This window comes from Ruegeria sp. D1(2025) (genome assembly GCF_056536425.1).
On record NZ_JBQFPO010000004.1, the window covers coordinates 57,114 to 114,784 of the forward strand.

Sequence of the window (57,671 nt, forward strand, 5' to 3'; positions counted from 1 at the left end):
CTTTTTTCCGCCCAGCCTGTCGCTGGCAACAGCACATCCGCAAGACGTGCCGTATCCGTCCGGACCGTCAGGTCACTGACAACGGTGAAGGGACATTTCTCAATGGCTTGTCGCACGCTATCCGCATCAGGCATTGAAACCGCAGGATTGCTGTGAATGACCCAAAGCGCCCTGATCTGACCCTCTTTCACGGCACGAAACAGGTCCACTGCCTTAAGCCCCTGTTTTTCACAGATCTTCGGCGCGTTCCAGAAATGTTGAACGGCCGTGCGGTGGCTTTCATTCTCGATATCCAGGTGACAGGCCAGCATGTTGGCCAATCCACCCACCTCTCGGCCACCCATGGCATTGGGCTGACCGGTAACGGAAAACGGGCCCATCCCTTCGCGCCCGATCCGACCCGTCGCCAGATGACAATTGAGGATCGCGTTCACTTTGTCCGTCCCGCTAGAGGATTGGTTCACGCCCTGACTGAAGATGGTGACCACACGCTCGGTCCCGGTCCAAAGATCACAAAATGTCTCGATCTCTTCGGTGGTCAGGCCCGTAACTGTCGGGTCGTCCCGCTGCGCCGTTCTAAGCGCCTCATCAAAGCCGACAGTCTGCTCCAGAAATTCAGGCACGACGTGTCCGCCTTCGTGAATGCTGACCAGCAATCTGTTGAACAAAGCAACATCACTGCCCGGATGCAAAGCCAGATGAAGGTCGGCCTGATCGCAGCTTGCTGTACGGCGCGGGTCGACAACAACGATCTTTGTCCCACGTGACTGTCGCGCCGCCAGAACGCGCTGGTATAAAACCGGATGACACCAGGCGAGGTTGGATCCGACCAGAACCACCAGGTCGGCCTGATCAATATCCTCGTAGGTACCCGGCACAGTGTCTGACCCAAAGGCGCGTTTGTGGCCAGCCACGGTTGAGGCCATGCAGAGCCTGGAATTCGTATCGATATTGGCCGAACCGATGAACCCTTTCATCAGCTTGTTGGCGACATAATAGTCCTCGGTCAGCATCTGCCCTGACACGTAGAACGCGACACTGTCCGGTCCGTAGGCCTCGATAGTGGACAAAAAGCGATCGGCGACCAGTTGCAGTGCTTCGTCCCACGGCACATCCTTTCCAAATGCTTGCGGGGCCAGAATGCGATGATCCAGTCCGACCGTTTCACCCAAAGCCAGTCCCTTTGAGCATAAACGCCCATGGTTCGCCGGATGATCCGGATCGCCGCGTACCCTCAAACCGCCGGCGCCATCAGGGCGCAACAGGACACCGCAACCAACACCGCAATAAGCGCAGGTGGACCGGATTTCAGGCAGCCCGGTTCCGTCCATCAGGCCGCACTCCGCCGGGTTGCCGCTTTGTCGTCCAGCAGGATACGACTGCCTTCCAGCCGCACCGGATAGGTGGTGATGCGACCATCATCCGCGCCCTGAGCCTCGCCCGTGTTCAGATCGAAGACCCAATTGTGCAAGGGACAAGTCACCGACTGACCATGCACGATGCCTTCGGACAGCGGGCCGCCCTTATGGGGACAATTATTGGTAGCTGCGAAGACTTCGGCCTCGGCAGTTCGGAAAATCGCAATGCAGCCGATATGAGTTTTTATCAGGCGCGCCCCGCGCAGTGGCACCTCATCGATATGCCCGACGTCGATCCAGCTCATTCTGCGGCCTCCAATGTGAAATCTGCAATCGGCGCGTAGGTTTGCGCCTTGTCCCGCACATGTTCGGCCCACGGGTCCTTGCGGTAGATGCTTTGAGACAGCTCGAACCTTTCGACCAGAGCCGCGCGGTTTTCCAGATCGTCGACCACATGCCCCCTGATCCAACCCATGCCGACTTTGCCCATCCATTTATACAAACGATCCAAGTACTTGCCGCCTTCCCGATAGGCCTGAGTGACGGCCATCACAACCTCGATTGCTTCGTCTTCGGTTGGAACCTGGCACAGCAATTCGGTCTCTTTCACATCCATTCCGGCAGCTCCGCCGATGCTGATCTGAAACCCAGAGTCCACGCAAACCACGCCGATATCCTTGCAGGTGGCCTCGGCACAGTTGCGCGGGCAGCCCGACACGGCCAGCTTCAGCTTGTGAGGCGTCCACGACCCCCACAGGATTTTCTCAAGCTTGATCCCAAGCCCGGTGCTGTCCTGCGTTCCAAACCGACAATGATCTGTTCCGACACAGGTCTTCACCGTGCGCAAACCCTTGGAATAAGCATGGCCCGAGACCAGACCCGCCTTGTTCAGATCCGACCAGATCGCGGGCAGGTCCTCACCCTTCACGCCCAGAAGGTCGATCCGCTGGCCACCAGTGACCTTGACGGTTGGCACGTCGTATTTATCCGCCGCATCCGCGATGGCGCGCAGTTCTTCTGGTGTGGTAATCCCACCCCACATACGGGGCACCACGCTGAACGTGCCATCCTTTTGGATGTTTGCGTGCTTGCGTTCGTTGACAAACCGGCTTTGCGGGTCGTCCTGATACTCAAGCGGCCAATCGGCCAGCAAGTAATAGTTGATCGCGGGGCGGCAGACATGGCAGCCGTTGGGCGTGTTCCATCCAAGCTCCTGCCAGACGGCAGCCTGGCTTTTCAACTCCTGCCCTTTGATCAGGCGGCGCACATCCTCATGGGTCAGATCCGTGCAGCCGCAGACGGGTTGCGCCGTTGGCATTTGGAAGTCGTCGCCCAACGTGACTTGCAAGACTTGCTCAACCAGCCCCGTGCATGTGCCGCAGGAAGCACTGGCCTTGGTGCTAGCGCGCACCGCGCCCAGATCGCTGGCCCCTGCATTGATCGCCTCGACGATGTTGCCCTTGCATACGCCGTTGCAGCCGCAAATCTCCGCCTCAAGCGGCAATGCTGCAACGGCTGAGAGAGGGTCCGCAGTGTCACCCCCCTGATAGGCAGGGCCGAAGATCAGCGTCTCGCGCATCTCTTCGATGCTGGTGCCGTCCTTGATTAGCCCGAAGAACCAGCTGCCATCGGCAGTGTCGCCATACATCACGGCGCCAACCAGACGATCTTCTTCGATCACAAGCCGTTTATAGACCCCGCGCGAGGGATCGCGGAACACAATATCCTCGCGCTCGGGGCCTTCGGCAAAATCGCCTGCGCTGAACAGGTCGCAACCGGTGACCTTCAACTTGGTCGAGAGGGTTTTCTGTGCGAATGCAGCGTCTTCCGCCAGCAACGACTGCGCTGCCACCTTCGCCTGATCATAAAGCGGCGCGACAAGGCCAAAGATTTCTCCGTCATGTTCGACACATTCGCCCACGGCAAAAACGTCCGGGTCCGAGGTCAGCATCTGGTCATCCACATGAATGCCACGCCCGGTGGCCAGACCGGCCTCCTGCGCCAGTGCCGTATTGGGGCGGATTCCAACTGCCATGACCAGCAGATCACAAGGCAACTCGGTCCCGTCATCCAGCAAAAGCGCGCGAACCTTACCGCCTTGCCCAATGATTTCCTTGGAGTTCGCCTGCAGACAGATCTTTATGCCTTTATCCTCAAGCGATTTCTTCAGCAGATACCCGGCGGCCTCATCCAACTGGCGTTCCATCAGGTGGCCCATGATGTGCACCACGGTGACGTCCACTCCGTGGGCGGCCATGCCTGCAGCCGCCTCAAGACCCAGCAAACCGCCACCGATCACAACGACCTTGTTGCCTGGGCCCATACCCATCATCTGCCGGGTGTCTTCCAGATCGCGATAAGCGATCACGCCATCCAGATCATGCCCAGGCAGAGGGATCATGAACGGGTTCGACCCCGTCGCGATCAACAGCTTGTCGTATGGAACATGGCCGTTCGCCCCTTCGACCACCTTCATCTCGCGGTCGATCCTGACCACCTTTTCGCCAAAGCGACAGGTGATCCTTCGCTCGGCGTACCAAGCGTCGTCATGAGTGACGATCTCTTCACAGGTCTTCTCACCCGACAGAACCGGGCTGAGCATGATGCGGTTGTAGTTTCCGCGCGGTTCCGCGTTGAACAGGGTGATATCGAACGCATCTGGTGCAGCATCGGTCAGGTGCTCCAGCACCCGGCCCGAAGCCATGCCTGCGCCTATGACAACTAGTCTTTGTTTCATGGTTTCACTCCGCTGCAATCGCCTTGGGGGCAGGCGATTTCGGCTTGGCGCCGTGTTCGTATTCTTCAAGGAAGTCCAGAACTTCCTGCCGGTAGGCGTAGTAATCAGGGTGTTCCAACAATGCCTTACGGGTCCTTGGGCGCGGCAGGTCGACCTCGGTGATTTTCCCGATGGTCGCTTGCGGACCATTGGTCATCATCACCACGCGATCGGCCAGAAGGATCGCCTCGTCCACGTCATGGGTCACACAGATCGCGGTGACCTTGGTACGGGACCAGACCTCCATCAGGACTTCCTGCAATTCCCAGCGCGTCAGGCTGTCGAGCATCCCAAAGGGCTCATCCAGCAGTAGCAGTTTGGGCGACAGCGCAAAGGCGCGGGCGATGCCGACGCGTTGTTTCATGCCGTTCGACAGATCGGAGGCAGACTTGTCCATCGCGTCGGCTAGACCGACACGTTCCAGATAGTATTCGACCACATCCTGCCGCTCGGCCATGCTGGCCTTGGGGTAGACCTTGTCGACGCCAATGGCGACATTTTCCTTGGCGCTAAGCCAGGGGAACAGGTTGGGCGACTGGAACACCACGGCGCGCTCGGGATCGGCCCCTTCGACGTGGCGGCCATCCAACTTGATCGCACCCTTCGAGATTTCGTTTAGCCCAGCAGCCATAGTCAGAACCGTGGACTTGCCACAGCCGGAATGGCCGATCAGTGAGATGAACTCGCCCTTGTCGATCTTCAGATCGAAATCCTCAACCACGGTCAGCGGACCTTTGGGCGTCGGGTAGACCTTGTGCAGTTGCGAGAAATCGAGAAAGCGGTTCTCGATCATTCCTTTCTGTGCCTCGGCAACAGCAGTGGGGACTCCGTGGATTGGCGTGACATCGGGCAGGATGCGCGAACCTTCGACTTTGGCCTCGATACCCACATCCATGAGATACTTGGTGACGTCTGCACGCAGACGTTTGAAGGTCTCGTTGTTGTTCATTGCGCCCCGATCCCGTGGACGCGGGATCGACACGCGGAACTCCTGCCCCAAAGTCCCGTCCGGGTTCAGAGCGATGATCCGGTCGGCCAGGATGATCGCCTCATCCACATCATTGGTGATAAGGACACAGGTCTTTTTGTCGGCTTCCCAGATATGTTCGATCTCATCGGCCAGATTGGCGCGGGTCAGCGCATCCAGCGCCGACAAAGGCTCATCCAGCAGAAGAACTTCGGGGTTCATCGACAGCGCGCGCGCCACGTTAACCCGCTGGCGCATTCCGCCGGACAACTCCGCCGGGCGGCGCGAGGCGGCGTGGCTGAGTCCAACCATCTTGACGTAATCCGCCACTTTCTCGGCTCTCTCGGCCTTGCTGAGGCCAGGAAAGACCGTATCCACCGCCAAACCCACATTGCCGCTGACCGTCAACCACGGCATCAGCGAGTAGTTCTGGAAGATCACGCCACGTTCCGGGCCCGGCCCCTTGATCGAAGTGCCTTTGAACGTGACCTCTCCCTTGGTCGGCATATCCAGGCCGGCCATCAAATTGATCAGGGTCGTCTTGCCGGTACCCGAGAAGCCGAGGATCACCAGAAACTCGCCCTCTTGCACATCCAGATCGATCCCTTTCAGAACAACGGTCCGCGCGGTGCCTTCACCAAAGGATTTCGAGGCGTTCTTGAAGCTCAGAATGCTCATCTCGATCACCGGTTATTCGTAAAGGTAAAGAGGGATTGCAGCGCGTACATCACCCGGTCCAGCAAGAAGCCGATGATGCCGATGGTGAAAACCGCAACCATGATCTTGGCCAGAGAGCTGGACGAGCCATTCTGGAATTCATCCCAGACAAACTTGCCCAGACCGGGGTTCTGCGCCAGCATTTCAGCCGCGATCAAGACCATCCAGCCAACACCAAGCGACAGGCGCAGACCGGTAAAGATCAACGGCAGGGCCGAAGGCAGCACCAGCTTGGTGATCTTGGTATAGGTGTTCATTTTCAGTACCTTGGAGACGTTAACCAGGTCCTTGTCGATAGAGGCTACACCCAGCGAAGTGTTGATCAGCGTTGGCCACAGCGAACACAGGGTCACGGTGATGGCCGAGATCAGGAAGGACTTGGCAAACCACCCGTCATTGGTGACATAAACTGCCGAGACGATCATGGTGACGATCGGCAGCCATGCCAGTGGAGACACGGGTTTGAATATCTGGATCAGCGGGTTCAGCGCAGCGTTTGCTGTTGGCGACAGACCCGCCGCAATGCCAAGCGGGACGGCCACCACCGTTGCGATCAGAAACCCGAAGAACACGGTTTTGATCGAGGTCCAGATCTGCTGGTAGTAGGATGGCGCGCCCGTGTAAGCGACCTGCTTGACCTCTTCCGCGCGGCCCGCGTCGATCAGCTTTTGGTTTCGCTTCTCGACCATCGCCTCGAACTTGGCGCGTTTGGTGGCTTTGGCTTGCGCGTCCTCGTTCAGATTGACCATTTCCGCCCAAACCTGAGCCGGTCCGGGGACCGCACCCAAAGAGGTCTGCACCTTGGGGGCCAAAGTCGCCCACAGCAGCAGAAATGCGCAAATCGACAGAAGGGGGACCACCAGCAACCGCCAGATCTCGGTCATCTGGGCGCGCGGGTTGTCCCCCGCTGCTGCTTTCAGCACCGGGGTGGCCCAACTGAGGCCAAGGACCTGAAACCATTTGTCGGCGGCATTAATACGGGTAAAACGGCGGGCGCGGCGTTCCTCTCGGGCGGCGTCTGCATTCAATTCTGGATCGACCGTTGTCATCTGATGTGTCCTTGCGATGGCGGGGCACTTGTGAGCGTCGCGCCTGACCCAAGCCGGGCGCAGTGTTGCGGGGTTAGCCTTGCACGTCCGAACCGACGATCTTCTGATCGCCCTTCAGACCAATGGACAGACTTTCGAGGTAGGCGTTGGGGGTGCGGCCGTCATAGGCGATGCCGTCAATGATATCCTCGACCGGGGTCGGCGCCTTGTAACCGTCGCTGTTCCAAGGGAAGTCAGCCTCATTGGCCAAGCCCTCGTCGACCAGCAGGCGCGCGGCTTCCAGATAGATCTTGGGTTTGTAGACGGACTTGGCGACCTCGTCATACCAACTGTCCGGTTTTGCGTCGGCGATCTGACCCCATCGGCGCATCTGGGTCAGGTACCAGACAGCGTCCGAGTAGAACGGGTAAGTCGCGTTGTAGCGGAAAAACACGTTGAAATCAGGAACTTCGCGCTTGTCACCCTTCTCGTATTCAAATGTGCCGGTCATCGAGTTCGCGATAACGTCGTAATCCGCGCCGACATATTCTGGACGGCTGAGGATTTCGACGGCCTCGGGGCGGTTGGCGTTATCGTTTTCATCCAACCACATGGCGGCGCGGATCAAGGCCTTGGTCACGGCCAGCGTGGTGTTCGGATACTCCTCCGCAAATTCGGCGGTGATGCCAAAAACTTTTTCGGGGTTGTTCTTCCAGAGCTCATAGTCGGTGATGACCGGAACGCCGATGCCCTTGAACACGGCCTGCTGGTTCCACGGCTCCCCCACGCAGTAACCATAGATCGTACCAGCCTCGAGCGTCGCAGGCATCTGCGGCGGAGGGGTTACGGACAGGAACACATCCGCGCCAATCTGGCCAGTTACGTTCTCGGGGCTGTAGTAGCCGGGGTGCAGACCGCCAGCGGCGAGCCAGTAGCGTAATTCGTAATTGTGCGTCGAAACTGGGAAAACCATGCCCATGTTGAAGGGCTTGCCTTCGGATTTGTACTTCTCTACCACCGGGGCCAGAGCCTCGGCACTGATCGGATGCTGCGGGCGACCATCCTCCATCACCGGGATATTCGGTTTCATTTCTTCCCAGATTTCGTTGGACACGGTGATGCCGTTGCCGTTCAGATCCATCGAAAATGGCGTGATGATATGCGCCTCGGTCCCGTATCCGATGGTCGCAGCCAGTGGCTGCCCCGCCAGCATATGCGCGCCGTCCAGCTGCCCGTCGATCACACCGTCCAACAGCACTTTCCAGTTGGCCTGCGCCTCAAGCGTGACGAACAAACCTTCGTCCAGGAAATATCCCTGCTCATAGGCCACTGCCAACGGTGCCATGTCCGTCAACTTGATAAAACCAAAGGTCAGTTCATCTTTTTCCAGTTCAAGTTCGGCCAGAGCGGGAGAAACAAGCGCGGTAGTTGCCGCAAAGCTCAAGATCAGTTTCTTCATCACATTTCCCTTCGGTTCGGCCCAATCAGGGCGCGTGGCTGCCCGTTTGCCTTCGGGCACAAAAAAAGCCGCCGACACACACCGCCGGGAGGAGTTGGCGGTTGGTCGAGCGGCTTTGCTCTTGATAGATGCCCATGGACATGGGCGCATTCTGTCGGATGGCTCCGTTGCCTGCCGATGGCTTCAGTAAGCCGACAAAACGTGGTCGCGTCATCTGTATTTTGAAGGATGGCTGAAATTTTTCCGCATTGCAGCATTGCGCGATGCTGCAATGCGGAAAAAATGTGCACACCTACTCGGAAGGCTCGAAAATACGTCGATCGAAGAAGACATTCCGAGATAGAATCAGGCTGCCCTTGGCTGATGCAACTGCCATTGGTTCCGGCAAGGCACCTTCCAGTTTCTCGGACGCACCCGGGGTCTCAATTCCTGATCGATGCATCGCTTGACGGTACAAGTCGCTCCGAAAGACCTTGGCTGCTGCATGTTCGGCAGCACCCACTTCAAGGCCGTTTCGCTTCGCCATTTGATGTGCAATCCACTTGGCCTGACTGCGCCACGGAAAAGTTGCCGCGCCTTCAAAAAACTCTACGAACCCCTCAACATGGCGGTGTTCTCCACTTGGAGAGATCGCAAATTCCCCCATCAAGGCGCGATCGACCAGTTCCGGGGACACATTCAGATAGGCTTTGCGCGCCAACATCTCGGACGCCGTAGAGCGGCTGTCGGGATTGGACAACCACCGCCCGGCACGCCAAACCGCGCGCATAAGGCTGCCCAGAAGATGTGGTTCGGTCTGGGCCCAATCGTTTCTGACGGCCAGCACCTTTTCCGGCGCGCAATTACAGATTGCCCGACCTGGCAACAGCAAAGCCCCAAACTGGTCCTCGACAGCAAACGACCCCCAGGGTTCCCCAACGCAGAACGCATCAATCTCTCGTGCAGCAAGCGCCTGCGCCATCAAAGGTGGAGGAACAGTACGGATCTCGACGTTTTTTGAAGCCAGATCGGTTCCGGCCACCCAATATCGCAGCAACTCGACATGCATTGAAAATGGAAACGGCACCCCGAAGATCAGAGTGTCTTCGGCGGCCTTTGCGAGTGCTGCGCCGGCAGCTTTTGCATCGATGAAGTCGAAACCATATCCCTGATCCACCAACTTCCGGGCCAGTTGTGCGCCAACTCCGACGACATTGCCATTCAGCGACAGTACGGAAACAGCGGATATCGGGGTCGTGATCCCACCCAGCCCCAGCGCTATTGCGACAGGGATCGGAGATAACAAATGTGCAGCATCGACGTGCCCAAAAGCCAACATGTCGCGCAACGAAGACCAGGACGGTGCGGGACGAAGATCCAGCGAGATCCCTTCGGCGTGGTCAAAGCCCATCTCGCGGGCGACAACCAAGGGGGCAGCATCCACCAAAGGCATATAAGCAACCGGGAGCGTCACGGTTCTCATGACAACAACCCCGACGCCGTCACCAGTGCGTCGGCCACTTCGGCCACCCGACGGTTTTGATTCATGGCCGTCTTTCGTAACAGGGCGTAAGCTTCATCTTCCGGCACGCCTCTGGACTTCATTATCAAGCCTTTGGCCTTGTCAATCACCTTGCGATCTTCCAAGGCGCGGCGCGTTTCCGCCAGTTCCACGCGAATTTGGCGCAGTACCTGGAACCGGGCGATTGCAGTATCCATCACTGGCTTGATGCGGTCGGCCTGCAATCCATCCACGACATAAGCCGACACTCCGGCCTCGACCGCTGCCCTTGCTAATCCCCCTGCCGCGCCGGACACGAACATCGCAACCGGGCGCTCCAACGGGCCGGACGCGACCGTCAGTTCCTCCAGCATATCGCGGGACGGATTGTCGATATCAATCAACACAATATCCGGGTCGTGGGTGGCAATCTTGCGCGCCAGGCCCGAAACATTGCCGATCACAAAGACATCTACATCCCCATACGCTTTCAAGGCGTCAACTATAGCGAAAGCGCGGTCGTGGTTCTGCTCGACCACAACGACGGTCAGGTTTTGGCTCATGACTAGTCAACTGAGCTCTGCCCACCTCAACCACAATTGGAAAGTCCTCCACCCCTTCCTTCGGCGGCAGAATTGCTCAATTATTCAGCGATCATTGGCGCTATGCAAAGATACAGGGCAGATTGACTGACATGTCGGCATGTCGAATTGTTCTGCGGATCAATTTGTTGGACAGGTCCCGCAAGCGCTATGGACTGCCAAATGTGTCAATCTCTCAGTACCCGCTTATTGAATGCAGCCCCTGTTCAGACAAACCTGTTTACATAGTTCTCCAGGATTTCCTGATGTCCCGATTGCGGCCTCGGATAAATGTTCTCACGCAGAACGCGCGCAGCAATCTCTTCCAGACCGCTATCCAGCATCGTCGCCGCTGAAGGCGTGTTCCAGCCCGAGTAACGCTTCGACAGCTCAGCTTCCAAACCGCCATCTTCAATCATGGCGGCAGCGGCCTTCAAACCCCGGGCGCAGATATCCATTCCCCCGACATGGGCAGCCACCAGATCTTTTGCATCAATGGACTGGCGTCGGATTTTTGCGTCGAAATTTGTGCCTCCGGTGGTAAAGCCGCCGGCCTTCAATATGTAATAATAAGCCAAGGCTACTTCCGGCGTGTTATTTGGGAACTGGTCAGTGTCCCAACCCGACTGGTAGTCGTTGCGGTTCATATCGATCGAGCCCAGCATTCCCTCGGCTGCGGCCACTGCAATTTCATGCTCAAAGCTGTGCCCTGCAAGGATCGCATGCCCCTGCTCGAGATTTAGTTTCACCTCGTTCTCCAGACCGTATTTCCTGAGGAACCCGATACAGGTTGCCGCGTCATAGTCGTATTGGTGTTTGGACGGCTCCTGTGGTTTGGGTTCTACCAGAATGGTGCCCTTGAACCCGATCTTGTGTTTATACTCCACGACCATATTCAGAAACCGACCCATGTGGTCCAGTTCGGTTTTCATATCCGTGTTCAGCAGGGTCTCGTACCCTTCGCGCCCGCCCCAAAGTACATAGTTTTCACCACCGAGTTTGTGGGTCGCGTCCAGGCAGGATTTCACCGTTGCCGCCGCAAAGGCAAAAACGTCGGGGTCAGGATTGGTGCTGGCGCCGGCCATCCAGCGGCGATGGCTGAACATATTGGCCGTGCCCCAAAGCAGTTTCGTCCCGGACACCTGCATCTTTTCGCCAATGTAATCCGTGATTTCTTCCAGAGTTCTCAGGTTGTCGGCAAAATTTCCCTGTTCGGGCCGGATGTCGGCGTCGTGCCAGCAGAAGTAGGGCTGGCCAAGAACTTCGAACATTTCGAAAGCAATATCTGCCTTCAAACGAGCCCGCCCCATATCATCCTGAGGATGCCACGGGCGTTCAAAGGTAGGACCACCGAAGGGGTCTCCGCCCTCCCACGCGAATGAGTGCCACCAGGCGACTGCAAACCGCAGATGATCTTCCATGCGTTTGCCCATGACCATCTCGTCCGGATCATAGTGCCGGAAGGACAGCGGGTTTGTGCTGTCCACGCCTTCAAACCGGATCCGCTCGATCCCTTCAAAAAATCCGCTTGGCATTTCTGCCCCCTACTCTGCTTTTTGTTCTGGCTTCTTGCCGAGAATGATCATCGACAGAAGGTCATCATCGGTGACTTCTGCGATATCGACCGTTCCAACCAATTTCCCATTCTTCATGACCGAAGCGCGATCACACAGCTCCATAACGGCATGAACATCGTGATCGATCAGGAAGATACCGATACCTTGCGCCTTTAGCTGGTGGATCAGATCCGCAACCATCTGCGTTTCATGCGGCCCAAGAGCCGCTGTTGGCTCGTCCATAATCAGAATACGTGCGTTGAAGTAGACGGCCCGGGCAATTGCCACGGATTGTCTTTGCCCCCCCGACAACGCGGAAACCGGGTCATTGAACTTCTGAAAATTGGGGTTCAGCTGCGCCATGATCTTGCGGCACTCGGCCTCCATGGCTGCATCGTTGACCAACCCGAAAGGCGTCGTCATCTCGCGCCCCAGGAAAAGGTTCGACGTTGCATCCAGATTGTCGGCCAAGGCGAGCGTTTGGTAGATCGTTTCGATGTTGTTCGCGCGGGCATCACGGGGGTTTCCGATCTCGACACGTTTGCCGTCGATCAAAATTTCGCCCTGATCCATTTGATAGGCACCGGACAGAACCTTGATCAACGTGGATTTCCCGGCCCCGTTATGTCCGAGCAAACCAACCACCTCACCGGGGTAGAGATCGACTGACACATGGTCGACGGCCTTGATCCCGCCGAAGGAGATCGAGATATCGCGCATCTCGACCAATGGGGGCGCGCCAGATCCGCGGCCAGCATTGGTTGGTGTTTTCTGCGTGTCCTGAGCTTGCATCACTTTGCCCCCAGTCGCTTGCGGTAGACGATGTCGATATAGACGGCCAGTACAAGAACGCTGCCGACCACGATGTTCTGAAACGGTGCATCGACGCCAACCATGGCCATGCCAGATTGCAGCGCTTGCATGATCAATGCGCCAAGGATCGCGCCGTATATGGTGCCGATGCCACCGGACAACGCGGTCCCACCGATGACGGCAGCGGCAATGACCCTCAGTTCATCCAACGTGCCAATGTCGTTGGAATGGTTTGCAAGGCGGGCCGAGGCGACCACGGCCGAAACAGCGCACAAAAAGCCCATCAGTGCAAAAATCTTCACGGTCAGCAGGCGTGTATTGATGCCCGAAAGTTCTGCCGCATCCGGGTTGCCACCAGTGGCAAAAATATAGCGCCCGAACCGGGTTTTTCGCGCCACGACCGTAAGTGTCACCGCCACGATGATCAGGATGAGGACAGAAATCGGTATGCCGTATCCGACGACCAGCCCTTCGGGCATCGTCTCTCCGCGCGCTTCGAACATGCGCTGCAATCGGCGCGTCGGAATGGCGTAGCTGTTGACGATGTAGACGTAGCCAAGGATGGCAATTGCGATTATCCCGGCCAGGGTGGCCTCGGCCCAAACAGGCTTAACGGGGAAGCCATGCGCGGCTTTTGCGCGACGGCCGCTCCACAAGGCCCAGATGGCGATCCCGGTGGCAAACAAGCCAAACAGCCAGCTTGTCGTTGCCCCCAAGGTTCCGTTGGTTCCGCCAAACATCAGGAACGTACTGTCCAGAGGACCAATGGTCTGGCCGCTGGTCAAATACCATGCCACGTTCCTCCAGACCAGAAACCCGCCTAGCGTGACGATGAAGGCCGGTATCGTCAGGTACCCGACCATCCAGCCGTGAAAAGCACCGATCAATGTGCCGACAAACAACCCCACGACTATGGTAATCGCCCAGGTTGCCGGGTTGTTCAAACCCATCCCGAGGACCTGTGGCAAAAGTTCGGTTTGCGTCATTGCCATCACGGCCGAAGTCGTTGCCAGCAAGGCGCCGACCGACAGATCAATGTGACGCGTAACGATGATGAACACCATCCCGCAGGCCATGATTGCCACCGAAACCGTCTGAATTGACAGGTTGAACAGGTTGCGAGGTGTCAGGAACCGCCCATCGGTGACGATGTTGAACCCGATGCACAGGATGACAAACGCGCCGATCATTCCCAAAAGCCGCATATCCAGTTCCAATTGCTGGAACAGGCTGGGTTTCGCTTTTTCAGGTACCGGCTGAGACGAAGTTTCGGTCATTTCCGATCTTTCATAGTCAGCAATAGTCCCCGCCCCCCCCAAAAGGGCCAGGGACTTTAGGTTTTAGTTACAGGGGGCCGGGCCGTTTTCGACGCCCTGGCACAAGTCTTCCAGCGGAATCCATCCGGCATCCACCACGACAGTCAGGTTGTCCTTGGTGATCGGTACCGGCGCCAGGAAGACCGAGTTCATCGCAGTGCCACCTGGCGAAGTCCAGCTGACCGCGCCTTCAACATCTGCAGGACTTGTGCCACCGCTCAGCGCCAATGCGATTTCACCAGCCGCTTTGCCCAATTCACGGGCATCTTTCCAAACCGAAACGGTTTGAGTGCCCAGTGCAACCCGGTTCAGTGCTGCGTGGTCGCCATCCTGACCCGACACCGGAATGCCTTCCATGCCCTGTGCCGTCAGGGCCGCAACAACACCGCCTGCAGTTCCGTCATTCGAAGCGACAACCGCGTCCACCTTGTTTTCATTTGCGGTCAGGATCTGCTCCATGTTCCGCTGTGCGTTCGCGGGAAGCCAGCCATCCGTATAGGCCTCGCCGACGATCACGATATCGCCACTGTCAACGGCCGCTCCGATGATTTCTTGCTGTCCGCCCCGCAGGAAGTCAGCGTTTGGATCTGTCGGCGAACCTTTGATCATGACGTAGTTGCCCTTGGGCATGGCCGCAAAAACGGCCCGGGCCTGCATTCTGCCAACCTCGACGTTGTCAAAGGTCAGGTAAAACGCACGGTCGTCCTCGATAAGGCGGTCATAAGCAATGACCGGGATGCCTTCGTCAGCTGCCGCCTGAACCGCCGGTCCGATAGCCTGTGCGTCCTGCGCCAGAATGATAAGGGCGTCGACACCCTGGGCGATCAGGCTTTCGATATCCGAAAGCTGCTTTGCGGAAGACGATTGCGCATCTGCCGAAATGTACTCGGCGCCCCCTGCTTCCAGCGCCGATTTGATGGCCGCTTCGTCCGTCTTCCAACGCTCTTCCTGAAAGTTGGACCAGCTTACACCGACCACCGGCTCTGCGAATGCAACCGTGGCCAGCATAGTGGCCGCAGCTGAAAAGCTGAGAATTCGTTTCATGATTTCCTCCCATATGCCGAGCCATCGCTTCTCGATTCGCGGCTCTCACAATTTTGAATAGCATATTTATTTCAGTCGGTAAAATATTTACTCTATTAGACGAACTGAAATTCAAATAAGTTGAGCCAATGGTGAGATTCGCGAGGACAAGATGCTGAAAAGCAAAGCCTCTCCGGTTTCTTTGGAACAAAGAAATGCAACCCGGCTACGGGTGTTGGAGCACATCAGAACAAAAGGATCCGTCTCGCGGATCGATATCGCTTCGGCCTTGCAAACCAGCCCTGCTACGGTAACGGCGGCGACGGCTGATCTCATCTCGGCCGGATTGATCAAAGAAACCCAAAGCGAAGCGCAGCTGAAATCCGGGAAAAGAGGCAGACCAAGGGTTTTGCTGCAATTGGACGGTCAGTCTTACCTTGTGGCAGGGCTCAAGGTCGCGCGTCAGGTGATCTCGGTCATTCTGGTCGACTTCCAAGGCAATGAGGTGGCTTCACACAAGTATGCGCTGGAATCCGCCAGAATGTCGTCGACGGATTTTGTGCTGGCGATCCGCGAGGCACTCGAGGAGACCTGCGGAAAGATTGATGCCTCTGTCGGCGACCTTGCTGGCGTCTCAATCGGGGTGGCTGGTCTCGTTGATGCCAGGGGAAACTTCGTGCACTGGTCATCTTCGATTGCCGAAAGAAACATCGATTTCAATCGCCTGCTGTCAAAAGAGCTGTCCTGCCCTGCTTTCGTGGATAACGACGCGAACCTTGTTGCAAAGGCTGAACAGTTGTTCGGACTTGGCAAGGGGCTGAGCAACTTCCTTGTTGTCACGATCGAACATGGGGTCGGTCTGGGTATTGTTCTGGACGGAAAGCTATATCGAGGAGAGCGCGGCTGCGGAGCTGAGTTTGGGCACACCAAAGTACAGCTTGACGGCGCATTGTGCCAATGCGGTCAACGCGGATGTCTGGAAGCCTATGTCGGAGATTATGCCCTGATCCGTGAAATGACGGTTACAGGTCATTCCAATGAAATGCAGGCTGTTTCCGACATTCATGATCTTGCCGATTCTGGAGATGAAAGAGCGTCTTCCGTGTTGGCCCGTGCTGGTCAGATGTTTGGCCTTGGGGTTTCCAATCTGATCAACCTTTTTGACCCAGAATGCATTATCGTCTCGGGCACGCAAAAAAGCTTTGAGCATCTGTGTTCAAGCGAGGTTATGACCCGCATCCGAAGCGGCGTCGTGAATGTCGATGCGCCGCTGCCGGACATCAAAGTTCACCATTGGGGCGATTTGATGTGGGCCAAAGGCGCCGCAGCATACGGAATCGAACAGATTTCGATCCTAAAGGTCAAGGAACTCTCGGCAAATGCGTCCTGAGTTTGCTGCCCTCGTGGTTCTTGCCACCACTGCAAATGCCGGGCCGAACGTGCCCGAGTTCGTTGGCATCGAGGTGCCGGAACATATTTACGATGGCGGCTGGGAGCATTTTGTCGGCGGCGGTGTCGCCGTGTTCGATTGCAACGGAGATTCTTTGCCCGAACTGTTCGTGGCCGGCGGATCGAACCGGTCGCAACTGTTCCACAACACCTCGCAGGGCACGATTTCTTTTAAGGTCGAGACGCCTGATGAATTGTCCCTGACCGGCGTAACCGGCGCGTACCCGCTGGACATAGACAGCGACGGTCTGATGGATCTGGCGGTTTTGCGTGTTGGTCCGGACCTTCTTCTTAAAGGCCGCCCAAATTGTCGGTTCAGCCCTTTTGATAAGCTTGGTTTATTGTCAGAAGATCACTGGACCACAGGTTTTTCAGCCACTTGGGAAGATGGGCAGTCCTTACCGACGCTGGCATTCGGGACTTATGTTGATCGGTTCGATCCCGACGGCCCTTTTGAAACTTGTGGACCCACCCTCCTCTACCGCCCCCATGGCAGCGGCTACCAGCAGCCGCAGCACCTTGAACCCGGCCACTGTTCGCTTTCAATTTTGTTTTCCGACTGGGCCCGGACCGGACGCGCGGACCTTCGCGTCAGCAATGACCGCCATTACTACGTCAGGGGTGGACAAGAGCAATTGTGGGCCATGGAAGCCGACCCGCGGTTGTATGATCTGGATGAAGGCTGGTTACCTTATTCGATCTGGGGAATGGGGATCGCATCAAGGGATCTGACCGGCGACGGCTTTCCCGAAGTTTATCTGACCTCCATGGGCGATCAGAAGCTTCAGGTTTTCGACCCAAGCGCCAACGGCCCGACATGGCGCGATGCGACCTACGAAAAGGGAACAACAGCCCACAGACCGCATAGTGGCGGTGACGGAAGACCGTCGACCGGCTGGCACGCTCAATTTGGCGACGTCAACAACGATGGTAAGGACGACATCTTCGTTGCGAAAGGCAATGTCGAGCAAATGCCCGACGCCGCCCTGAACGATCCCAACAACCTGCTCATGCAAACCCCGGAAGGTCAGTTCGTCGAAGCCTCAGTCGATGCCGGGGTGGCGTCGATGGCAAAGTCTCGCGGTGCGGCCCTGGCAGATCTGAACAACGATGGAAGGTTGGATCTGGTGGTCGTGAACCGTGGTTCGGCACTCGAAGTCAGCCAGAACATCTCGCAGGGTGGCAATTGGCTGTTGGTTGATCTTACCCAGGATCAATTTAATCGAGCAGCGGTAGGAGGGTTTGTCGAACTCAGAACCTCGCAAGGTGTTCAGACCCGCGAAATAACAGTTGGCGGCGGTCATGCCGGGGGCATAGCCGGGTTCCATCATTTTGGCCTGGGGAATGAGGACCGCGTGCAGGTTCGTGTGATCTGGCCGGATGGAAAGACAAGCGAGTGGCTGGAACCCCCCGCCAACCAGATCTTCCGAATTCGGCGTTAGTCACTTGTCAATGGGCAGGCCGCTGGGGACCTGATCGGGCACACCGAGCCGCTCCGCCGGATGTTCAAGGCTTGCCAGAAAGCTCAGAAGCGCCTCAATCTCTTGATCCGTCAGGCTGATTTTCGACAAGCCGTTACTTTCGGCAATCGCATCCACATTTTGCTGGTCCAGCATTGGATTTTGATCTTCGGAACCCGGGAAGTCTGGCAACCGGGCCATTTCAATCGAGTAGTTTTTCAATGACGTCACCGGATCCAGATGGTGGCGCACCATGTCCTCAAGACGGACAAAAGCTCCGTTATGTCCATACGGAGCAGTCAGCGTCACGTTACGCAGTGAGGGTGTTCGAAAAGCGAATGTATCCTCCGCGCGACCAGTCACGCGGAGACGCCCGTCGTCCCGATTGTGGCTCTCAAACCGCGCCGCTTTTCCGGGGCCGATTTGCGGCATCGCGATTGAATGAAACTGGTGATCCGTCTGGAACCAGCCCGAGTGGCAACTGCTGCACTCAGCCTTGCCGTAAAACAGGCTCATGCCGAATGTGGCCTTTTCCGACAACTCACCTTCAGCTCTCATCGCGCGATCGAACGGGCTGTTATCCGCGCGCCACTCAAATGCGATGAAATCCGCGATTGCATTGGCAATATCTGTGAATGTGATCTCTTTTCCCGGCGTGATCTCATCGAACCTTTGCCGGTACTCCGGAACAGCCGCGACACGGGCTGCAATCAGATCCCATGCGCCGCCTGGTTGTGTCAAAAACCCAAGTCGCACCGCTTTGCTGACGTCATTCTCGGAATAATGACCAGCCATTTCGTCCGCCGACAAAACTGGAAACATGGCTTGTGCTGCCAGTGCCGATTGGAAGCCGGGCCTCATATGCGTTCCCAGCGGCGTCCTGATGCCATTGACTTGGCTTGGGTCCGTCTCAAGCCGCCCATCGTGAAAGAACGTCGTGAATTCAATGGCTCCGAGGTTCCAAAGACCTGGCGAGTTTCGGGGAATTCGTTGTTCGGGCGTGTTCAGGGGATCCAGCGTGCGATCCGTACCCAGCCCTATTCCCCCTTCCCCGATGCCAAGGGAAAGACCATCTGACGTACCCAGCCTGGGATGATGACAGGTCGCGCAACTGATGTTCTTGTTGCCCGACAAGATCGGGTCGTAGAAAAGAAACCGTCCCAACTCGACGCTGTCGAAACTAGGCTCAAGGAACTCCGGCCTCGGCCCAAGCTCTTGAGCACTTATGCCACCGGCGCCCCACATGGACAGGCTGAAAACTGTGATTAGCGACTTAGCCCTCATGCCAACCCTCGGAGATCTCTAAGGCAAGCACCTGACGGTACGGGTTCTCAGGTGTATAGATAATCGACGGAAACGACGGGATATTTGGGGCGTTGGGGTATCCCGATGGCTCGATACAGAGACCAGACGAACCACAAAACGGCTTTGCCATCTTCGCCCCTGAATACACCTGCGCCCCAGGCTGGTCAGAATAGACTGTCAAAGCAAGACCAGAAGGTGCCGCAAATACCGCTATCGGAGCCTTTGGATCACGGTTTTGGTCGAAGCAAAAGTAGTGATCGATACCTGCAGAAATACTTCCGATCGATTTTGAATCTTCAAAGTCCAACTCGTTTTCCCTGGTTGAACAGACCCGACCGGAAGGAATTCCTTGATGGTCGATTTCCAGATACTGGTTTGAAGCAAGTTTCAACTTGTGCGCGTCGACCCCGTCTGAGCTTCCCAAGGTGTAGTAGTTGTGTTGCGTCAAGCTAATGGGCGTGGGCCGGTCCGGATTGGCTGTGAACGAATAAATCAATCGCGGAAACTGCAGCGAGATGCGGACTACGAACCTGACCTCACCCGGAAAACCGCTTTCCCCGTCGCGCGAAAGATAGCTCAGCACGACCTCGTTCAGTGCAATCTGCTTGAGATCCCAGAATTGCGTGGAAAGGCACTCCACTCCACCATGAAGGGTGTTTTCACCTTCATTGGCGCTCAGTTCAAAACCAGTGCCTTCCAGATCAAAGCGCGCACCGCCAATCCGGTTCGCGACGCGCCCAACAATTGCGCCCGCATAACTTGTATCTGTGAAGTACGCGGACAGGTCATTGAACCCCAGAATGAGCGGCCTGTCCTTGTACAACCACTCTTGCGTGATTGCCCCGAAATTCAGGACCGAGGCACGCATTTCCCCATCCGTCAACACAGCTGTTTCGACCCGAGAGAGCTTTTCCGTGTCCGGTGTCATCTTGCCGCCAACGGCGCGAGCGCCTTGTAGTATTGCCGGTATCGCCCGTATTCGCTTTCATAAAGGTCGATCAGGTCACTACGCGGCTCTATAGTTTCCTCGATCTCCGGCGGCGTCATGACATCTGCCGGATTTGTGTTGTTGGCAGCACAGATGGCAAGGCGCGCGGCGCCCATGGCCGCTCCGAATTCGCTGCCTTTGGGCACGTCCAGCGGCACCTGCAAAACGGTGGCGAGCGTTTCCAACCAAAACCTCGACCGCGCGCCCCCTCCTACGGCCATCAGACTGTTTGGTTCTGTCCCCGTACTTTTTAGGGCTTCAAGGCAATCTCTCATCGCAAATGCAACACCCTCCATCACCGCCCGGGTCAGATCGACGGGTTCGGAAGCAACATCTATCCCTAGAAACGCGCCCCGGATTTGGCTGTCGTTGTGCGGGGTTCGTTCGCCGGACAGGTAGGGAAGAAACGTAACTGAAGAAGGGCCAGTCACCCCTTGAGGCAACGCCGCAACCAGTTCTTCCACTGGTTTGCCGAGGTTCCGTGACAGCCAGTTCATGCTGTTCGTGGCCGACAGGATAACCCCCATTTGTATCCACTTGTCCCGGATAGCATGGCAAAAGCAGTGCACCGCAGTTTCCGGTGCGGGCGCATAGGAATCCCTGGCGACAAGCAAAACGCCGGAGGTTCCCAGTGAGACAAATCCTGCCCCCTCCCGAATGCTGCCGATACCGCAGGCTGCTGCGGCGTTGTCTCCTGCTCCTCCGGCTACGACAACACGATCGGAAAGCCCCCACTCCTGCCGCAACTCAGCTTTCAACTCTCCACCAGACTCACTGCCTTCAACCAAGCAAGGCATTTGGTCCATGCGCATGTGGCAAGCGGCCAGCGCGGTTTCCGACCACTGCCGAGCGTCAACGTCCAACCAGGAGGTCCCCGCACTGTCTGACACGTCCGAGACAAATTCGCCCGTCAGCCAGAATCGCAAATAGTCTTTTGGCAGCAGAACTTTAGCGGTCTTTGCGAAAACTTCCGGTTCATGTGAGCGCACCCATTCCAGCTTTGGCGCCGTGAACCCCGGGAAGACGATATTCCCTGATATGGCGCGCATCTGCGGTGTCTGATCCAACATCCTCGCCTCATCAGCGGACCGTGTGTCGTTCCAAAGAATACATGGTCGCAAAACATTGCCGGCTTTATCCAGAAGGGTGGCACCGTGCATATGTCCGCTAAGACCGATACCCAGCAGTTTTGCGAAGGCACTTTCGTTGCTGACGCGGATTTGCCTGACAACTTCTTGGCACGCATCAATCCAATCTGATGGGTTCTGTTCGGACCATCCAGACTTTGGCGTCGAAGTTGAAACGCTGACCTCGGCGCTGCTTACGACCAAACCGTTTTCATCTACCAAAATCCCTCTGAGACCAGATGTTCCCAAATCCAACCCAAGGTACATTCGACGCAAATCCCCGTTTTTATTTTAGTTGATAAAATTAATTGAACCCGAGATCTTGTCAAGGCGCTGATCAAGCCACTCAGTGTGGGGCACGACATGAAGTCCCTTCTATCCCGCAGTTCCGCAAAAGAGGTGGTGCAGCGCCGGCCCTAGCCGAACTCAACGGCCTCCCCCAAGCGTCGCAGTTCCGCAAAATAGGTCAAGCCGTAAGCGACCGCTATTTCGGCCGGATTGTCGGGTGTTTCAGGCGCGCAGTCCTCGCAGTCAGGGGCCGGTCAGAGAGGTCTTCCCGGTCTGCGCCATGGCAATGCTCAGTTCTTCGCTAAGCGCGTCCCACAATTGCTCCAAACCGGATTCACCCGCGGCCGCAATGGCATACTGCAGGATCCTTCCGACAAATACGTAGTCCGCCCCGACCGACAATGCCTTGAGAACATCTTCGCCTGACCGGATGCCGCTGTCGTAGAACACGGGAAAGTCTGGCCCAAGATCGGCACGGATCTTTGCCAGCATGTCAATCGGCGCAGGCGCAGAATCCAACTGCCGCGCGCCATGGCTTGAAACCTGGATGGCATCCACGCCTGCCGACATCAGGTTGCGGGCATCTTCGACGTCCAGCACGCCCTTGACGACCAGTTTTCCAGGCCAAAGGTCGCGCAATTGCACCAAAGTGTCCCATGTGGCACGCGCCCGGCTTTCGGTACGATCGAAGTCATAGCCTTCCATCTCGAAATTGGCCATCACAGGCTTGCCCTTCAGAAGGGTGTTCAATGACCAGTACGGGTGCAGTGCGAAGTCGATGAACTGGCGCGGGCCAATGCGGAACGGCATCTTGAACCCATGGCGCAATTCGCGCGGGCGACGGCCGACCTCGGGGACATCGACGGTCAGGACAAGGACGTCATACCCGGCCTGTTTCGCACGCTCGGCCAGTTTGAAAGATCCCGTCCCGTCTCCGCTGAAATACAACTGAAACCAGGCATTACCTTCGGCCTCGGTAATGATCTCTTCCATCGGCGTCGAGGCCACGGTCGATACGACATGTGGCACGCTGTAGCGCGCCGCAAGCCTCGCAAGCATCAAATCAGCGCCCGGGGCGGCAAGGTTGCACATCCCCATGGGGGCGATACCGAAGGGCCTGTCTGCCTCGACATCAAAGACCCGAGACGCCATCGACCGTTGACTGACATCGCGCAGGATACGGGGTCGCAAGGTTATGGCGTCCAATGCGGCACGGTTGCGCGCCGCGCCGGTTTCGGCCCCGGCGGAGCCGTCGATATAATCGAACACCATCCACGGCAGACGCCGCCGAGCCAGACGGCGGGCGTCTTCGGCGCTATGGATGGTGCCTGCGGCCATCAGGCCTGTACGGCCTTCATGAAGCGGTCGCGGATGACGACCGGGTCCATCGTGATCGGCGGCATCTTGGCATTTCCGCTTTCGCATTTGCTGACGATGATGGTCATCTGTTTGACATCCAGTGCCTCTTGCAGCACACGGCCCGTGTCCTGGGCGGCACATTCGATCACCCGCTCGCACCCGGCGGCCTCGGCCATTTTCGTCAGGGACGTTTTCTGCCCGGCATAGGTTGGCTGATCCCCGGTCGACCCGTATGAGCCATTGTCCACGATCAGCAGGATATAGTTGTCGGCCACGTTGTTGGCGATGGTCGGCAAAGTACCAAGATTGGTCAGGATCGAGCCGTCACCATCGATGACGATCACCGGCTTCGGCTGCGACAGGGCAAGCCCCAGACCGATGCTCGAGGCCAGTCCCATGGTGCCCAGCATGTAGAAGTTGGTCGGCTGATCGTCGATGGCGTGCAGTTCTTGGCTGGGGATGCCGATATTGCAGACAACCAACTGATCACGCAGGATCGGGGCGATTTCCTTCAGGATTTCAGAGCGGATCATTGGTCGCCGTAGCCTCCCCAGAAGTTGGCGTCGGTCAGGATGGCGACCGGCTTGTTGCACATGAAGGTATATTTCAGGATCGCGTCCAGTTCCTCGACATCTGACTGATGGTGGAAATGATAGGTCGGGATATTGAGCTGGGCCAACAGTGCCTTGGTATGTACAGCCATCTCGACCTGACAGGCAATGGGTTCGCGCAACTCTCCGCGATACGAGATCAGCATGGGCAGTGGCATCCGGTAATACTGGATCAGGGTGGCCAACGTGTTGATCGTAACGCCGATGGCGGTGTTCTGCATGATAATCGCAGGGCGCTTGCCGCCCATCCATGCCCCTGCGCACAGGCCCATGCCTTCGTCTTCCTTGTTCGAAGGTATGTGATAGATGCCGTCGCGCTGGTCGATTTCTTCGATCACGCCCGCCAATTGCTTGCAAGGGACGGTGGTTACGAACGAAACATCGTTCGTAACCAGGTCGTCTGTTATCTTTTTGTCTATGTCCATATCCGGGATATCAGTCCTGTCTGTGGCGCATAACGCGCGGTTGGATGTGTCAGTATCGGAGTTCAGGCGGTGCGGCAGACATGCACCGCGCACGGAGCATGGCGAACAACACGGGCTGCCGTTGTGCCCAGAAAATAGTCGCTGAGGCCGGGCTTGTGAGAACCAACGACAATGCAGTCCACGACGTGTTTTTCCGCGTATTCGACGATGCCGCGATACGAACGGCCCTTCACGATCTCGGCTGTTACGTTGTCATGGTCTGACGTTTTCTGGGCCAGCTGGCGGCGGGCCGTTTCAAACCCTTCGCGCACGACGTCTTCGTCCAAATAAGTGCCGACTGAGCCATGCGGCGCTTCGTAGACGTGCAGAGCGATGATCTGCCCACCCGGATTGCATAATGTCGTGGCGGCCCTGAGGGTGGTGCCGGAAACTCCGTGATCCAGGGCCATGGGAACCAGGACTTTGTCATACATGGGTTCTCTCCGTTTTATGGCAGGCGTTCAGGCCCACGGGTCGAGGATAATCTTGGGCGCGGCCACCAAGCCGGACCGCAGGTCATGAAAGGCGGCAGCGCCGTCAGACAACGGGCGCAGTTCGGGCCAGTCGAGCGGGCCCAGGCGACCTTCAAAAATTGCCTGTGCGGTGTCACGGAAATCCTGCGCGGTATAGGTATAAGTGCCGATGAACGTGATTTCCTGCAAGGTCATGCGGCGGATATCCAGACCGCCTGCATCCTCACCCAGACCAACATGCGCAATTACCCCGCCCGGCATTGCAATCGCCGAGGCTCCGGCACGGGTGGCAGCATACCCCACCGCATCCACCACCAGCGGCACCATGCCCTGAAACGCGTCGATTGTCTGTTGGCCGCAGCGCTCTGTCAGAAAGGCACGGCGGGCGGCGTTGGGTTCCTGTATCGTCACATCATCCACACCCATGGCGCGAAACGCCAAGGCAGCCGCCAGCCCGATCGCGCCGCCGCCGATGACAAGCGCGCGGCGTTCCATCTGTGGATTCAGCGCTTCGAGTGCAAGTCGGGCGGCATGCCAGCTTACGGCCAGCGGTTCACTCAGCGCCGCCTTTTCCAGCGGCACGTCATCCGGCACCGTTACCAGATTGCGCTCGGGGATTGCCACGAACTGCGCAAAGGCCCCCTCGCGCGGGGGCATTGAAATGATCTCGCGGCGGGCGCAGAGGTTTTCGCGCCCGGACATACAGGCGGCGCACTCTTCACAGGTGACCAACGGATTGATCGCTACCCGTTGACCATCACGCGGCCCGCCGACGATTACTCCAGCCGCCTCGTGCCCCAATATGAGCGGCGCAGGACGCCGGGCGTCATGACCCAGATAGGCATGCATGTCGGACCCGCAGATGCCCGAGGCATGGATGCGGATCAGGTGTTCGCCTGCCTGGGCCGCAGCCATCGGCACATCGCGAAAGCCAAGCTTCTCAACCCCTTCATAGACAAGCGCTTTCATTTTGCCGTGAACCCTCCGTCAACCATCAGGACTTGCCCGGTGACATAACCCGACGCTTCGGAACACAGAAACAACAGCGGTCCGTCGATATCCTCAAGCCGGCCATTGCGACCGATACAGGTTTGCGCCGCATTGCCCGCAGCGCGCGCCTTGTCGCTGAACACGGCCTGTGTCAGCTCGGTCGGGAAGAACCCGGGCCCGATCGCGTTGGCGGTGATGCCGTGGGGCGACCAGGCTTCAGCCATGGCGCGGGTCATCTGACCGACCCCGCCCTTGCTGGCTCCGTAGGCGATGCCACCGGGAAAAGCCCGAAAGGTCTGGAGCGACGCGAAATTGACGATCCGCCCCCACCCCCGTTCCTTCATCGCAGGCACAAATGCCTGGCTGATAAAGAAGGGCGCTGATAGGTTCAAAGCCAGCGTCTGGTCCCAATCCGCAATCGTCACTTCGTCCGCTGGCTGCCGTGTATTGATCCCGGCCGCATGTACCAGAATATCCGGCATTCCGAAGGGGGCTGAAATCGCTTCTGCCAGCGCCTTCAGCCCGCTGCGGTCCACCACATCCGCCACCACATGGGCAGCGCCAGCCCCGATTTCCGCACACAGACCTTCCAATGCCTCGGCACGCCGTGCGACCGCCACAACCTGCGCTCCGGCGGCAGCGAGCGTCACTGCCGCTTGCCGTCCCAAACCGGAACTGGCGCCGGTTACGCAGGCAGTTCGGCCTGTCAGATCGAACAGGGCTCGCGGGTCAGCCATTTGCGGTCAGATCAAAGACTTCGTCCGGGAAGTACTTGGCCAGCCGGACGTCGGCGGCACGCGCGTGCCCCTCCATCCCTTCCAGCCGGGCAATCCGCGCGGTGGCCTCGGCCACTGGTTTCGAACCCTCGCGGGTTGCGCGCTGCCAGGTGACGATCTTCATGTATTTGTGAACCGACAGCCCGCCAGTATAGCTTGCCGCGCGCGAAGTCGGCAGCACATGGTTGGTCCCTGCAGCCTTGTCGCCGTAGGAAACTGTAGTCTCTTCACCCAGGAACAATGAGCCGTAGCAGGTCAGCCGCTCAAGCCACCAATCCAGATCCTCTGCCTGCACGGTCAGGTGCTCGGGCGCGTATTCGTCGGAACAGGCGGCCATTTCTTCTCGATCCGCACAAAGGATCACCTCGGCATAGTCACGCCAGGCCGCAGCGGCGTTCTCGCGGTTCACCTCGGGCAGGTCGTTGATGTAATCCGGTACCAGCCGCATCACGTCTTCCGCCAGGGCGCGGTTGTCGGTAACCAGCCAGACCGGAGAGTTGTAGCCATGCTCTGCCTGGCTCACCAGATCGGTGGCGACGATGTGGGCGTCCGCTGTGCCGTCAGCCAGGATCAGGCTGTCTGTCGGGCCTGCAATCATGTCGATGCCGACGCGGCCAAACAGGATGCGCTTCGCCTCGGCGACAAACTGGTTTCCGGGGCCCACCAGGATGTTTGCCTTGGGCAAGCCAAACAGACCGAATGTCATCGCCGCAACCCCCTGCACACCGCCCATTGCCATGATCTTGTCGGCACCGCAGATGTGAGCGGCATAGATGATGGCTGGGGCCACGCCTACGCCGGGGCGCGGCGGCGAACAGGCGGTGATATGCTTGCACCCTGCCACCTTGGCGGTGGTCACGGTCATGATGGCGCTGGCAATATGGCTGTAGCGCCCGCCTGGCACATAGCATCCGGCCGCATCCACCGGGATCGCCTTTTGCCCGGTAACGAAACCGGGCGAGATTTCCATTTCCACGTCATGTACCGTGCCTTTCTGCAGTTGGGCAAATCGGCGCACATTGTCGTGGGAAAACCGAATATCGGCCTTCAGTTTCTCCGGGACCAGTGCACAAGCCGCTTCGATCTCTTCCGGCGTCAGCAGCACGTTGCCCTCGTACTGGTCAAACTTTGCGGCATATTCCAGAGCCTTGGCATCGCCTCCAGTCTCAATGTCGTCGAGGATGCCCTGCACGATCTTATGAGTTTCAGACGCGTCCGACTTGGGAGTCAGGGTGGCCTTTTTCAGATATTCACGGGTCATTTCCAGGGGGTCCTACTTGTAGATATCAGGAAGCAAAGTGGTCGAGATCGGCGGGAAATAGGCGATCAGCAGCACGACGATCAGCATTGTCAGAACAAAGGGCACGGCACGGGCAGCGATCTTCAGGATCGACTCGCCGGTAATGCCGGAGACAACAAAGAGGTTCAGCCCCAGGGGCGGCGTGATGAAGCCAACGCCCAGCGCGGTGATCATCATGATGCAGAACTGGATCTCGTTCATGCCGATGTTGTCGGCCAGGGGTTTCAGGATTGGCGCCAGGATCACGATGTTGGGCGTCGTCTCCATAACGCAGCCCGCTGCGATCAGGATGCAGATCATCAACAGGATCAGCATGGCCGGATCATCGGTCAGCCCGGTTACGGCCGTGACAAAGCCCTGCGGCACGCCCATGATTGCCAGCGCCTCGGCCAGCGGGGCTGAAAATGCGATGATCGGCAGGATCACCCCGTTCACTTTGGCAGAGCTGACAAGCATCGCCGGAAAATCCGACAGCTTCAGGGTGCCCAGTATGAAACCCATCACGATGGTTACGACCACCGCCGTTGCACCGGCTTCGGTCGGGGTCAGACGGCCCGAGAAGATGCCGTAGAAAATGATCCCCGGCACGATGAAGGCATACCAGCCGGATTTCAACGATTGACCCAGATTGCCCATCCACTCGCCCAGCCCCATATTGCCGCCGGTCTCATAGGTATAAAGGCGGTTCATGATGATGTTGGTGATCAGGATCGACACCAGGATCGCAAGACCCGGGATAAGCGCCGCCAGAAACAGTGTTGACGCTGAGATGCCCAGCACGAGGCCGATAATGATGTATGCGATTGAAGGCGGGATAAGGATGCCGGTACAGGCGCCGGCGGCCACCAGTGCGCAGGCATAGGGTCGGGGGTAACCGCTTTCGACAAGCCGCGCGATTGTCATCCGCCCCACGGCAGCGGCACCTGCCGCGTCCGATCCCGAGATCGCCGCAAACATCCCGCAGACCAGAACGGTCGCCGATCCGAAACCGCCGCGCGTCCAGCAGGTCAGCGCCTCGGCCACATCCAGAAATTTCTTACTAAGGCCGGTTCGCACAAGCACATCGCCGGTCAGGATGAACAGCGGCACAGCTGTCAGTGCAAACGCGTCGATACCGGTGAAGAGGCTTTCACCGATGGCGCTCAGCGGCAGGTCGCCCGACATGATCAGCATGACAATCGCGGCGGTACCAATGGCGGCCCAGACCGGCACCGCCAAGGCGATCAGGCCCACGAACAGGATCACCGGCAGGTAAAAATCCCATCCAAGCTCAACAGTTTGATTGAGGGAGTTCCAGAGCATTCGAGTTCTCCTCAGTCAAACAGCTTGTCGCCTTCGAAGACGGGCGTGCCGTCGCGAAGGGATTTCAGGTCGCGCAAAAGGGATTGGATCAGGCGCCATATCATCAGCGCAAATCCGGTCGGTACAGCCATCAGGAACCAGACCTTGGACACCCGTAGCCCGTCCGTGACCGAACCGAACTTGGCCGAGACGTGAACCGCCTCATATGACCAGTAAAGCGCGATAACGGCCACCACGAACATCACCAAATCGCCGAAGATGTACAAAGCCGCCTTGGGGCGTGGCCCGAGATAATGCATGATCACGTCGATGCGGATATGGGCGCGCTCCTTGACGGCCGCCGCCGCGCCGATCCAGGCGAGATAAATGAAGGAGTAGCGGACGATCTCTTCGCCCCAGATCGAGGAAAAGGCGAACACTTCCCGCCGCAACACCTCGATCGCCATGGTGATGACTAGCATCACGTAGAACACCAGTAGCAGCCAGCGCTCGGCGTCTCGGTCAATTTTTTGCAATATGGTCATTTCCGGCCCCGGTCCCTGGCAACATTAGACCTGCCGGTCCGCTTGGACCGCCGCCATCTGGTTGCACGTGGTAAAACGGGCGAGAGAGGTCAGCCCCCCCTCGCCCGTCGGATCTTATGCGTCGTGGACGTAGTACTTGCCCTGCGTTCCAGCCGCCTCGACCAGTTTTTCGAAATTGTCCATCGAGCCTGCAAGTTCGGTCTTGAACGGATCCCATTCCGAACGCTGGTAGCCACCGGCATCCTTCCACTCGGCCAGTTGATCATCGGACAGCGAATGGAATTGCACGCCTGCCTTGTTCAGTTCCGCCATGGCATAGGCTCGTGCCGACGGTACTTTGGACAGGTTCTGGTGGCTGGTCATTTCCGACCCCCACATGATCCCCTCCTGCACATCGGATGGCAGTGAATTGAACCATTCCAGATTACAGGAATAGACCTGACTGTCCGGCACGGCCTGCGTGAAGGTGACGTTGCTGAGAATGTCCTTGAAGCCAAAGACATACAACGCACCGACCGACGGATCCAGCGCATCGGCCACACCCTGCTTGATCGCCGATGGCGTCTCGCCCCATGCGACAGGTGTCGGGTTGGCACCGACCATCCGATAGTATTGCTGCAGCATCTTCGAGCCCGGCACGCGGAACTTCACACCGCTCATGTCCGACGGGGTAAGAATGGCGTTTCCGCCCTGACGCACAGCGACAACCCTTGGATCAATCACAACGTAGAACAGGGCCTTGAATCCGGCGGCTTCGACCTTGGGATGCACTTCGTTCTTCCAAGTGTCGGAATGCACCAGATTGGTGAACCGCTGGTTCGAGCCGCACAGATACGGCATGTTGATCAGATCGACGGTCGAGGCAAAAGGCGCAAAGTTCGACAGCGAATGCTGTGCTGCCTGAATTGTGCCGCCCTGAACCTTCTGAACCAGCGCGCCTCCCGCACCCAACTGCCCACCGGGGGCCAGCTTGACGTAGATCTTGCCGTTGGTCGCGTTCTGGATATTTTCCTTCAGATCCAGCTGCATGATCGGATAACTGCGCGATGCGCCCAGTACGTAAGCCGTGGCGACGGTCATCACATGCTCGGCTGCATTCTCGCGTTCTTTCTCTTCTTTGGCGGTTTGCGCTGCGGCCTCCGAAGACCACAATACGCCGCCAGCTCCGGCCACCACCGCCGCTGTGAACGAGCCAGTTGAAGCCAGCTTCAGAAAATTCCGGCGCTCAGCAGATTTGAGGCCATCCTTGCCATTCGTCATTTTCTTCCTCCCATTGAATCCGTCAGCTGCCGTTGTTGTTTTCTTGGTCAGCCTCTCGCTTGAGAATGGCCGCCACGAACAGGATCGAGGCAGCAAACAGAACCAGCATCTCACCGACATCCCCCAGGAATCCGCCACCTCCAAATGCGCCCAGCGCCACATTTGTGAAAAATACGGCAAAGACGACAGCAGCAGCCCAAAGGAACATCGCAAAACCCCGGATTGTTTTCTCAACTCTATTTGTAAGCGCTTACATTAATAATGCAAGCGCTTACATCAACAGATGGCAAGACCGGTTTTTTGTGGTATGACGGTGCCAAAGCAACAGCAGGCTCCGCATGGGAAAAACCCGTTCAGCTCCGACACTTAACGACGTTGCAAAGGCGGCAGGCGTTTCGACCGCCACTGTGTCGCGATGCCTGAATTCGCCGGAACGGGTAATCGAGCAAACCCGGCATCGGGTCATGCAAGCGGTCGAATCGTTGGGCTATACGCCGAATTTTGCAGCCCGCGTTATGGCAGCGAATCGCAGCTTCACCATCGGTGCGATTATTCCCACAATGGACAACGCAATCTTCGCCCGCGGATTGCAGGAGTTTCAGGACCAGCTTCGTGAAAGCGGATATACCCTTCTGGTATCCAGTTCCGCTTACGACCCCGAGGTGGAGAGAGAGCAGATCCGCACGCTTGTCGCCCGCGGTGCGGACGGGTTGCTTCTTATCGGACATGAGCGTGAAGCAGACATTTATGAGTATCTGGAGCGCCACCAGGTTCCATCACTTGTTGCCTGGTCCTATGACCCGGACGTCAAGCGGCCGTCCGTCGGTTTCAGCAACAAGGATGCTATGGGGGAACTGGCGCGAACCGTGATTGCGGCAGGACACCAGCGGATCGCCATGATTTCGGGCAAGACAAAAGGAAACGATCGGGCGCAAAACCGCGTCGAAGGTGTCAGGCAGGCCATGTCAGAGAGCAACCTCGACGCCGATGCCTTGACCTTGATCGAAACCACTTACGAAATTGACAAGGGCGCTGAAGCCTTTCGGCAACTGATGGCCCTCACCCCAAGACCAACAGTGGTCATGTGCGGCAACGATGTTCTGGCCGCAGGTGCCCTGTGCGAGGCCCGACGACTTGGAATACAGGTGCCGGAACAAGTTTCAGTAACGGGTTTCGATGACATAGAATTGGCGGAGATCGTCAGCCCGGCCTTGACGACCGTACATGTTCCCCACCGGGAAATGGGTCGCAAGGCCGCGCGTGAATTGACTGCAATGGTTGAGGGCAAATCGGAAGGCCATTCAATCTGCATCAATACAAGGCTGGTCAGCCGACATTCGCTGGCAGAACCCGACTGCCACACATCGCAATAGACGCGTAGGGTTTGCATCCTCCGTTTTCGCCCCAGTGAAGTCAGACATTTGCGGATAGCCAACTGCCCGACCAAAGCGCACTGCATCCAACGCACGGTCGACAACCTTCGCAGCAACGTCAACTTGACCGGCAGTGATGGGCGTAACCTGTCGCAGCAGTTCGATCTGGGTCTGCATTCAGAGAGCTTTGCCTGCGCTGGCTTTAACTCACCACCCTAACACCCCAAAATAGATAAGAAATAATCGCTGTAATCTTCGTGCCTTATTCTGGCAATCGTGGTCCACTGTCTTGCCATCTATACCGTCCGAACTCTGGCGAGTTTCTGGATGGTCGAGCGCAAAGCCTCATGCCGGACCAGTGCAAGGCCTTTAGGGATCAGTGCGGACGCTCGGTCAAAAAGGCCGGCTCGCCGCAATGCGGATGAAGCAGACTTAGAGAGTGAAGCATTGAGTGGCGCCTTTGATGTCGTGCATCAATTGTGTGGATGCGCAGCTTTAGTCCAATCAAATGCCGAGTGCTTGCGGGTCAAACGGCAGAAGGAACTCCTCGTTCTTCGTATTTCGGATCAGGAGTTGGTCTTTCCCGGTCTCAATGGCGCTCACCCCACCCCCATCACGCCAACGAAACGCGCCGACGACATGACTAATCTCAACTTGGCCGTCGGGATCCAGTTGAATGACTCCACGACCTTTGGGAAAACCGTTTTCATCAGCGCCCAGAACGGTCGACGCAGCCCCCTCCTCGACCCCAAGGCAGGCGAAGTGCCTGCCCGACCACGGAGCATAGTAACGACCTCCGTTGGAATGCCACAACATTGTCATCGGCAAAGCCTGTGCCGATTTGAGTGACAGGAAAATGTCACTTTCCTCAGGGCGAATAATCGCAGTCCACCCCAGTTTCACTTCAGGGGGCTCCAGTCCAACGACAAAATCTTCGCTCTTTGCAGACCACGGGTAATTTGACAGATCCAAGTTGTCTCCCATACCACGGAAAGACGTCAAAGTATCACTTTCAGCCGGGTATTTTAGCGCTGAATGGCCCAATGACGGATCAACTTCCAGCGGGGTCTGAGGTGTTCTCCAACACTGCTTTCGAGAGGTTTGAATGATCCCGCCATTTGGCAAAGATACGTTCGCGTGATTGGCTACCGGCACCAACCCGTCGCCACCAATGAACGTATGACGCTGATAGACAAATGGATGCCCCGGGCGCAGTGTGATCTCTTTCTGCAGCCTTGCCCCATAGACCGTTTTTTCGAGCTCGGCTCGTAAGTAGTTTTCGGTCTTTTCCTTCAATACCCAGCGTGAATTGGGCGGCCATCCATGCAGCGGCGACGCGCCCTCGGTTGCCCCGAAAGGCGCGCAGAAAAAATCACCACCGAGCTTTTCCAGATGAGGCGCAATACCCTCGGGCATGGCTTCTCCCGTTCCGACCCAAGGTGCGCGATGCAGCGGCGAGATCTCGGTACCGCCGTCATTTACGCAAAAGCTCTCGATCAACCCCAACTGCAAATCGAAGGAAAGCCGGATACCAGTAGCGGACAGGTTGATCACAATTGATACCTCACCCAAACCATCATTCCACCAGAACCATCACACGACCATGTTCCACTTTGGTTTCGTGGGTGCGAAGGTCTTCACATGCAGGCGCTCGTAGAGCTTTGCCCGAGCGGTAGTCGAATAGCCCGTTGTGCTTGGGGCACTCGATCTCATAATCCATAACCAGGCCGTCCGATAAGTGCACCTGTTCGTGTGTACAGAGACCGTCAGTGCAGTAGAACTCATTATCCTGACTACGGAAAATTGCGTATGTACGGCCCTCGTGATCCCAACGAATGACGTCCTCTTCGTTAACATCGTCTACGGCGCAAGCGTCGAACCAAGGCATTACACTCCCTCCCGGTCGCCGCTTACAGTTTCCGTTTTTCGCTCGGGAACAGCCATGTGCAAATGCTCTCGATAAGGTCGCGCCGTCGTTGGAAGTGTTTTTCGAATTGCATAGTTCGGATCAATGCGTTGCTTCATGACGGAGCCCATCATTTCTTTGTAGCCATCCCAAATCGAGGTATTCGGCGGCGGCAGGTCATCCTTGATCAACTCATGAAGCGCTGGAAGTGAGTAATATGGCACCATCGGGAACATATGATGCTCGATGTGGTAATTCATGTTCCAGTAAACCCAACGGCTGATCGGGTTCATGTAGAGCGTTCGGGAATTCAACCGGTGATCAAGAACGTTCTCGGCCAATCCTCCATGCTGAAGCAGCCCCGTCATAACAAAATGCCAGCATCCATAGACCCGGGGCCCGCCGATCAGGAGTATCGGGATCAGGGACTTCCAAGCTGCCCCAGAGACAAACAATACCAATGAAACCAATAAAACAGCGGCGTAGAATGCGACGTGAACCCGTGCCCAGAATACTGCTTTCGGCCACTGGCTTTCCGGAATGTAGTCCCGCTCTTCCTGCGACAGGTTCCCCATGGCATTTCGCATCAGAACTTTGAGCGAAGTCCAGGTCTCGACAATCCCTACAAATGCAAGCGTCTTAAGGATCAGGTTGATCGGATGCATCCACGTTATCTCGGGATCGCGGCCAACAATAAGTGTATCGGTGTGATGCCGCGCGTGGCTCCAGCGCCAATTGACCGGGTTTCGCATGATCTGGAAGGACGCGATGTGGTACACGACATCGTTCATCCACCGGGTTCGAAACGCTGTTCCGTGACCACATTCGTGCCAACGGCTGTCGCAGGCCGAACCGTACACAACCCCGTAAGCAAACCAGAAAGGCACGCAAAGCCAGCTACCCCAAAAGTAAAGCCCGCCAGCCGCAAATACAAAATGCAAGGCGATCCAGATCACTGTGTCACGCATGGCAGGCGCATCCCGACGCTTCATTAGGGACTTCAGCTTCTTTCGGGGAACCTCGCTATGATACCACTCGGCGGCCGACAGACCGGCCTCTATCGCCTGGCGCGTACTCGTACCAGTCAGGGAATAGTCCTGAACAGCGAAATCCGAGCCAGTGGATGCGGTCGACTTACTCATATCCCCTCTCTTCATCGCTCATGGCAGTTCGTACGCGGCTTCCTTGACCATAGCAAAGTCGCCTCGAATTTTGGCCCGTCAACTGGGCGGCGCTGTGCTCGCCCGCGTGACAAGTTCCACGGAGACTGCCGTTTTTGTCGGAAGGTTCCGGCTTGTATTCGCCAACTGGCCCAGCAACACCTCGGCTGCACGGCGTCCCAGTTGATGCCGGTCTTGTCGGATTGTTGTCAGCGCGGGAACGTAAGAACCTGACATTTCGATATCGTCAAAACCGACAACCGAAATGTCTTCGGGCACCTTCAGCCCGCCTGCGACCAGCCCGGAGATCAACCCAAAGGCAACCATGTCCGCCGCGCAGAATACAGCCGTTGGGCGGTCATCCATCGCGAGTATTCTTCTGGCGGCCTCATGTCCGGATTCCAGCGAGAAATCGCCCCTGATGATCCACTCGGGCCGCGCTGGAAGTCTCAGGCGCGTCCGTTCTTCGACCATGCCCTCACGCCGGGCCGTTGTCAGAACATTCCCGTCGGGGCCGGTCACATGCGCGATTTTCTTGTGGCCCAAATCATGCAGATGCCTGATCGCCAATCGCGCACCTTCGGCGTTATCACTGGAAATCACCGGAAAGGACGCGCCCTCGACCCATTCACACAAAAAGACAATGCGGTCACCCGCCCCGTACCTGATGCATTGCTGCAACGCGGCCGACGATATCCCGCCGTCCAACGAAATTGCACCGTCGATCCGGCCGTCCCGAAAGTACCCGGCAAGAGTTTCATCCTGCAATGGATTGCTTTCTGTATCAGCAATCAGAACTGCATAGTCCGATCCGGCAAACCCCTCGCTAATACCTGCCAAGATGCCCGAGTAGAAAGGCTTGCCAAGATTGGGGACCAGGATCAGTACAGCACCCGCCCTTTGCATTCGCAGGTTTCTGGCGGCCTGGTTGACCCGGTAGCCTGTCTCATGAATGGCTTCCTGCACTGCCAAACGCGTTGTTTCCGACACCAGACCAGGATTGGACAAAACACGACTGACCGTGGCCGTAGACACCATCGCGGAACGGGCAACATCCTGTATCGTGGCGGGTTTGGGCTTCTTGTTCATGACCAGTCAGAAAATTTCCAGCTTGACTCGAATCTATTGTGATGCCGATTATGTAATCGATTACAGCTTTTGAAAAGCAGGTTTTTTCGAAAATGTAATCGATTGCATAGGAAACTCGCCGATTGAGGGAAGTGATGGCATCCGAATTCAAAAGCAGCAGAAGCCGGGCTCTTTGATGACTTCGAAGACCTCCTTCGACTTTACCGGGGCAAAGGTCCTGGTGATTGGCGCCAGCCGGGGCGGTATTGGCGCAGCTGTTGCCAAAGCATTTCAGGACGCGGGCGCCGAAGTGGAAATTACCGGCGTGGAACCGGATTGCATCGAAGAGGACGCAACCCGGTTTGGCTACAGCCAGTTGGATGTAACCAACACGGACGAAGTCTACAAATTCGCTGGAGCACGGAACCATATTGATGTGCTGATCAATTGTGCCGCGATCACACGACGCGGCGAGGAGATGGCGCCCGACTTTTTCTCACACGTGCTGGACGTCAATCTGACCGGGTCGTTTCGCTGCGCCGAGGCGTTGCACCCTGCCCTTTCGGCCGCAAAAGGACGCGTCATCAATGTGGCCTCGATGTATGCGCGATTTGGTTCACCGCAAAACCCGGCCTACGGCGCGTCAAAAGCCGGTGTGGAACAACTGACAAAGTCGCTGGCAATCGCCTGGGCCAAGGACGGTATTCGGGTGAATGCGATCGCACCGGGGTTCATCGTGACCGAACAATCGGCCCGGGCGAGGGAAGATGCAAATTTCACAAAAGCGATCGAAGCCCGCACACCGTTGGCGCGCTGGGGTCAACCGGAAGATATCGCAGGCTCAGCCATGTTTCTTGCGTCAGATGCCGCGGCTTTTGTGACCGGCACATGCCTCACCGTGGACGGAGGGTATTCGGTTGTTTGACAGGAGCACACGATGAGTGACTTCGCAAAAATTGGCGCGGCAGTGATCGGGACCGGATTCATTGGAACGGTGCACGCTCAGGCCCTTCGGCGTCTGGGCGTGGGCGTAAGAGGCGTTCTTGGATCATCGCCGGAGCGCGGTCGGGACCGGGCGCGAGCGATCAGCGTGACGCACGCCTACAAATCTCTGGACGACCTGCTGGCGGATGAAAGCGTCGATGTGGTGCACGTAACGACCCCGAACCACGCACATTATCCGCAGGTGAAGTCGATCCTGGCGGCAGGCAAACACGTCATCTGCGAGAAGCCCCTTGCCATGACGTCCGCCGAAAGCGCTGAAATGGTGGACCTGGCCAATGCGTCGGGAAAGGTCGCGGCGGTTTGTTACAACATCCGGTTTTACCCGCTGAACCAGCAGGCTCATGGCATGGCTCAAACAGGCGATCTTGGTGATATTCGTTTCATAACAGGGCATTACCACCAGGACTGGCTGGCAAAATCAGATGACTGGAACTGGCGGCTGGAAAGCGAAATGGGCGGAGCGCTGCGTTCAGTCGGTGACATTGGAACGCACTGGGTTGATCTGACAAGTTTCGTCACCGGGTTGAAAGCTGCTTCCGTCTTTGCAGAGCTGACAACCTTCATTCCGGAACGCCAGAAACCTCTCGGCTCGGTCGAGACGTTTTCCAGCGGAACCGGCGAAACCGAAACTGTGCCCATAGATACCGACGACGCGGCGATGATCCTCATCCGTTATGAAAACGGCGCACGCGGTGTGATGAGCACATCTCAGGTGAACATGGGTCGAAAGAACTCATTGCAATGGGATATCGCCGGGGCGAAGGCCAGCGCCGCCTGGGACAGCGAAACTCCTGACCATCTGTTCATTGGGCACCGCGACGCGCCGAACCAGACCCTGATGCGCGATTTTACATTGATGAACGGCCCCGGGGTTGCCGCCGCCACATTGCCACCCGGACATGTCGAGGGCTTCGCGGATTCCTTCTTCAACTTTTTTCGGGCCGTCTATGGCGATGTCATCGCAGGCGGGCGTCAGCAAGGCAGCACATGGGCCACATTCGAGGACGGCCATTACGAGATGCGGTTCTGCGATGCCGTCGTGAAATCGGCAAAAGAAAGCCGCTGGGTGGATTTGAGCGAGATTTGAGGGCGATGACATGAAACTGGGCTTACTGACTGCACCATTCGAAGACTCTCAACTGGCCGATGTGGCGGCCTGGGCCGGTGCCAATGGGTTTTCAGCGATGGAGGTCGCCTGCTGGCCTGCATCAGGCGGCGAGCAACGGCGCTATGCGGGAACCAGCCACATCAACGTGGACGGCCTTTCTGCAGATCAGGGAAATGAGATTATCGCGGAACTTGGCAGTCATGGGATCGAGATTTCCGGTCTGGGATACTACCCCAACCCACTCCATGCCGATGCGGATCATCGGGCAGAAGTTATCGGGCACCTCATGAAGGTCATCACCGCTGCCGGGGTGATGGGCATCAACGTCGTCAACACATTCGTGGGCGGTCTCCGGACGCTGAACCTCGACGCGAACTGGGAACGCGCGACCGAAATCTTCGATCCGATCGTCAAGCACGCGCAAAGCTCTGGCGTGCGCCTGTGTTTTGAGAACTGCCCGATGATCTTCAGCTATGACGAATGGCCCGGGGGTCACAACATCGCCTATTCGCCCAAGATCTGGCGACGGATTTTCGAGCAGTGGGGCGATGCGGTTGGCATGAATTTCGATCCTTCGCATCTGATTTGGCAATTCATCGATCAGACGCGTTTTATCAAGGAGTTCGGCCCTCACATGGCCCATGTCCACGCCAAGGATGTGATGGTTGATCAGGACGGGCTGTATGAGAACGGGGTGATGTCAACCGGCATGGGGTGGCAAGTCCCCCGGCTTTGCGGGCTGGGTGACGTGGACTGGTCTGGCTTCTTTTCCGGACTTTACCGCGTCGGATACGACGGTCCCATCATCATCGAGCATGAAGACAGGCTGTTCGAAGGCACGGACGAAAAGGTCAAGCGGGGGTTCCTGCTGGCCCGGGATGTCCTGTCGCCATTCATCAAATGAAACAACATCAAACGTGAACCGATTGAAAACTGGGAGGAAAACGAAATGAAAAACCTACTATACGGAGTTGCTGCGATTGCAGTATCTGCTTCTCTTGCAACTGTGGCGATTGCGGACGGGCACAAGCAATACACCATAGGCGTGTCCAACACCGTTCAGGGTAACGGGTGGCGTGAACAGATGATCTGCGCCATGCGTGCGCAGGCATTGGTTGAAGCCGATGTCACAAACCTGATCGTTGCGCATCGCAACACGGATTCTGCCGGGCAACTGGAAGACATCAACAACCTGATCGAAGCAGGTGTTGACGCGATTGTCCTGAACCCATCCAATCCTGACGCCTTGAACTCGGCGCTTGAAAAGGCAATGGCGCAAGACATTGTCGTTGTGGCCGTGGATGCCGGCGTTTCGGCTGACGGCGCGTACATTCTGTCGAACAATCAGGAAGAATACGCCTACCTTGGTGCCAAGTGGCTGTTCGAGCAGCTCGGCGGGAAAGGTGACGTCGTTTACATGCGCGGTATCGCCGGGGTTTCGGCGGATACGGACCGCGACAATGGCTTTAAGCGCGCACTGGCTGAACATCCCGAGATCAACGTGGTGCACGAGGTTTTCACCGGATGGCAGCAGGACCAGGGCAAGCAACAGATCTTTGATTTCCTTGCCACGGGCATCCCGTTTGACGGTGTCTGGACCAGCGGCATCGACAATGTAATCGTCGACGCCTTTACGGAATCCGGCGCACCTTTGGTACCGATCGTCGGAGCGGACAATGCGGGCTTTGTTCAATACCTGACCGAGGTTGAGGGATTGAATGGCGCAGCGGTGACAAACCCCGGCTCGGTTGGCGGTGCGGGCATCGCTTTGGCCGTCGACATCCTGAACGGTGAGGCCCCTGACAGTAACACTGTCCTTGTCGACCCCGTGCTTTGGGAAAACGCCACAGATGCTGGCCGCGAAACGATCAAGGCCGCTCAGAATCCTAATCTGGATCCTGAATGGCCCGTTTCCGTGACGGTTCCCGGATGGACTGACTACACGATGGAACAGATCATCGACTGCAAGGGACCCGGCGAAGGCTGATCCCAACAGACTGGCCTTCCGCCCCCGGCGGGGCGGAGGGCACACACAGTGCATCTCCAGCATTCAAGGAATTCCATGAGCCGCACAGCACTACTCGACGCGTCTGACGTGGCCAAAAGTTTTGGCGCCGTACATGCCCTGATCAAAGCCCAGCTTACGGTCGCCGAAGGCGAGATTGTTGCCTTGATGGGGGCAAATGGTGCCGGGAAGTCGACTTTTGTCAAAATCATAACGGGTGCCCTGAAACCTGATGCTGGCCAGGTGCTGATCCGGGGGAAACCGGCGCATGTCGGAAACCCGGCCGAGGCGCGCCGTTCCGGTCTGGTGCCTGTTTACCAGGAACCGTCGCTTATTCCTGATCTCGACGTGTCCGACAATCTCAGGCTGACCGACACACCGGTCGATCAGTTCCGTGACTGGGTTTCGGAACTTGGGATCAAAGACCTGAAGTTGTCGGCAATGATCGGCGACCTGCCGCTCGCCACGCTTCGCATTCTCGATCTGGCCCGCGCGTTGGCAGTTGAACCTGATGTTCTCCTGCTGGACGAAATGACCGCTGCACTGCCCACAGATTTGGTTGAACGTGTTTTGAAAACCGTACGACGCAAGGCAAATGACGGGATGGGGGTGATCTATGTTTCCCACCGCTTCACCGAAATTTCGGAACTATGCGATCGGGCGACGGTGTTGCGGGATGGCATGTCCGTCGGGGATCTCGACATAGAACCCGGTGTCGAAGAACGCGTTGTCGAGTTGATGTTGGGTCAAAAGATAGACATCGGACAGCGCCAGATACTTCAAGCAAACGGACCACAAACACAGACACCCCGATTGCACGTTCAGTCGCTTGCGTTCGAGCCCAGTTTCTCGGACGTCTCGTTCGACTTGTACCCCGGCGAAGTACTGGGGGTAGTCGCGCTTGAAGGTCAGGGACAGGATGAGCTTTTCGAGGTGCTCGCGGGTTTTGACCGACCAACGTCAGGGTCAATGGAAGTGGACGGAATGCCTGTTCATTTCGCCCACCCCGCCGACGCCATTGCGGCCGGGCTGACCTTCGTGCCGGGCGACCGTTCTGATGCTTTGATGGCGCAAAGGTCCGTCAGGGAAAACATTGCCCTACCATTCTCGGCACGTCTTAGAAACTGGGGGCCGATAAAACTCCGTCACGAGCGGGACCGGGTCGCTTATGCGGTCGAAAAGCTGCAGATCGACACACGCGCGCAAGGTGAAGTGCAACGACTTTCAGGTGGCAACCAGCAGAAAGTCACCATTGGTCGCTGGCTGGCGACCGGTGTCGAAACCTTGCTTTTGTTCGACCCGACCCGTGGCATTGATGTCCGCACGAAACGCCAGATTTATCCACTGGTTCGCGAGTTGGCCGATCTGGGCGCGGCGGTGCTGTTCTACACATCCGAGTTGGAAGAAATCCCGCTGGCCTGCGACCGTGTGGTCGTAATCTTCAACGGGCGAGTGGTTGACGTGATAGACGCTGCCGACGCCGATGAACAAACGCTGATGCGTGCGGCTTATGGCCTGACCGAAGCGGAGGGCGCAGCGTGAGCGGGACCATCCGAAAACACTCCTGGGTCATGGGGCTTGTTTTACTTCTTGTGGTTCTTCTGACCATCACAAAGGTGATACAACCCACTTTCGGCGCGTCCGGGCTTGAGAGTATCGCCCGTGCCGCCCTGCCCTTTGCTTTTGCAACCGCCGGTATGGCTATCGTCGTGATCGTCGGCGGTATCGATTTGTCCGTCGCATCGATGATGGCGGTATGCGCCGTGACGGCAGCCGTTTTGATGGAACGCATGGCCGGTGTGCCCGCCCTGCTCATTGTTCTGGGTGTCGGGCTTTTGATGGGGCTGATCAACGGGCTACTGATTGTCGTGACGCGTGTACCCGACATCGTCGTTACACTCGCCATGCTTTTTGTTTGGGAAGGCGTTGCGTTGCTGATCCTTGAAACACCCGGTGGCGCGACGGCGGACTGGCTGGAACAATCGATCCGAGGGCATTTTCTGTTCGACGGGCTGCCAAAGGCGCTTGTCGTCATCGCCGTCGGCATCGCGGTGGTCTGGCTGCCGATCCGGCGCTCCAAACTTGGCCTTTCGATCTATGCAACCGGGTCGGACGAACTGGCTGCCTTTCGTTCAGGCGTTGGGGTCGGAAGAACGAAAGTTATCGCCTACGCCCTATGCGGTCTGTTTTGCGCCATGGGCGGATTAAGCCTGGCCGCCCTGACCGGGATAGGAGAGCCGGTGCCTGGTCCGTATCTTATGGCCTCTGTCGCAGCGGTGGTTCTGGGCGGTGTCGTTCTGGGTGGTGGCAAAGGCGGCCTTCTTGGCCCGATCATCGCCGTTTTCATTCTGCGGATCATCCGAACGATCCTGACTTTGCTGGCCGTCGATCCAAACGTGACAACAATTATCGAAGGCACAATCATGGTCCTTGTTGTCATGCTGGGCACTGCGGCGTCACTAAGGGGGGCCCGCCGATGAGCATGGACACCACTGACCTGCCAATGGTCCGCTTTGGGCGGTATCTTCGTGACAACCCGATCATACCGCTGTTGGTTTTCCTGTTCCTGATGATCGCTGTGCTCGAGGTCTTGCGGCCGGGTATCGTCACCCCGTTCCGGGCCGGTCGGGACGGGCTGATCTCGACCTTTTGGGTCGGCAACCTGATCAAGTTCGCAATTCCGCTGGCGATGCTTGCCGCTTGTCAGGTACTGACGATGCTGACCGCAGGAATTGACCTGTCGGTCGGAGTGGTCGCTACTGTGTCAGCCTTCGTCTGCGCGACACTCAGCGCAATATGGGGCGTCACACCCGCAGTCCTGATTGCTTTGTCCGCGGGCCTTGTTGTTGGCGTTGTAAATGGCATCGGGGTTGGACTGGTGCGTGTCCATCCTTTGATCATGACGCTTGGAACGGGATTGATCGCCACCGGATGCCTGCAGGTCTACCAACGCCTCGTCATCAATGCGGGCACCGAGATTCCCGCTTTCCTTTCATGGCTCGGGACCGGTCGAACTGCAGGAATGCCGAACGGGCTTTTTGTATTCGTCCCGTTCGCGCTCTTTATCCTGTGGCTGATGCGCTATACCGGGTTTGGCCGGTTGCTGTTTGCACTTGGCTCCAACGAACAGGCCGCCAAATTATCCGGTGTACGGGCCTGGCAGGTCTATCTGGCGCTCTACGTGCTATCCAGCTTTATCGCCGCACTGGCTGGTTTGCTCTATCTCGGCATGATCCGTCAAACCTCACTGAGCCTTGCAAATCCGTTGTTGTTGCCCTCGGTCGCCGCGGCGGTGATTGGCGGCACATCAATCTTTGGGGGGCGTGGCAGTTTCGCCGGTGCGATCGTGGGCGCACTTATTCTGCGTGTGCTGGATACCATGCTAACATTGATGCAGATGCCGGAAGGCGCACGCACGGCCCTGTTTGGGCTGATCATCCTCGCGGTTACCGCGCTCTACGTCAGGATCACCGGCACGCGCTAAAGGAGGTTTCCAATGGCAAAATTCCGGATCGTCGGCATCAGTTTCGATCACATGCATATGGGTGATTTGCTTCGGATGGTGCACGATCATCCTGACGCCGAAATCGCCGCGATCTTCGATCCGGATCGGGACAAAATGCAGGCGGCAGTGAAGGCATTCGATATTCCCGATGATCGGGTATTTACGGACTTCGACGCATGTATGACTGCGGGTCATTACGATATGGCCATTCTATGCGCGGCGACAGCGCAACATGCGAACTACACGGAACGGCTGGCTCTTCATGACATGCATGTTTTTGTCGAAAAACCCTTTGCCGCATCTGTTGACGATGCCCGCCGGATGATGACGGCAATGAACGAAACCGGAAATCAGCTGGTCATCAACTGGCCCTTGCGATGGGTCGAAAGCCACGTGACGGCCAAGCGGTTGATCGACGAAGGCATAATCGGTGACCTGCGTGAGGTCCATTTCTATGACGGAAATCGCGGACCGTTGTACCATTTGGCCGATAAGGTCGAAGTAACCCCCGAGGAAGTCGAGCGTCAAAAGCCGGACTCCTGGTGGTACAAACGGTCATCAGGCGGCGGTTCGCTGCTTGATTACCTGGGATACGGCGCGACGCTTGGAACCTGGTTCATGGGCGGCCGTGCACCGATCGAGGTCACATGCACGGTTGACGAAACACCAGGTATCGAGGTCGATCAGCATGCAATCGCCGTGTGCCGTTACGAAACAGGCCTGTCGAAGATGGAAACGCGCTGGGGTACGTTCACCGATCCTTGGACAACGCAGCCGCAACCCACTTGCGGGTTTGTTTTTGTCGGCACCGACGGCACCATTTCGTCGCCCGACTATGCCAGCCACATAACGGTTCAGACCCGCGCAAAACCCGAACGGCACGAGATACCGGTGACCCCGTTGGCTGCTGGCGAACGAAATGCCATCGAATACGTCCTTGGCTGCTTGTCCAATGGAACCCGGGTCGAAGGGCCGCTTGATCCGGCCCTGGGTCTGACAGCACAGCGGATCGTCGATACCGCGCTCCGTTCAGCCCGCGAAAAACAAACTCTCAGGTTGCTGTCATGAGCGAGGACAGTGCCAAAACCGACCAGTATGCCTTAAAGTCAGCCCAGTTGCCCGAAGTCCCTGCCCCGGACCTGCCGTATTCTCCACCGGTGCCTCAAAACTACAGGCCTAGGATCGGAATAATTGGTACGGGCGGAATTTCCGTAAGCCATCTGGATGCCTACCGAACGGCCGGCTGGGACATTGCCGCAATCTGGAACCGGACGCGCGCGAAAGCCGAAGAAAAGGCCGCCGAATACTGCCCGTCGGCGCGCATCGAAGATGATTGGCAGGCGCTTCTTTCCGACAGTGAAATCGACGTTGTCGACGTCACGCTTCATCCGGAACACCGAATGCCAATCCTCAAGGCTGCTTTGCAGGCGGGCAAACACGTGCTCAGCCAGAAGCCGTTTGTTACCGACCTCGATCTTGGCAATGACCTTGTGAAGCTGGCAGATGATCAGGGTGTGAAACTCGCGGTAAACCAAAATGGCCGCTGGGCTCCGCACCTATCCTGGATGCGCGAGGCGGTTTCAGTTGGATTGATCGGCGACGTTCTGTCTGCACATGTTTCAATTCACTGGGATCACGGCTGGACCGCAGGTACGCCGTTTGACGAAATGGAGCACCTGATCCTTTACGATTTTGGTGTGCATTGGTTCGACTTTCTTGCGTCTCTTGTTGGCGACAGGGCGGAAAGCGTCTTTGCAACCGCGACACCGGCACGTGGCCAGGCCAACAAGGTCCCTTTGATGTCACAGGCGCTGGTGCGTTTGGACCAAGGCCAAGCAAGCCTGATTTTTGACGGGGGCGTTCCTTTTGGCCCGCGTGACACAACATATGTGGCTGGCACAACCGGAAGCCTTACATCAAGGGGACCGGATCTTTCATCGCAATCTGTGACGCTTGAGACAGCGCAGGGCATCGCGCGCCCAGCGCTCAAGGGACAATGGTTCAACGACGGGTTTCGCGGAACCATGGGCGAGCTTCTTTGTGCGATAGAAGAGGACCGAGAGCCCTCGGTATCCGCAAAGAACAACCTAAAGTCGTTGGCCATCGTTTTTGCGGCAATTGCCTCGTCCAAACAAAATCGAGAAATCGAGATCGGAAGCATCAGAACAGTCGACGCCTGAACGGGTATTTTCAGGCAAAACGGGTACGAATTCAGGCCTTTGCCAATATCCTTCGACCAGCCTCGCCCCCTAGTCCAACCCGCAAATAGGTGGCTTTTAATGGTCGCCATACTGCGATCCCTACCACACACCGCCCGGGGACAGATGCGAAACAACCAGACGCTGCAAAGAAGAAACTTGCATTCGCGCCCTGATGCGTAGTCACTTGGTAACGGATGGTTGGAGGAAGACTATGAAACCATGGGCTATCGTGGTTTGTGTCGTTTGCGCGTTGGGCCTTGTCGCTTGCTCTCCCCGAGTTCGTACATATGAAAAGACGGTATCAAGTGCTGTTCCTGCAAGCTCGGGCAGCAATCTTGCGCAGACCGTCAACCGCCTCGGAGACCCAAAAGACGGTCGTTCGGGTGTAAAGCTGATCAGCGACGGCGAAGAAGCTCTGGTCTCAAGGCTATTGATGGCCGCAGCGGCAGAGCAAACGATCGACGCCCAATACTATCTTTTGCACAACGATCCGACCGGGCATCTCTTTGCGGCCAGTCTTTTACAAGCGGCAGATCGGGGGGTGCGTGTCCGGTTGCTGTTGGATGACATGGATACATCCGGCTACGACGCGATGACCGCTGCGCTTGATTACCACGACAACATCGAAATCCGGCTGTTTAACCCCTTTTGGCGCGATCAAAGCCTGCTGGTTGCGGGGCTGACTGATTTCAAACGCATCAATCGACGAATGCACAACAAATCCATGACGGCGGACAACGTGTTCACGATTGTCGGTGGGCGAAACATCGGTGCCGAGTACTTTCTGGCCCGTAAAGAAATGAACTATGCCGATCTGGACGTTCTGGCCGCAGGCCCCGTTGTAAAAGAGGTCTCCAAAAGCTTTGACGCATACTGGAACAGCGAATTTGCCGTCCCTGCCCGCGTGGTCGTCGGTGAACCGGAGGCCTTCAGCCTGAGCGATGCGCGAGGCAGGCTCAACGCGCTGGTGGAAGAGGCGAAGCAAACGCAATACGGCGCCGCCCTGCGACGATCCGCCGAAGAAAATTTTGCAGACGGCGCGCTGTCACTGGACTGGCTTCCTGCCCGATTGTATGCGGACCCGCCGTCCAAGGCGGCAGGCCTGGAAAACTCGGATCCAATTCTCGCATCCCAACTTCTGCCCTACTTCGAAAATGCCAAAAGCGAAGTGAACATTATCTCGGCCTATTTTGTACCGCGCAACAATGGCGTGAGATGGATGACCGAACTGGAAAACCGCGGGGTCGAGGTCAAAGTTGTCACCAACTCATTGGCCTCGAACGACGTAGCACCGGTCTACGCCCACTACGCCAAGAAACGTCGGGCAATGCTGCGCGGCGGGGTCGACCTGTATGAACTGAGGCCCGATGCCTATCAAGTCCAACGTCGCGGCATCAACTGGGCGCAATCCCGATCCGGCCTCCATTCCAAGGCTTTCGCGGTGGATGACCGATATCTGTTCGTCGGGTCGTTCAACTGGGACCCGCGTTCGGTCCACATCAATACCGAAATGGGGATTCTGATGGATTCGCCCGCTTTGGCCAGTCAAACCATGGCTGCCTTGGACCAAGCGCTGCCAGCCTACACCTATCACGTGACGTTGGAGCGTGCAGGCCAACTTAAGTGGCGGACCCGGAACGAGGATGGCACGATCCTGGAATATGACTCTGAGCCGACAGGTACGGCATGGGATCACATCGTCGCCGGCTTTTTGAGCATCTTGCCAATTGGTTCACAGCTTTAGGGTTGATGATTTTGACAATCAGCCTGGCTTTGGCAAATCTCCGGAAGGGTTTTGATCGTGAAGTACTACAACCTGTATGCCGACGCCGCAGGCGAAAGCCGTTGGTCCGAGATCGAAGTTCCGCTGGCAGAGCGAAGCTTTGCGCCACCAGCAAAGGCAATTGAGGTCTCAGAGCCGGAGCATGTTAAACAGACCATGTTCCTGAGGCTTCGATCAGGTTGGAACGAACCGATCCACCCGACGCCAGTGACGCAAAGGCTGGTGTGCCTTGCCGGAACGATCCGCGTTACCGCAAGCGATGGCAACTTTCGGGATATAGGACCGGGGGACGTTTGGCACATGGCAGACAAGTTCGGACGCGGTCATCACACCAAGGTCACAAGCTTCGAGGATTTTGAGGCGGTCATTATTCAGTTCGAGTGAAGTCGGAAAATTCCACGATCTCTTCAAACCTTCACCAGCTCCATAAACAGCCCACAAGTGAGAGCGCCGTTACGGTCTGAAGATTTCCGGCTATACTGGGGTCATTGTTTCGCGCCGGCACCTGATTGACAGCGATCAAACCACCGCTGGCGCAGAGGGGGGATTGCCATGGAACAACGCCTCTCAGCCATTATGGCGGCCGATATGGTCGGGTACTCGCGCTTGATGGAAGTGGACGAGTTGGGTGTTCTGTCACGTCAAAAGAAACACCGGCGCGAATTGATCGATCCGGAAATAACCCGGCGCCGAGGAAGCATCATCAAGACGACCGGAGACGGCATGCTGGCCTCGTTCGAATCCGTTCAGGACGCGGTTCAATGCGCCGTCAGCATTCAACAAGCGATGAGCCTTCGGGAAACCGAACTGGAGGACGACAAGAGAATTCGATTTCGCGTCGGCATCAATCTGGGCGATGTCATTTTCGACGACGGCGACATCTTCGGAGATGGGGTGAACGTCGCCGCGCGGCTGGAAGGATTGGCAGAACCCGGCGGCGTGTGCGTTTCGGATATCGTGCATCAGGCGATTCAGGACCGGGTCGACGCGCCATTTCGCGACATGGGCGGCCAACGCGTCAAGAACATCACTCGCCCCATTCGTGTCTGGCAATGGTCCCCTCAGGCGGCGCCCGTGCGTGCGGCTCCTGAGATTTCACTGCAACAGCGCGTGAAGTTCTGCAAATCGGCAGATGGCGTAAATCTTGCCTGGGCCTCGACCGGAGAAGGTACACCTGTGCTGAAAGCCCCGAATTGGCTTAATCACATCGAGTATGAGTGGACCAGCCCGGTCTGGGGGGATTTCCTGTCCGAGATGTCCAAACTCTGTCGATTGGTCCGGTTCGACCAACGGGGAAACGGGCTTTCAGACTGGGAAGTTGAGGACATTTCAGAAGATCGTATGATCGACGACATGATTGCCGTGGCCGATGCGGCCGGGCTGGATCGTTTTGGCCTGTTCGGCATCAGTCAGGGGTCTGCATTTTCAATTCGATTTGCGGCAAGACGCCCCGAGCGTGTGAAATTTCTTATCCTGCTGGGGGGCTATTTGCGCGGGCGCATGATGCGCGGGGACGCCGAAGCCGAACAGTTTTATCAAGCATCTCGCGCCATGGTATCGGCCGGCTGGGGCTCCCCCAACCCGGTGTACCGCCATTTCTTCACGTCTTGCTACATGCCGGATGCCACACCGGAAGAAGGGGCAAGTTTCGACGAAATGCAACGCATCTCCGCCAGCCCGGAAACGGCCTTGCGGATCATGGAAATGAACAGCTACATGGACGTACGCACAGATGCGCAGCGCGTGAGTGTTCCGACTTTGGTGTTGCATGCCCAAGGCGACATGGCAGCACCCATCAGTGAAGGCCGTGAGACAGCCCGGGAAATCCCGACGGCTGAGTTCGTTGAACTGCCCGGGGCCAATCATTGCATGATACGCGGCCATCCGGGGTTCGATGAGTTCTTTCAGGAAATCGGACCGTTTCTGAAAGAACATGGTGATTTTTGAGTACCTTACGCTTTAATGGTGCTGACGTTATTTGTACCCGCTGTTTCCTCAACAACGTGATTTCCGGAGAACGTAATGACTGATATTTCCAGAAGGCGTTTCCTAAAATTCGCCCTGATCAACTCAACTGCCCTGGCTTTGGCCGGACAGACAATGGCTCAGGCGACCTCTCTCTCGGACGTTGGCGGTGCGATGTTGGGTTTGGAGACCGCCACGATTTTCACCGCGCGCGAGATCGTGACGCTCGACCCGGATCAACCGTCAGCTCAGGCCGTTGCGGTGATAAATGATCGGATCCTTGCAACCGGAACGCTGGACGAGGTCAAGGGCATCCTTGGAGATAAACCGTACGATCTGGACACAACATTCGACGACCACGTTATCGTTCCCGGTTTCATTGCGCAGCATGACCATCCGATCCTGGCTGGATTGACAATGTCATCCCTGATCCTGTCCATCGAGGATTGGGAACTCCCCGACGGCACCGTGATTGCCCTCAAGGACAAGGATGACTTCATGACGCGCCTTGCGGCAGCCGATGCCGAGTTGGATGATCCGGCTGAACCGCTGCTCACCTGGGGGTATCATGCCGCGTTTTATGGCCCTCTGACCCGCGCCGACCTCGACACGATCAGCGCCGAGCGCCCGATATTCTCGTGGGCCAGATCCTGCCATGAGTTCATCCTGAATACAGCCGCGATGAACGCCGCGGGCGTCACGGAAGACCTGATCGCCAGCTGGTCAGAGACAGAAAAATCGCAATCCAGTTTCGAAGATGGTCACTTCTGGGAACAGGGTTTGTTTGCCGTTTTGCCGAATATAGCGCCGATGGTCGCAAACCCTGACAAGTTCCGTTCCGGCCTGCTGACCATGCGCGACTACATGCACGCCAAGGGTGTGACCTTCGGAAACGAACCGGGCGGTATTCTTGCAAAGCCCATTCAGGATGCGGTCAATGCGGTGATGTCGGCGCCATCGATGCCCTTCCGATGGACGTTCATTCCCGATGGCAAAAGCCTGGTTGCTACTTACGATCAGGATACCGACGTGATCCGCCAAACCGAGGCTTTGGTCGACTGGTACGGCGGCATGACCAGCATGGCAAAGGGCAGCGTAAAACTGTTCTCTGACGGCGCCATATATTCCCTAGCGATCCAACTCCGCGACCCCGCCATCGGTGACTATCACGGTGAATGGATGATGGATCAGGACGCATTCGAGCGTGCTTTCCGGGTCTATTGGGACGCCGGTTATCAGGTGCATGTGCACGTCAACGGCGACGCCGGTCTCGACCGTGTTCTGAACACGCTGGAAGACAACCTATTGCGCAACCCGCATTTTGATCATCGTACGGTGATTGTCCACTTCGCCGTCAGCGCGCCCGACCAGGTCGAGCGTATCAAACGCCTCGGCGCGATCGTCAGCGCCAATCCTTACTACGTCACCGCGCTATCAGATCGCTACAGCGAAACCGGCCTGGGACCCGAGCGCGCGGACCAGATGGTGCGGCTGGGCGATCTGGACAAATCGGGTATCTCGTGGTCGCTGCACTCTGACATGCCCATGGCACCGGGCGACCCGCTGTTCTTGATGTGGTGCGCGGTAAACCGGGTCACGAGTTCCGGTCGCGTAGCCGGCAGGGACCAAAAGATCTCTGCCGAACAGGCCCTGCGCGGGGTCACGATCAATGCGGCGTATTCTCACCGCCTTGAAGAAGAACGGGGCAGCATCGAACCGGGCAAGCTCGCCAACTTCACGATTTTGGCAGAGAACCCCCTGACAGTCGACCCGATGAAGATCAAGGATATCGCGGTTTGGGGCACGATTGCGGAGGGACGCATTCAGAAAGTCGGCGATAACTTGCGGGAAGACGCAAGCCGAAGGGGCAACGAGATCCCGGGCGAAATATATTTTGCCGAGAGTGCGTTAACCCACGCCCTTTCCGTCGTTCACGCGCATCTTTGAAGTTTGATTCGCACTGCAGAACAACTGGATTTGGCCGCATCAAGTTTGGTTGTGTCCAAGTGGGCACTCGAATGGGCTGGGTTTTGTCTCCTCAGAACGATGATCAATTCCCAGCCACTCAATCCCAAGTTCTACTGATACTGGTTCTAAGAAACCGATTGCTCCGAGACGATCTCGCCAAAACGTGTAAAAAACTTGCCCGAGAGCTTTTTCGCGGTGCCAGCAATCAATCGACTACCCAATTGCGCAATCTTTCCGCCGACTTCAACTTTAGCGGTGTATGCAAGAATGGTCTCATCCCCATGTGAGGTAAGCGTTACGTCGGCACCACCTTTGGCAAACCCGGCCGCGCCGCCTTTGCCTTCCCCGGTCAGGGAAAAACCTTCAGGTGCATTTGAAGTATCCAGCGTCACCTCACCCGAGAACCGCGCCTTGACCGGGCCGATCTTGAGGACAACCTTGGCCTCAAGGTGCTCGGGCGAGTGCTGGATCAGTTCCTCGCAGCCGGGAATGCACTCGCGCAGGACATCCGGATCGTTCAAAGCGCGGTAAACGACGTCGCGCGGGGTGGCAATGTGGATTTCGTCACTGAGTTCCATTCATGTTTCCTTTGTTCAACAACATCTTGGATAGACCAGAAGTGCGGTCTCGGTAGCCTCTTCCGGCGTTACGTCCGGGCGCACCAGCCACAAACGCCGCAGGCGATTAAGCACGTTTTTCATCATCAGATGCCTCTCTGGATTTGTTCGTGTTTCGCCACAGCACGATCTCGGCCAGGATCGACAGGGCGATTTCATGCGGATCGATCGCATGGATATCCAGCCCGGCCGGGGATTTGAGCTGCGCCGCGCGCTCCGGCGCCAAACCTTGAGCGATGAGTTTTGCCGTAAGCGCATCAGCCTTTCGGCGGCTGGCCACCATGGAGACATGGGCCGCCTCGGTTTGCAGCGCCGCTTTCAGGGCGTCAGCGTCTCCGCGACCCTGCGAGGCAACAACAACGAAATCCTGCGCCTCAATGTCCAAATGGTCGATGGTTTCCAGCGTAAACCTATCGTAGTCGCCGTTTGTTTCTGCCTCGTCACCAAGGCAGATTCGAAAGCCGGCCAGCGCCCCATGCGCTGCCAGCGCTGTGGCAATCGGAGATGCACCAAAGATCACCAGACGCGGGGCGTGTTGATACGGTTCGACCAACAGATCGACAGTGCCGCCCGAGGGGCAGCCGCTTTTGAAGGTCTGCACTCCGTCGGGGTCTGTCATGCTCACCACCTTATTCGAAGGTTTGACACGGATCATCTGCGGCTCGCCGGTGATCAGCGCCGTCCGGGCCGAGGTTCGGACGGCGCGCTGCACGCAAGCCCCTCCGAGATGTCCAAGAAGGCGCCCGTCTTTGGTGATCGCAGCTTTTCCTCCGGCCTTTGCGGACGTTGCATCCGCCGTACGCAGGACCGTTGCCACACAAAAGGCCTCACCGGTTTGGCGCAGCTGTTCAATCGTGTCGAATATGTCGAAGTTAGCCATTTCAGACTCCTTTCACAGCTTACGAAACTGAGGCTCCAACGCCGCCAGCGCTTCCAGCGTGTTGGCTGGCAAATGTGCATCCAGATAGGGTTCCGCCGCCTGCATCGCGGCAGCAATCGGCTGGTAGTCCCGCCAGCCTTTCAGGGGGTTCAGCCATACGATCCGCCGCGCTTTACGTCGGATGCGCGCCAGCGCATCGCCCAGCGCCTGCGGGTCGGAACTGCAATACCCATCGGACAAGATCAGCACGATGGTCCGTCCGTTCAAAGCGCGCGCGCCGTATCCGTTCAGGAAATGCTCAAGACTGCCCGAGATATCCGTGCCGCCGCCAAACCCTTCAGCCATCAACGACAGCCGCCCGGCCGCGCGCAAGGAGTCGTGGTCGCGCAGCGCATCTGTGACGCGCATCAGGCGGGTGTGGAAAAGATAGGCGTCCGCCTCTGTGCCACTGCCGATCAGACCTTTGAGGAAGGCCAGAAAAACCCGCGAATAAACCGTCATCGAACCGCTTACGTCACACAAGGCCACAATCCGCATCGGGCGTGGTGGACGAGCGCGGCGATACAGGTCCATCGGTTCTCCGCCCCTTGCAAGGCTGGCGCGTTGGATCCGGCGCATATCAAGCGAGGGGCCACGTAGCGCTTGTTTCCGCCGACGCGAGCGGCGGTCGCGGATGGCGCGCGCGATGGTGGCCGCGGCCTGTTCCGCCTGCCGCAGCGCGTCTTCGTCCATCAGCTCGCGCAAATCCCGACGCGACAGGTTGGCCGTACGGGTTGCAATCAGCTTCCCGTTCCTCCCCACGGCCTCCCCGTCGCCGGGATCAGGCGCAGTGGCCTGATCCGTGCCGGTTTCCGTTTCCTGAGCAGCCTGGCTTTCCTGCTGCCAGATCATCGGCTTGGCGGATTGAACCCGCACATGCGCCGTTTGGGCAGTTCCCGTGCGCTGCTTTCCGGTATTGAACCAATAGGCTTCGAACAGGTCATCGAAGCGCCGCCAATCGTCGGCGTCGCCGGCCAGCAACACGCAAAGCGCCTGCTGGGCCTGTCTGACATCCGTTGCCTCAACCGCCGCCAGCGCAGCCAACGCATCCGCTGTTTCAGCCGGTCCCACACGCATTCCGTTCATACGCAGATGCGCGATGAAGCCAGACATGCGATCCGCCAAACCAGATGCGCGAGTGGGGAACCGGGTGACTTGCATCACGCCACCTTTCCGATCAAACGATCCATGACCTCAGGCGGGGCCGCGTCATAGTCGGCGGCGGTTTTTAGAAGGCAAACAAGGGTCGCCTGAACCTCTTCGCTGGATTGCGCCATGTCATTTACACCCAGCCCCGAAAGGGCCGCCGCCCAGTCCAACATTTCGGCAATACCGGGAGTCTTCTCCAAGTCTTCTTTGCGCAGCGCCTGCACCACGCCAACAATCTGGCGCGCCAACAGCCCTTCGACTTCGGGCATGCGGGCTTTCAGGATAGCCATTTCCGTTTCACGCGATGGGTAGTCGAGGAAACTATAAAGGCAACGCCGCCGCAGCGCGTCTGAAAGGTCCCGCGTCCCGTTTGCCGTCAGGATCACGATGGGCCGCGAACGCGCCTTGATGGTGCCAAGCTCGGGGATGGTGATCTGAAAGTCCGACAAAATCTCGAGCAGATAGGCCTCAAACTCCTCATCCGCGCGGTCGATTTCATCGATCAGCAGAACAGGTGGCTCTTGTTCGCTGATTGCTTCCAGCAATGGTCGCTTCAGCAGATAGTCATCAGTAAATAACTGGGCCTCGCTGGTTCCGCCCTGTGCCTCGCTTGCACGAATGGCCAGCAACTGACGTTGATAGTTCCACTCATAAATCGCGTGGCTGGCATCGAGCCCTTCATAGCATTGCAACCGGATCAACCGCGCGGCGCGTTGGGCGGCCAACGCCTTTGCGACCTCGGTTTTGCCGACCCCAGCCGGGCCTTCCAGCAGCAGCGGACGCCCAAGCGTCTGCGCCAGATGCAGTGCCATCGCCAATCGGTCGTCGGCAACATAGCCCACCTCGGCGAGGCCCTGCTGAATGTCCTGCAAGCTCATGCCATTCTCCCGGATTGCCGCCGCGCCGTGTTCCAGCGCGGCGGCTTTTCCTGTTAGCCGTGCATTCCCAGACCGTTGGCGATCTTCCAGATGCGCCAGTGGTCATGCGGCATGTGGCTCTGAACAAGGCCAAATGGGCGGAATGCATCATGCACCGCGTTCGAGAACGCGGGCACACCGCCGACATTCGGGCTTTCACCAACGCCCTTGGCACCGATCGGGTGATGCGGGGACGGCGTCACCGTGTGGTCGGTGGTGTAGTTGGGCGTCTCCCATGCCGTGGGCAGGAAGAAGTCCATCAAGGTGCCAGTCTTCACGTTGCCCATCTCATCATAGGCGATTTCCTGACCCATCGCGATGGCCAGCGCTTCGGTCACGCCACCATGGACCTGTCCTTCGATGATCATCGGGTTGATCCGGGTGCCGCAATCGTCGAGCGCATAGAACTGCCGGACCTCGCATTCGCCGGTATCCACGTCGATCTCCATGACACAGATATAGGCTCCGAACGGATACGTCATATTCGGCGGATCATAATAGCTGACCGCTTCCAGACCCGGTTCCAGTCCCGGAATCGCCTGATTGTAGGCGGCGAAGGCAATCTCCTTCATGGTCTTGAACCGCTCGGGCGCACCTTTGACTGAGAACCTGTCCACATCCCATTCGACGTCGTCATCATGGACCTCAAGCAAGTAAGCCGCGATCATCTGCGCCTTGGCGCGGATTTTGCGGGCGGCCATCGCCGTTGCCGCACCGGCCACAGGTGTCGACCGAGACCCATAGGTCCCAAGACCATAAGGCGCGGTGTCCGTGTCACCTTCCTCCAACGTGATGTCATCTGCAGGTAGACCGATCTCACTAGCGATGATCTGGGCAAAGGTCGTGGCATGACCCTGACCCTGACTGATCGTCCCCAGCCGCGCGATGGCGGAGCCAGTCGGGTGGATTCGAATTTCGCAGGAATCGAACATGCCGAGCCCGAGAATATCGCAGTTCTTCACCGGTCCCGCGCCTACGATTTCAGTGAAGTGCGTCAGGCCAATGCCCAACAACTTGCGGGTCTTGCCCGATTTGAAGTCCTCAATCCGCTGCGCCTGTTCGGCGCGCAAGTCTTCGTAGCCCACGGCCTTCAATGCCTTATCCCAAGCGGTGTGGTAATCGCCCGAGTCATATTCCCAGCCCAGCGCCGATTGATACGGGAACTGATCTTTGCGGATAAAGTTGATCCGGCGCAGTTCAGCCGCGTCCATGTTCAGCTTGATGGCCAGAACTTCGATCATCCGCTCGATGAAATACGCGGCCTCGGTCACCCGGAACGAGCAACGATAGGCGACGCCGCCAGGTGCCTTGTTGGTGTAGACCCCGTCCACAGCCAGATAAGCGGTGGGGATGTCATACGACCCGGTGCAGATGTTCATGAAACCGGCCGGGAATTTGGTCGGGTCGGCACAGGCGTCAAATCCGCCGTGATCCGCTGTTGTATGGCACCAGAGACCAGTGATCTTGCCATCCTTGGTCGCAGCGATTTTGCCCTGCATCCAATAATCGCGGGCAAAGGCGGTGGACATCAGGTTTTCCATCCGGTTCTCGACCCATTTTACCGGCTGGCCGGTGACAATCGAGGCGACGACCGAGCAAACATAGCCCGCATAAGCACCAACCTTGTTACCGAAGCCGCCACCGATATCAGGGCTGATGACCCGGATATTGTGCTCGGCCAGACCCGAGATCAGCGACACAACAGTCCTGATCGCGTGCGGGGCCTGGAAGGTGCCGTAGAGCGTGAGCTTACCGGTCACATTGTCCATCGACGCCACACAGCCACAGGTCTCAAGCGGACACGGGTGGGTCCGGTGGTAATAGATCATCTCTTCGGCCACGACATCGGCCTCACCTAGAACGGCTTCAGTCGCATCTTTGTCGCCTTGCTCCCAGGTGAAGATGTGGTTGTGATGCTTGCGCGGCCCGTGTGCGCCTTCGGTCTGACCCGCAAGGTCTTCACGCAGGACAACGTCCGATTTCAGTGCCTCGAACGGGTCGGTCAGGACGGGCAGTTCTTCGTAGTCAACCTCGACCAGCTCAGCCGCGTCCGCCGCGATATAGCGGTTTTCGGCGACAACATAGGCAACCTCCTGACCTTGAAACAGCACCTTGCCATCAGCCAGCACCATTTGCTTGTCACCGGCCAGCGTCGGCATCCAATGCAGACCCAGCGGTGCCAGATCTTCGGCGGTCAACACGGCAACAACACCGGGCACGGCCATCGCGGCGTCTTTGTTTACACTGACAACGCGGGCGTGGGCGTAAGGCG

Annotated in this window: 51 protein-coding genes (2 of these 51 cut by a window edge); 16 read left to right on the forward strand and 35 right to left on the reverse strand. The window is 57.6% G+C overall.

From position 1 onward, the window contains the following. The 12 genes from ACR1XU_RS11530 to xylF all read right to left on the reverse strand — a co-directional run. Window positions 1–1,331, reverse strand: partial view of a molybdopterin-dependent oxidoreductase gene (locus tag ACR1XU_RS11530; protein WP_480904936.1) — the 5' portion only. Its footprint begins 1,309 nt before the window's first position; the window shows 1,331 of its 2,640 coding nt (coding positions 1–1,331); its start codon is at window positions 1,329–1,331; its stop codon lies off the left edge, out of view. After that, complete coding sequence (gene nirD / locus ACR1XU_RS11535; RefSeq protein WP_170614615.1) at window positions 1,331–1,663, reverse strand: nitrite reductase small subunit NirD; 333 nt, start codon at window positions 1,661–1,663, stop codon at window positions 1,331–1,333. Before nirD ends, ACR1XU_RS11530 begins: the two co-directional genes overlap by 1 nt. Next, window positions 1,660–4,095 (reverse strand): nitrite reductase large subunit NirB, encoded by a 2,436-nt coding sequence (gene nirB / locus ACR1XU_RS11540; protein ID WP_480904939.1) that lies wholly within the window; start codon window positions 4,093–4,095, stop codon window positions 1,660–1,662. Before nirB ends, nirD begins: the two co-directional genes overlap by 4 nt. 4 nt (window positions 4,096–4,099) lie before the next feature. Beyond that, window positions 4,100–5,779 (reverse strand): ABC transporter ATP-binding protein, encoded by a 1,680-nt coding sequence (locus tag ACR1XU_RS11545; RefSeq protein WP_480904942.1) that lies wholly within the window; start codon window positions 5,777–5,779, stop codon window positions 4,100–4,102. 5 nt (window positions 5,780–5,784) lie between these two features. Then, window positions 5,785–6,867, reverse strand: coding sequence for an ABC transporter permease (locus ACR1XU_RS11550; RefSeq protein ID WP_170806428.1), 1,083 nt, complete (start codon window positions 6,865–6,867; stop codon window positions 5,785–5,787). Window positions 6,868–6,940: 73 nt separating this feature from the next. After that, window positions 6,941–8,305, reverse strand: a complete 1,365-nt coding sequence (locus tag ACR1XU_RS11555; RefSeq protein WP_170614611.1) for a CmpA/NrtA family ABC transporter substrate-binding protein — start codon at window positions 8,303–8,305, stop codon at window positions 6,941–6,943. A 292-nt stretch (window positions 8,306–8,597) separates the two neighbouring features. Then, window positions 8,598–9,767, reverse strand: a complete 1,170-nt coding sequence (locus tag ACR1XU_RS11560; protein ID WP_480904945.1) for an ABC transporter substrate-binding protein — start codon at window positions 9,765–9,767, stop codon at window positions 8,598–8,600. Continuing rightward, window positions 9,764–10,348, reverse strand: coding sequence for an ANTAR domain-containing response regulator (locus tag ACR1XU_RS11565; RefSeq protein ID WP_480904948.1), 585 nt, complete (start codon window positions 10,346–10,348; stop codon window positions 9,764–9,766). Before ACR1XU_RS11565 ends, ACR1XU_RS11560 begins: the two co-directional genes overlap by 4 nt. A gap of 245 nt (window positions 10,349–10,593) precedes the next feature. Further along, window positions 10,594–11,901 (reverse strand): xylose isomerase, encoded by a 1,308-nt coding sequence (gene xylA, locus ACR1XU_RS11570; protein WP_480904951.1) that lies wholly within the window; start codon window positions 11,899–11,901, stop codon window positions 10,594–10,596. Window positions 11,902–11,910: 9 nt separating this feature from the next. Further along, window positions 11,911–12,714: an ATP-binding cassette domain-containing protein gene (locus ACR1XU_RS11575; RefSeq protein ID WP_480525431.1), complete on the reverse strand. Its 804-nt coding sequence runs from the start codon at window positions 12,712–12,714 to the stop codon at window positions 11,911–11,913. Continuing rightward, window positions 12,714–14,012, reverse strand: coding sequence for a sugar ABC transporter permease (locus ACR1XU_RS11580; RefSeq protein ID WP_170680401.1), 1,299 nt, complete (start codon window positions 14,010–14,012; stop codon window positions 12,714–12,716). The genes ACR1XU_RS11575 and ACR1XU_RS11580 overlap by 1 nt, the downstream gene beginning before the upstream one ends. Before the next feature lie 63 nt (window positions 14,013–14,075). Further along, window positions 14,076–15,059, reverse strand: a complete 984-nt coding sequence (gene xylF / locus ACR1XU_RS11585) for a D-xylose ABC transporter substrate-binding protein (protein ID WP_480441309.1) — start codon at window positions 15,057–15,059, stop codon at window positions 14,076–14,078. Between the two features lie 187 nt (window positions 15,060–15,246). On the opposite strand from xylF, the gene ACR1XU_RS11590 reads away from it, so the two are divergent. Beyond that, window positions 15,247–16,464, forward strand: coding sequence for an ROK family protein (locus tag ACR1XU_RS11590; protein ID WP_480904955.1), 1,218 nt, complete (start codon window positions 15,247–15,249; stop codon window positions 16,462–16,464). Next, window positions 16,454–17,965 (forward strand): CRTAC1 family protein, encoded by a 1,512-nt coding sequence (locus ACR1XU_RS11595; protein ID WP_480904958.1) that lies wholly within the window; start codon window positions 16,454–16,456, stop codon window positions 17,963–17,965. The genes ACR1XU_RS11590 and ACR1XU_RS11595 overlap by 11 nt, the downstream gene beginning before the upstream one ends. On the opposite strand, the gene ACR1XU_RS11600 is transcribed toward ACR1XU_RS11595, so the two are convergent. The 14 genes from ACR1XU_RS11600 to ACR1XU_RS11665 form a co-directional block, all read right to left on the reverse strand. Beyond that, on the reverse strand, window positions 17,966–19,267 hold the full coding sequence (locus ACR1XU_RS11600) for a cytochrome-c peroxidase (RefSeq protein ID WP_480904961.1): 1,302 nt from the start codon (window positions 19,265–19,267) through the stop codon (window positions 17,966–17,968). It lies immediately after the preceding gene. Further along, window positions 19,257–20,216 carry an aldose epimerase family protein gene (locus ACR1XU_RS11605; protein WP_480904964.1) on the reverse strand — a complete coding sequence of 320 codons (960 nt, stop codon included), beginning with the start codon at window positions 20,214–20,216 and terminating at the stop codon, window positions 19,257–19,259. Before ACR1XU_RS11605 ends, ACR1XU_RS11600 begins: the two co-directional genes overlap by 11 nt. Beyond that, window positions 20,213–21,670 carry a xylulokinase gene (gene xylB, locus ACR1XU_RS11610; RefSeq protein WP_480904966.1) on the reverse strand — a complete coding sequence of 486 codons (1,458 nt, stop codon included), beginning with the start codon at window positions 21,668–21,670 and terminating at the stop codon, window positions 20,213–20,215. Before xylB ends, ACR1XU_RS11605 begins: the two co-directional genes overlap by 4 nt. Before the next feature lie 264 nt (window positions 21,671–21,934). Next, window positions 21,935–23,029 carry an alpha-hydroxy acid oxidase gene (locus tag ACR1XU_RS11615; protein ID WP_480714175.1) on the reverse strand — a complete coding sequence of 365 codons (1,095 nt, stop codon included), beginning with the start codon at window positions 23,027–23,029 and terminating at the stop codon, window positions 21,935–21,937. Next, the gene (comE, locus tag ACR1XU_RS11620) at window positions 23,029–23,583 is read right to left on the reverse strand and encodes a sulfopyruvate decarboxylase subunit beta (RefSeq protein ID WP_480714176.1); all 555 of its coding nucleotides are present in this window, start codon (window positions 23,581–23,583) and stop codon (window positions 23,029–23,031) included. Before comE ends, ACR1XU_RS11615 begins: the two co-directional genes overlap by 1 nt. Then, window positions 23,580–24,086 (reverse strand): sulfopyruvate decarboxylase subunit alpha, encoded by a 507-nt coding sequence (comD, locus tag ACR1XU_RS11625; protein WP_480904970.1) that lies wholly within the window; start codon window positions 24,084–24,086, stop codon window positions 23,580–23,582. The genes comE and comD overlap by 4 nt, the downstream gene beginning before the upstream one ends. Window positions 24,087–24,148: 62 nt before the next feature. Further along, window positions 24,149–24,559: a universal stress protein gene (locus tag ACR1XU_RS11630; RefSeq protein ID WP_480904973.1), complete on the reverse strand. Its 411-nt coding sequence runs from the start codon at window positions 24,557–24,559 to the stop codon at window positions 24,149–24,151. Between the two features lie 27 nt (window positions 24,560–24,586). Further along, window positions 24,587–25,567: an alcohol dehydrogenase catalytic domain-containing protein gene (locus ACR1XU_RS11635; RefSeq protein WP_480904976.1), complete on the reverse strand. Its 981-nt coding sequence runs from the start codon at window positions 25,565–25,567 to the stop codon at window positions 24,587–24,589. Further along, complete coding sequence (locus tag ACR1XU_RS11640; protein ID WP_480904979.1) at window positions 25,564–26,325, reverse strand: SDR family NAD(P)-dependent oxidoreductase; 762 nt, start codon at window positions 26,323–26,325, stop codon at window positions 25,564–25,566. The genes ACR1XU_RS11635 and ACR1XU_RS11640 overlap by 4 nt, the downstream gene beginning before the upstream one ends. Beyond that, window positions 26,318–27,625 carry a histidinol dehydrogenase gene (hisD, locus tag ACR1XU_RS11645; RefSeq protein WP_480904981.1) on the reverse strand — a complete coding sequence of 436 codons (1,308 nt, stop codon included), beginning with the start codon at window positions 27,623–27,625 and terminating at the stop codon, window positions 26,318–26,320. The genes ACR1XU_RS11640 and hisD overlap by 8 nt, the downstream gene beginning before the upstream one ends. Before the next feature lie 12 nt (window positions 27,626–27,637). Next, window positions 27,638–28,966: a TRAP transporter large permease gene (locus ACR1XU_RS11650; protein ID WP_170680424.1), complete on the reverse strand. Its 1,329-nt coding sequence runs from the start codon at window positions 28,964–28,966 to the stop codon at window positions 27,638–27,640. Between the two features lie 11 nt (window positions 28,967–28,977). After that, window positions 28,978–29,490 (reverse strand): TRAP transporter small permease, encoded by a 513-nt coding sequence (locus ACR1XU_RS11655; protein WP_170614591.1) that lies wholly within the window; start codon window positions 29,488–29,490, stop codon window positions 28,978–28,980. 114 nt (window positions 29,491–29,604) lie between these two features. Then, window positions 29,605–30,750: a TRAP transporter substrate-binding protein gene (locus ACR1XU_RS11660; RefSeq protein ID WP_170614590.1), complete on the reverse strand. Its 1,146-nt coding sequence runs from the start codon at window positions 30,748–30,750 to the stop codon at window positions 29,605–29,607. A gap of 22 nt (window positions 30,751–30,772) precedes the next feature. Continuing rightward, window positions 30,773–30,958: a hypothetical protein gene (locus ACR1XU_RS11665; RefSeq protein ID WP_170614589.1), complete on the reverse strand. Its 186-nt coding sequence runs from the start codon at window positions 30,956–30,958 to the stop codon at window positions 30,773–30,775. A 130-nt stretch (window positions 30,959–31,088) separates the two neighbouring features. Here ACR1XU_RS11665 and ACR1XU_RS11670 point away from each other — a divergent pair, with 130 nt between their 5' ends. Beyond that, window positions 31,089–32,123: a LacI family DNA-binding transcriptional regulator gene (locus ACR1XU_RS11670; protein ID WP_480904984.1), complete on the forward strand. Its 1,035-nt coding sequence runs from the start codon at window positions 31,089–31,091 to the stop codon at window positions 32,121–32,123. 504 nt (window positions 32,124–32,627) lie between these two features. On the opposite strand, the gene ACR1XU_RS11675 is transcribed toward ACR1XU_RS11670, so the two are convergent. From ACR1XU_RS11675 to ACR1XU_RS11690, 4 genes are all read right to left on the reverse strand, one after another. Continuing rightward, window positions 32,628–33,695 (reverse strand): hypothetical protein, encoded by a 1,068-nt coding sequence (locus ACR1XU_RS11675; RefSeq protein WP_480915609.1) that lies wholly within the window; start codon window positions 33,693–33,695, stop codon window positions 32,628–32,630. A 4-nt stretch (window positions 33,696–33,699) separates the two neighbouring features. After that, window positions 33,700–34,011, reverse strand: a complete 312-nt coding sequence (locus ACR1XU_RS11680) for a MocE family 2Fe-2S type ferredoxin (RefSeq protein ID WP_480904990.1) — start codon at window positions 34,009–34,011, stop codon at window positions 33,700–33,702. Beyond that, window positions 34,011–35,171 carry a fatty acid desaturase family protein gene (locus tag ACR1XU_RS11685; RefSeq protein ID WP_480904993.1) on the reverse strand — a complete coding sequence of 387 codons (1,161 nt, stop codon included), beginning with the start codon at window positions 35,169–35,171 and terminating at the stop codon, window positions 34,011–34,013. Before ACR1XU_RS11685 ends, ACR1XU_RS11680 begins: the two co-directional genes overlap by 1 nt. 78 nt (window positions 35,172–35,249) lie before the next feature. Further along, window positions 35,250–36,278, reverse strand: coding sequence for a LacI family DNA-binding transcriptional regulator (locus ACR1XU_RS11690; protein ID WP_480904996.1), 1,029 nt, complete (start codon window positions 36,276–36,278; stop codon window positions 35,250–35,252). 175 nt (window positions 36,279–36,453) lie between these two features. Between ACR1XU_RS11690 and ACR1XU_RS11695 the strand changes: the two genes are divergently transcribed. The 13 genes from ACR1XU_RS11695 (at window position 36,454) to ACR1XU_RS11755 (ending at window position 51,776) form a co-directional block, all read left to right on the forward strand. After that, a complete protein-coding gene (locus ACR1XU_RS11695; protein WP_480904999.1) occupies window positions 36,454–37,182 on the forward strand; it encodes an SDR family NAD(P)-dependent oxidoreductase in 729 nt (242 codons plus the stop codon). Between the two features lie 12 nt (window positions 37,183–37,194). Continuing rightward, window positions 37,195–38,349: a Gfo/Idh/MocA family protein gene (locus ACR1XU_RS11700; RefSeq protein ID WP_480905003.1), complete on the forward strand. Its 1,155-nt coding sequence runs from the start codon at window positions 37,195–37,197 to the stop codon at window positions 38,347–38,349. A gap of 10 nt (window positions 38,350–38,359) precedes the next feature. Further along, entirely contained in the window at window positions 38,360–39,274 is a 915-nt protein-coding gene (locus ACR1XU_RS11705; RefSeq protein ID WP_480905006.1) for a sugar phosphate isomerase/epimerase family protein, read from the forward strand. 45 nt (window positions 39,275–39,319) lie between these two features. After that, on the forward strand, window positions 39,320–40,357 hold the full coding sequence (locus ACR1XU_RS11710) for an ABC transporter substrate-binding protein (protein WP_170614580.1): 1,038 nt from the start codon (window positions 39,320–39,322) through the stop codon (window positions 40,355–40,357). A gap of 75 nt (window positions 40,358–40,432) precedes the next feature. After that, entirely contained in the window at window positions 40,433–41,917 is a 1,485-nt protein-coding gene (locus tag ACR1XU_RS11715; RefSeq protein WP_480905009.1) for a sugar ABC transporter ATP-binding protein, read from the forward strand. Further along, window positions 41,914–42,855: an ABC transporter permease gene (locus ACR1XU_RS11720; protein WP_170806452.1), complete on the forward strand. Its 942-nt coding sequence runs from the start codon at window positions 41,914–41,916 to the stop codon at window positions 42,853–42,855. The genes ACR1XU_RS11715 and ACR1XU_RS11720 overlap by 4 nt, the downstream gene beginning before the upstream one ends. After that, entirely contained in the window at window positions 42,852–43,859 is a 1,008-nt protein-coding gene (locus tag ACR1XU_RS11725) for an ABC transporter permease (protein WP_480714184.1), read from the forward strand. The genes ACR1XU_RS11720 and ACR1XU_RS11725 overlap by 4 nt, the downstream gene beginning before the upstream one ends. 12 nt (window positions 43,860–43,871) lie before the next feature. Continuing rightward, a complete protein-coding gene (locus ACR1XU_RS11730) occupies window positions 43,872–44,948 on the forward strand; it encodes a Gfo/Idh/MocA family protein (RefSeq protein ID WP_480905014.1) in 1,077 nt (358 codons plus the stop codon). Further along, window positions 44,945–46,060 carry a Gfo/Idh/MocA family protein gene (locus ACR1XU_RS11735; protein WP_480905017.1) on the forward strand — a complete coding sequence of 372 codons (1,116 nt, stop codon included), beginning with the start codon at window positions 44,945–44,947 and terminating at the stop codon, window positions 46,058–46,060. Before ACR1XU_RS11730 ends, ACR1XU_RS11735 begins: the two co-directional genes overlap by 4 nt. Before the next feature lie 232 nt (window positions 46,061–46,292). After that, window positions 46,293–47,825, forward strand: coding sequence for a phospholipase D family protein (locus tag ACR1XU_RS11740; RefSeq protein WP_480905020.1), 1,533 nt, complete (start codon window positions 46,293–46,295; stop codon window positions 47,823–47,825). 57 nt (window positions 47,826–47,882) lie between these two features. Next, on the forward strand, window positions 47,883–48,248 hold the full coding sequence (locus ACR1XU_RS11745; RefSeq protein WP_170806456.1) for a cupin domain-containing protein: 366 nt from the start codon (window positions 47,883–47,885) through the stop codon (window positions 48,246–48,248). Between the two features lie 168 nt (window positions 48,249–48,416). Further along, entirely contained in the window at window positions 48,417–49,811 is a 1,395-nt protein-coding gene (locus tag ACR1XU_RS11750; protein ID WP_480905024.1) for an alpha/beta fold hydrolase, read from the forward strand. Window positions 49,812–49,886: 75 nt separating this feature from the next. Next, window positions 49,887–51,776, forward strand: a complete 1,890-nt coding sequence (locus ACR1XU_RS11755) for an amidohydrolase (RefSeq protein ID WP_480905027.1) — start codon at window positions 49,887–49,889, stop codon at window positions 51,774–51,776. A gap of 146 nt (window positions 51,777–51,922) precedes the next feature. On the opposite strand, the gene ACR1XU_RS11760 is transcribed toward ACR1XU_RS11755, so the two are convergent. From ACR1XU_RS11760 to ACR1XU_RS11780, 5 genes are all read right to left on the reverse strand, one after another. Further along, entirely contained in the window at window positions 51,923–52,375 is a 453-nt protein-coding gene (locus tag ACR1XU_RS11760; protein ID WP_480905030.1) for an SRPBCC family protein, read from the reverse strand. 106 nt (window positions 52,376–52,481) lie between these two features. Next, window positions 52,482–53,294 carry an XdhC family protein gene (locus ACR1XU_RS11765; RefSeq protein ID WP_480905032.1) on the reverse strand — a complete coding sequence of 271 codons (813 nt, stop codon included), beginning with the start codon at window positions 53,292–53,294 and terminating at the stop codon, window positions 52,482–52,484. Between the two features lie 12 nt (window positions 53,295–53,306). Further along, the gene (locus ACR1XU_RS11770; RefSeq protein ID WP_480905034.1) at window positions 53,307–54,446 is read right to left on the reverse strand and encodes a vWA domain-containing protein; all 1,140 of its coding nucleotides are present in this window, start codon (window positions 54,444–54,446) and stop codon (window positions 53,307–53,309) included. Between the two features lie 47 nt (window positions 54,447–54,493). Continuing rightward, entirely contained in the window at window positions 54,494–55,360 is an 867-nt protein-coding gene (locus ACR1XU_RS11775) for an AAA family ATPase (RefSeq protein WP_480905037.1), read from the reverse strand. Between the two features lie 53 nt (window positions 55,361–55,413). Next, window positions 55,414–57,671, reverse strand: partial view of an aerobic carbon-monoxide dehydrogenase large subunit gene (locus ACR1XU_RS11780; RefSeq protein ID WP_480905040.1) — the 3' portion only. The gene runs 160 nt beyond the window's last position; the window shows 2,258 of its 2,418 coding nt (coding positions 161–2,418); its start codon lies off the right edge, out of view — the gene reads right to left on this strand; its stop codon occupies window positions 55,414–55,416.

Excerpts from the sequence above, each read along its gene's own strand:
- ACR1XU_RS11710 (WP_170614580.1), top strand. The coding sequence starts at position 39,320 with ATGAAAAACCTACTATACGGAGTTGCTGCGATTGCAGTATCTGCTTCT.
- ACR1XU_RS11770 (WP_480905034.1), bottom strand. The coding sequence starts at position 54,446 with ATGTCTGGCTTCATCGCGCATCTGCGTATGAACGGAATGCGTGTGGGA.
- ACR1XU_RS11545 (WP_480904942.1), bottom strand. The coding sequence starts at position 5,779 with ATGAGCATTCTGAGCTTCAAGAACGCCTCGAAATCCTTTGGTGAAGGC.
- ACR1XU_RS11750 (WP_480905024.1), top strand. The coding sequence starts at position 48,417 with ATGGAACAACGCCTCTCAGCCATTATGGCGGCCGATATGGTCGGGTAC.
- ACR1XU_RS11715 (WP_480905009.1), top strand. The coding sequence starts at position 40,433 with ATGAGCCGCACAGCACTACTCGACGCGTCTGACGTGGCCAAAAGTTTT.
- ACR1XU_RS11695 (WP_480904999.1), top strand. The coding sequence starts at position 36,454 with ATGACTTCGAAGACCTCCTTCGACTTTACCGGGGCAAAGGTCCTGGTG.
- ACR1XU_RS11575 (WP_480525431.1), bottom strand. The coding sequence starts at position 12,714 with ATGCAAGCTCAGGACACGCAGAAAACACCAACCAATGCTGGCCGCGGA.
- ACR1XU_RS11680 (WP_480904990.1), bottom strand. The coding sequence starts at position 34,011 with ATGCCTTGGTTCGACGCTTGCGCCGTAGACGATGTTAACGAAGAGGAC.
- ACR1XU_RS11605 (WP_480904964.1), bottom strand. The coding sequence starts at position 20,216 with ATGACACCGGACACGGAAAAGCTCTCTCGGGTCGAAACAGCTGTGTTG.
- ACR1XU_RS11560 (WP_480904945.1), bottom strand. The coding sequence starts at position 9,767 with ATGAGAACCGTGACGCTCCCGGTTGCTTATATGCCTTTGGTGGATGCT.
- ACR1XU_RS11555 (WP_170614611.1), bottom strand. The coding sequence starts at position 8,305 with ATGAAGAAACTGATCTTGAGCTTTGCGGCAACTACCGCGCTTGTTTCT.
- ACR1XU_RS11665 (WP_170614589.1), bottom strand. The coding sequence starts at position 30,958 with ATGTTCCTTTGGGCTGCTGCTGTCGTCTTTGCCGTATTTTTCACAAAT.
- ACR1XU_RS11740 (WP_480905020.1), top strand. The coding sequence starts at position 46,293 with ATGAAACCATGGGCTATCGTGGTTTGTGTCGTTTGCGCGTTGGGCCTT.
- comD (WP_480904970.1), bottom strand. The coding sequence starts at position 24,086 with ATGGACATAGACAAAAAGATAACAGACGACCTGGTTACGAACGATGTT.
- ACR1XU_RS11705 (WP_480905006.1), top strand. The coding sequence starts at position 38,360 with ATGAAACTGGGCTTACTGACTGCACCATTCGAAGACTCTCAACTGGCC.
- ACR1XU_RS11685 (WP_480904993.1), bottom strand. The coding sequence starts at position 35,171 with ATGAGTAAGTCGACCGCATCCACTGGCTCGGATTTCGCTGTTCAGGAC.
- ACR1XU_RS11735 (WP_480905017.1), top strand. The coding sequence starts at position 44,945 with ATGAGCGAGGACAGTGCCAAAACCGACCAGTATGCCTTAAAGTCAGCC.
- ACR1XU_RS11615 (WP_480714175.1), bottom strand. The coding sequence starts at position 23,029 with ATGGCCGCAGGCACCATCCATAGCGCCGAAGACGCCCGCCGTCTGGCT.
- ACR1XU_RS11550 (WP_170806428.1), bottom strand. The coding sequence starts at position 6,867 with ATGACAACGGTCGATCCAGAATTGAATGCAGACGCCGCCCGAGAGGAA.
- nirB (WP_480904939.1), bottom strand. The coding sequence starts at position 4,095 with ATGAAACAAAGACTAGTTGTCATAGGCGCAGGCATGGCTTCGGGCCGG.
- ACR1XU_RS11595 (WP_480904958.1), top strand. The coding sequence starts at position 16,454 with ATGCGTCCTGAGTTTGCTGCCCTCGTGGTTCTTGCCACCACTGCAAAT.
- xylF (WP_480441309.1), bottom strand. The coding sequence starts at position 15,059 with ATGCTGGCCACGGTTGCATTCGCAGAGCCGGTGGTCGGTGTAAGCTGG.
- ACR1XU_RS11725 (WP_480714184.1), top strand. The coding sequence starts at position 42,852 with ATGAGCATGGACACCACTGACCTGCCAATGGTCCGCTTTGGGCGGTAT.
- ACR1XU_RS11635 (WP_480904976.1), bottom strand. The coding sequence starts at position 25,567 with ATGAAAGCGCTTGTCTATGAAGGGGTTGAGAAGCTTGGCTTTCGCGAT.
- ACR1XU_RS11765 (WP_480905032.1), bottom strand. The coding sequence starts at position 53,294 with ATGGCTAACTTCGACATATTCGACACGATTGAACAGCTGCGCCAAACC.
- ACR1XU_RS11660 (WP_170614590.1), bottom strand. The coding sequence starts at position 30,750 with ATGACGAATGGCAAGGATGGCCTCAAATCTGCTGAGCGCCGGAATTTT.
- hisD (WP_480904981.1), bottom strand. The coding sequence starts at position 27,625 with ATGACCCGTGAATATCTGAAAAAGGCCACCCTGACTCCCAAGTCGGAC.
- ACR1XU_RS11630 (WP_480904973.1), bottom strand. The coding sequence starts at position 24,559 with ATGTATGACAAAGTCCTGGTTCCCATGGCCCTGGATCACGGAGTTTCC.
- xylB (WP_480904966.1), bottom strand. The coding sequence starts at position 21,670 with ATGTACCTTGGGTTGGATTTGGGAACATCTGGTCTCAGAGGGATTTTG.
- ACR1XU_RS11600 (WP_480904961.1), bottom strand. The coding sequence starts at position 19,267 with ATGAGGGCTAAGTCGCTAATCACAGTTTTCAGCCTGTCCATGTGGGGC.
- ACR1XU_RS11650 (WP_170680424.1), bottom strand. The coding sequence starts at position 28,966 with ATGCTCTGGAACTCCCTCAATCAAACTGTTGAGCTTGGATGGGATTTT.
- ACR1XU_RS11730 (WP_480905014.1), top strand. The coding sequence starts at position 43,872 with ATGGCAAAATTCCGGATCGTCGGCATCAGTTTCGATCACATGCATATG.
- ACR1XU_RS11760 (WP_480905030.1), bottom strand. The coding sequence starts at position 52,375 with ATGGAACTCAGTGACGAAATCCACATTGCCACCCCGCGCGACGTCGTT.
- ACR1XU_RS11565 (WP_480904948.1), bottom strand. The coding sequence starts at position 10,348 with ATGAGCCAAAACCTGACCGTCGTTGTGGTCGAGCAGAACCACGACCGC.
- ACR1XU_RS11690 (WP_480904996.1), bottom strand. The coding sequence starts at position 36,278 with ATGAACAAGAAGCCCAAACCCGCCACGATACAGGATGTTGCCCGTTCC.
- ACR1XU_RS11590 (WP_480904955.1), top strand. The coding sequence starts at position 15,247 with ATGCTGAAAAGCAAAGCCTCTCCGGTTTCTTTGGAACAAAGAAATGCA.
- ACR1XU_RS11700 (WP_480905003.1), top strand. The coding sequence starts at position 37,195 with ATGAGTGACTTCGCAAAAATTGGCGCGGCAGTGATCGGGACCGGATTC.
- ACR1XU_RS11755 (WP_480905027.1), top strand. The coding sequence starts at position 49,887 with ATGACTGATATTTCCAGAAGGCGTTTCCTAAAATTCGCCCTGATCAAC.
- ACR1XU_RS11655 (WP_170614591.1), bottom strand. The coding sequence starts at position 29,490 with ATGACCATATTGCAAAAAATTGACCGAGACGCCGAGCGCTGGCTGCTA.
- ACR1XU_RS11580 (WP_170680401.1), bottom strand. The coding sequence starts at position 14,012 with ATGACCGAAACTTCGTCTCAGCCGGTACCTGAAAAAGCGAAACCCAGC.
- ACR1XU_RS11640 (WP_480904979.1), bottom strand. The coding sequence starts at position 26,325 with ATGGCTGACCCGCGAGCCCTGTTCGATCTGACAGGCCGAACTGCCTGC.
- ACR1XU_RS11670 (WP_480904984.1), top strand. The coding sequence starts at position 31,089 with ATGGGAAAAACCCGTTCAGCTCCGACACTTAACGACGTTGCAAAGGCG.
- xylA (WP_480904951.1), bottom strand. The coding sequence starts at position 11,901 with ATGCCAAGCGGATTTTTTGAAGGGATCGAGCGGATCCGGTTTGAAGGC.
- comE (WP_480714176.1), bottom strand. The coding sequence starts at position 23,583 with ATGATCCGCTCTGAAATCCTGAAGGAAATCGCCCCGATCCTGCGTGAT.
- ACR1XU_RS11775 (WP_480905037.1), bottom strand. The coding sequence starts at position 55,360 with ATGAGCTTGCAGGACATTCAGCAGGGCCTCGCCGAGGTGGGCTATGTT.
- nirD (WP_170614615.1), bottom strand. The coding sequence starts at position 1,663 with ATGAGCTGGATCGACGTCGGGCATATCGATGAGGTGCCACTGCGCGGG.